The organism is Massilia jejuensis (genome assembly GCF_042656795.1).
GTDB lineage: Bacteria > Pseudomonadota > Gammaproteobacteria > Burkholderiales > Burkholderiaceae_D > Telluria > Telluria jejuensis.
On sequence record NZ_JBHSMS010000087.1, the window covers coordinates 1 to 54,870 of the forward strand.

The 54,870-nt window shown below is 66.8% G+C and carries 54 protein-coding genes and 1 pseudogene (1 of these 55 only partly in view); 23 read left to right on the plus strand and 32 right to left on the minus strand.

Translation table 11 applies throughout. The annotated features are described in order from the left end of the window. The 7 genes from ACFPOU_RS23265 to ACFPOU_RS23295 form a co-directional block, all read right to left on the minus strand. Positions 1–909, minus strand: a 909-nt coding sequence (locus ACFPOU_RS23265; RefSeq protein WP_379727330.1) for an acyl-CoA dehydrogenase family protein, incomplete at its 3' end; no start/stop codon positions are given. Between the two features lie 25 nt (positions 910–934). Next, positions 935–1,636, minus strand: a complete 702-nt coding sequence (locus tag ACFPOU_RS23270; protein WP_379727333.1) for an ABC transporter ATP-binding protein — start codon at positions 1,634–1,636, stop codon at positions 935–937. Further along, positions 1,629–2,342, minus strand: a complete 714-nt coding sequence (locus ACFPOU_RS23275) for an ABC transporter ATP-binding protein (protein ID WP_379727336.1) — start codon at positions 2,340–2,342, stop codon at positions 1,629–1,631. Before ACFPOU_RS23275 ends, ACFPOU_RS23270 begins: the two co-directional genes overlap by 8 nt. Continuing rightward, a complete protein-coding gene (locus ACFPOU_RS23280; RefSeq protein ID WP_379727340.1) occupies positions 2,329–3,282 on the minus strand; it encodes a branched-chain amino acid ABC transporter permease in 954 nt (317 codons plus the stop codon). Before ACFPOU_RS23280 ends, ACFPOU_RS23275 begins: the two co-directional genes overlap by 14 nt. After that, entirely contained in the window at positions 3,279–4,151 is an 873-nt protein-coding gene (locus ACFPOU_RS23285) for a branched-chain amino acid ABC transporter permease (RefSeq protein ID WP_379727343.1), read from the minus strand. Before ACFPOU_RS23285 ends, ACFPOU_RS23280 begins: the two co-directional genes overlap by 4 nt. Before the next feature lie 193 nt (positions 4,152–4,344). Next, the gene (locus ACFPOU_RS23290; RefSeq protein ID WP_379727346.1) at positions 4,345–5,505 is read right to left on the minus strand and encodes an ABC transporter substrate-binding protein; all 1,161 of its coding nucleotides are present in this window, start codon (positions 5,503–5,505) and stop codon (positions 4,345–4,347) included. 177 nt (positions 5,506–5,682) lie between these two features. Further along, positions 5,683–6,489, minus strand: coding sequence for an IclR family transcriptional regulator (locus tag ACFPOU_RS23295; RefSeq protein WP_379727349.1), 807 nt, complete (start codon positions 6,487–6,489; stop codon positions 5,683–5,685). A 301-nt stretch (positions 6,490–6,790) separates the two neighbouring features. Here ACFPOU_RS23295 and ACFPOU_RS23300 point away from each other — a divergent pair, with 301 nt between their 5' ends. From ACFPOU_RS23300 to ACFPOU_RS23330, 7 genes are all read left to right on the plus strand, one after another. Continuing rightward, positions 6,791–8,899, plus strand: a complete 2,109-nt coding sequence (locus ACFPOU_RS23300) for a 3-hydroxyacyl-CoA dehydrogenase NAD-binding domain-containing protein (protein WP_379727352.1) — start codon at positions 6,791–6,793, stop codon at positions 8,897–8,899. A gap of 25 nt (positions 8,900–8,924) precedes the next feature. Beyond that, positions 8,925–10,106, plus strand: a complete 1,182-nt coding sequence (locus ACFPOU_RS23305; protein ID WP_379727355.1) for an acetyl-CoA C-acyltransferase — start codon at positions 8,925–8,927, stop codon at positions 10,104–10,106. 19 nt (positions 10,107–10,125) lie between these two features. Next, positions 10,126–11,334, plus strand: a complete 1,209-nt coding sequence (locus tag ACFPOU_RS23310) for an acyl-CoA dehydrogenase family protein (protein WP_379727358.1) — start codon at positions 10,126–10,128, stop codon at positions 11,332–11,334. Between the two features lie 10 nt (positions 11,335–11,344). Continuing rightward, a complete protein-coding gene (locus ACFPOU_RS23315; RefSeq protein WP_379727360.1) occupies positions 11,345–12,502 on the plus strand; it encodes an acyl-CoA dehydrogenase family protein in 1,158 nt (385 codons plus the stop codon). Further along, positions 12,499–13,296, plus strand: a complete 798-nt coding sequence (locus tag ACFPOU_RS23320; RefSeq protein ID WP_379727363.1) for an oxepin-CoA hydrolase, alternative type — start codon at positions 12,499–12,501, stop codon at positions 13,294–13,296. Before ACFPOU_RS23315 ends, ACFPOU_RS23320 begins: the two co-directional genes overlap by 4 nt. Before the next feature lie 50 nt (positions 13,297–13,346). Further along, on the plus strand, positions 13,347–14,552 hold the full coding sequence (locus ACFPOU_RS23325; protein WP_379727366.1) for a CaiB/BaiF CoA transferase family protein: 1,206 nt from the start codon (positions 13,347–13,349) through the stop codon (positions 14,550–14,552). A gap of 137 nt (positions 14,553–14,689) precedes the next feature. Continuing rightward, positions 14,690–15,076 carry a CzcE family metal-binding protein gene (locus tag ACFPOU_RS23330; protein WP_379727369.1) on the plus strand — a complete coding sequence of 129 codons (387 nt, stop codon included), beginning with the start codon at positions 14,690–14,692 and terminating at the stop codon, positions 15,074–15,076. A gap of 26 nt (positions 15,077–15,102) precedes the next feature. On the opposite strand, the gene ACFPOU_RS23335 is transcribed toward ACFPOU_RS23330, so the two are convergent. From ACFPOU_RS23335 to ACFPOU_RS23355, 5 genes are all read right to left on the minus strand, one after another. Then, the gene (locus ACFPOU_RS23335; protein WP_379727372.1) at positions 15,103–16,284 is read right to left on the minus strand and encodes an ABC transporter substrate-binding protein; all 1,182 of its coding nucleotides are present in this window, start codon (positions 16,282–16,284) and stop codon (positions 15,103–15,105) included. 63 nt (positions 16,285–16,347) lie between these two features. Next, on the minus strand, positions 16,348–17,055 hold the full coding sequence (locus ACFPOU_RS23340; RefSeq protein ID WP_379727375.1) for an ABC transporter ATP-binding protein: 708 nt from the start codon (positions 17,053–17,055) through the stop codon (positions 16,348–16,350). Continuing rightward, positions 17,042–17,806 carry an ABC transporter ATP-binding protein gene (locus ACFPOU_RS23345; protein ID WP_379727378.1) on the minus strand — a complete coding sequence of 255 codons (765 nt, stop codon included), beginning with the start codon at positions 17,804–17,806 and terminating at the stop codon, positions 17,042–17,044. Before ACFPOU_RS23345 ends, ACFPOU_RS23340 begins: the two co-directional genes overlap by 14 nt. Next, the gene (locus ACFPOU_RS23350; RefSeq protein WP_379727381.1) at positions 17,799–18,824 is read right to left on the minus strand and encodes a branched-chain amino acid ABC transporter permease; all 1,026 of its coding nucleotides are present in this window, start codon (positions 18,822–18,824) and stop codon (positions 17,799–17,801) included. Before ACFPOU_RS23350 ends, ACFPOU_RS23345 begins: the two co-directional genes overlap by 8 nt. After that, on the minus strand, positions 18,824–19,687 hold the full coding sequence (locus ACFPOU_RS23355) for a branched-chain amino acid ABC transporter permease (protein WP_379727384.1): 864 nt from the start codon (positions 19,685–19,687) through the stop codon (positions 18,824–18,826). The genes ACFPOU_RS23350 and ACFPOU_RS23355 overlap by 1 nt, the downstream gene beginning before the upstream one ends. Before the next feature lie 524 nt (positions 19,688–20,211). Here ACFPOU_RS23355 and ACFPOU_RS23360 point away from each other — a divergent pair. Together ACFPOU_RS23360 and ACFPOU_RS23365 are read left to right on the plus strand one after the other, a co-directional pair. After that, positions 20,212–21,030, plus strand: a complete 819-nt coding sequence (locus ACFPOU_RS23360; RefSeq protein ID WP_379727387.1) for an IclR family transcriptional regulator — start codon at positions 20,212–20,214, stop codon at positions 21,028–21,030. A gap of 271 nt (positions 21,031–21,301) precedes the next feature. Then, the gene (locus ACFPOU_RS23365; protein WP_379727390.1) at positions 21,302–21,712 is read left to right on the plus strand and encodes a hypothetical protein; all 411 of its coding nucleotides are present in this window, start codon (positions 21,302–21,304) and stop codon (positions 21,710–21,712) included. A 21-nt stretch (positions 21,713–21,733) separates the two neighbouring features. Here ACFPOU_RS23365 and ACFPOU_RS23370 read toward each other — a convergent pair whose 3' ends face one another. The 5 genes from ACFPOU_RS23370 to ACFPOU_RS23390 all read right to left on the minus strand — a co-directional run bounded on the left by ACFPOU_RS23370 (position 21,734) and on the right by ACFPOU_RS23390 (position 26,766). Then, complete coding sequence (locus ACFPOU_RS23370) at positions 21,734–22,192, minus strand: PaaI family thioesterase (RefSeq protein WP_379727393.1); 459 nt, start codon at positions 22,190–22,192, stop codon at positions 21,734–21,736. A gap of 82 nt (positions 22,193–22,274) precedes the next feature. Then, a complete protein-coding gene (locus ACFPOU_RS23375) occupies positions 22,275–23,366 on the minus strand; it encodes a porin (RefSeq protein ID WP_379727396.1) in 1,092 nt (363 codons plus the stop codon). Positions 23,367–23,663: 297 nt separating this feature from the next. Beyond that, positions 23,664–25,166: a tripartite tricarboxylate transporter permease gene (locus tag ACFPOU_RS23380; protein WP_379727399.1), complete on the minus strand. Its 1,503-nt coding sequence runs from the start codon at positions 25,164–25,166 to the stop codon at positions 23,664–23,666. 9 nt (positions 25,167–25,175) lie between these two features. Further along, on the minus strand, positions 25,176–25,637 hold the full coding sequence (locus tag ACFPOU_RS23385) for a tripartite tricarboxylate transporter TctB family protein (protein WP_379727402.1): 462 nt from the start codon (positions 25,635–25,637) through the stop codon (positions 25,176–25,178). Between the two features lie 154 nt (positions 25,638–25,791). Beyond that, on the minus strand, positions 25,792–26,766 hold the full coding sequence (locus ACFPOU_RS23390; protein WP_379727405.1) for a tripartite tricarboxylate transporter substrate binding protein BugD: 975 nt from the start codon (positions 26,764–26,766) through the stop codon (positions 25,792–25,794). A 345-nt stretch (positions 26,767–27,111) separates the two neighbouring features. Between ACFPOU_RS23390 and ACFPOU_RS23395 the strand changes: the two genes are divergently transcribed. Next, the gene (locus tag ACFPOU_RS23395) at positions 27,112–28,386 is read left to right on the plus strand and encodes a sialidase family protein (RefSeq protein WP_379727408.1); all 1,275 of its coding nucleotides are present in this window, start codon (positions 27,112–27,114) and stop codon (positions 28,384–28,386) included. 161 nt (positions 28,387–28,547) lie between these two features. Next, the gene (locus ACFPOU_RS23400; RefSeq protein ID WP_379727411.1) at positions 28,548–28,961 is read left to right on the plus strand and encodes a hypothetical protein; all 414 of its coding nucleotides are present in this window, start codon (positions 28,548–28,550) and stop codon (positions 28,959–28,961) included. Between the two features lie 97 nt (positions 28,962–29,058). Here ACFPOU_RS23400 and ACFPOU_RS23405 read toward each other — a convergent pair whose 3' ends face one another. The 3 genes from ACFPOU_RS23405 to ACFPOU_RS23415 all read right to left on the minus strand — a co-directional run bounded on the left by ACFPOU_RS23405 (position 29,059) and on the right by ACFPOU_RS23415 (position 33,423). Further along, complete coding sequence (locus ACFPOU_RS23405; protein ID WP_379727414.1) at positions 29,059–31,260, minus strand: NADP-dependent malic enzyme; 2,202 nt, start codon at positions 31,258–31,260, stop codon at positions 29,059–29,061. Between the two features lie 149 nt (positions 31,261–31,409). Then, positions 31,410–32,000, minus strand: coding sequence for an SAM-dependent methyltransferase (locus ACFPOU_RS23410; RefSeq protein WP_379727417.1), 591 nt, complete (start codon positions 31,998–32,000; stop codon positions 31,410–31,412). A gap of 31 nt (positions 32,001–32,031) precedes the next feature. After that, positions 32,032–33,423 (minus strand): APC family permease, encoded by a 1,392-nt coding sequence (locus ACFPOU_RS23415; protein ID WP_379727420.1) that lies wholly within the window; start codon positions 33,421–33,423, stop codon positions 32,032–32,034. A gap of 273 nt (positions 33,424–33,696) precedes the next feature. Here ACFPOU_RS23415 and ACFPOU_RS23420 point away from each other — a divergent pair, with 273 nt between their 5' ends. After that, positions 33,697–34,497 (plus strand): ferritin-like domain-containing protein, encoded by an 801-nt coding sequence (locus tag ACFPOU_RS23420; RefSeq protein ID WP_379727423.1) that lies wholly within the window; start codon positions 33,697–33,699, stop codon positions 34,495–34,497. A gap of 269 nt (positions 34,498–34,766) precedes the next feature. Continuing rightward, positions 34,767–35,468 carry a pirin family protein gene (locus ACFPOU_RS23425; RefSeq protein ID WP_379727426.1) on the plus strand — a complete coding sequence of 234 codons (702 nt, stop codon included), beginning with the start codon at positions 34,767–34,769 and terminating at the stop codon, positions 35,466–35,468. A gap of 50 nt (positions 35,469–35,518) precedes the next feature. Here ACFPOU_RS23425 and ACFPOU_RS23430 read toward each other — a convergent pair whose 3' ends face one another. Next, positions 35,519–36,430: a LysR substrate-binding domain-containing protein gene (locus tag ACFPOU_RS23430; protein ID WP_379727428.1), complete on the minus strand. Its 912-nt coding sequence runs from the start codon at positions 36,428–36,430 to the stop codon at positions 35,519–35,521. 290 nt (positions 36,431–36,720) lie between these two features. Between ACFPOU_RS23430 and ACFPOU_RS23435 the strand changes: the two genes are divergently transcribed. The 3 genes from ACFPOU_RS23435 (at position 36,721) to ACFPOU_RS23445 (ending at position 40,503) form a co-directional block, all read left to right on the plus strand. Beyond that, on the plus strand, positions 36,721–37,863 hold the full coding sequence (locus ACFPOU_RS23435; protein ID WP_379727431.1) for a TRAP transporter substrate-binding protein: 1,143 nt from the start codon (positions 36,721–36,723) through the stop codon (positions 37,861–37,863). A 94-nt stretch (positions 37,864–37,957) separates the two neighbouring features. After that, positions 37,958–38,542, plus strand: coding sequence for a TRAP transporter small permease subunit (locus ACFPOU_RS23440; protein WP_379727434.1), 585 nt, complete (start codon positions 37,958–37,960; stop codon positions 38,540–38,542). Beyond that, a complete protein-coding gene (locus ACFPOU_RS23445; RefSeq protein WP_379727437.1) occupies positions 38,539–40,503 on the plus strand; it encodes a TRAP transporter large permease in 1,965 nt (654 codons plus the stop codon). Before ACFPOU_RS23440 ends, ACFPOU_RS23445 begins: the two co-directional genes overlap by 4 nt. 73 nt (positions 40,504–40,576) lie before the next feature. Here the strand turns inward: ACFPOU_RS23445 and ACFPOU_RS23450 are convergent, their stop codons facing one another. Beyond that, the gene (locus ACFPOU_RS23450; RefSeq protein ID WP_379727440.1) at positions 40,577–41,674 is read right to left on the minus strand and encodes a branched-chain amino acid aminotransferase; all 1,098 of its coding nucleotides are present in this window, start codon (positions 41,672–41,674) and stop codon (positions 40,577–40,579) included. Between the two features lie 362 nt (positions 41,675–42,036). Here ACFPOU_RS23450 and ACFPOU_RS23455 point away from each other — a divergent pair, with 362 nt between their 5' ends. Next, complete coding sequence (locus ACFPOU_RS23455; protein ID WP_379727443.1) at positions 42,037–42,159, plus strand: hypothetical protein; 123 nt, start codon at positions 42,037–42,039, stop codon at positions 42,157–42,159. A 39-nt stretch (positions 42,160–42,198) separates the two neighbouring features. Then, on the plus strand, positions 42,199–42,411 hold the full coding sequence (locus ACFPOU_RS23460; protein WP_379727446.1) for a hypothetical protein: 213 nt from the start codon (positions 42,199–42,201) through the stop codon (positions 42,409–42,411). Here ACFPOU_RS23460 and ACFPOU_RS23465 read toward each other — a convergent pair. The 3 genes from ACFPOU_RS23465 to ACFPOU_RS23475 all read right to left on the minus strand — a co-directional run bounded on the left by ACFPOU_RS23465 (position 42,392) and on the right by ACFPOU_RS23475 (position 46,095). Beyond that, positions 42,392–43,003 carry a cohesin domain-containing protein gene (locus tag ACFPOU_RS23465; protein ID WP_379727448.1) on the minus strand — a complete coding sequence of 204 codons (612 nt, stop codon included), beginning with the start codon at positions 43,001–43,003 and terminating at the stop codon, positions 42,392–42,394. The two genes, ACFPOU_RS23460 and ACFPOU_RS23465, sit on opposite strands and share 20 nt — an antisense overlap. A 15-nt stretch (positions 43,004–43,018) precedes the next feature. Beyond that, positions 43,019–45,514 (minus strand): dockerin type I domain-containing protein, encoded by a 2,496-nt coding sequence (locus ACFPOU_RS23470; RefSeq protein ID WP_379727451.1) that lies wholly within the window; start codon positions 45,512–45,514, stop codon positions 43,019–43,021. Between the two features lie 68 nt (positions 45,515–45,582). Next, complete coding sequence (locus ACFPOU_RS23475) at positions 45,583–46,095, minus strand: hypothetical protein (RefSeq protein WP_379727453.1); 513 nt, start codon at positions 46,093–46,095, stop codon at positions 45,583–45,585. A gap of 127 nt (positions 46,096–46,222) precedes the next feature. On the opposite strand from ACFPOU_RS23475, the gene ACFPOU_RS23865 reads away from it, so the two are divergent. Then, positions 46,223–46,498: a hypothetical protein gene (locus ACFPOU_RS23865; protein ID WP_465263298.1), complete on the plus strand. Its 276-nt coding sequence runs from the start codon at positions 46,223–46,225 to the stop codon at positions 46,496–46,498. 362 nt (positions 46,499–46,860) lie between these two features. On the opposite strand, the gene ACFPOU_RS23485 is transcribed toward ACFPOU_RS23865, so the two are convergent. Together ACFPOU_RS23485 and tnpA are read right to left on the minus strand one after the other, a co-directional pair. Then, positions 46,861–47,082, minus strand: a complete 222-nt coding sequence (locus tag ACFPOU_RS23485) for a transposase domain-containing protein (RefSeq protein ID WP_417568527.1) — start codon at positions 47,080–47,082, stop codon at positions 46,861–46,863. Then, positions 47,015–47,155, minus strand: a pseudogene (gene tnpA / locus ACFPOU_RS23835) (IS66 family insertion sequence element accessory protein TnpA); the annotation flags it as partial. The gene ACFPOU_RS23485 and the pseudogene tnpA, both read right to left, overlap by 68 nt. Positions 47,156–47,287: 132 nt before the next feature. Between tnpA and ACFPOU_RS23490 the strand changes: the two are divergent. Both ACFPOU_RS23490 and ACFPOU_RS23495 read left to right on the plus strand, forming a co-directional pair. Continuing rightward, a complete protein-coding gene (locus ACFPOU_RS23490; protein ID WP_379727462.1) occupies positions 47,288–47,764 on the plus strand; it encodes an acyl-CoA thioesterase in 477 nt (158 codons plus the stop codon). A 209-nt stretch (positions 47,765–47,973) separates the two neighbouring features. Beyond that, on the plus strand, positions 47,974–49,539 hold the full coding sequence (locus ACFPOU_RS23495; protein WP_379727465.1) for a S8 family serine peptidase: 1,566 nt from the start codon (positions 47,974–47,976) through the stop codon (positions 49,537–49,539). Positions 49,540–49,642: 103 nt separating this feature from the next. Here ACFPOU_RS23495 and ACFPOU_RS23500 read toward each other — a convergent pair whose 3' ends face one another. Continuing rightward, positions 49,643–49,936, minus strand: coding sequence for a hypothetical protein (locus ACFPOU_RS23500; protein WP_379727468.1), 294 nt, complete (start codon positions 49,934–49,936; stop codon positions 49,643–49,645). A gap of 381 nt (positions 49,937–50,317) precedes the next feature. Between ACFPOU_RS23500 and ACFPOU_RS23505 the strand changes: the two genes are divergently transcribed. Continuing rightward, complete coding sequence (locus tag ACFPOU_RS23505) at positions 50,318–51,139, plus strand: DODA-type extradiol aromatic ring-opening family dioxygenase (RefSeq protein WP_379727471.1); 822 nt, start codon at positions 50,318–50,320, stop codon at positions 51,137–51,139. A 30-nt stretch (positions 51,140–51,169) separates the two neighbouring features. On the opposite strand, the gene ACFPOU_RS23510 is transcribed toward ACFPOU_RS23505, so the two are convergent. The 4 genes from ACFPOU_RS23510 to ACFPOU_RS23525 form a co-directional block, all read right to left on the minus strand. Next, a complete protein-coding gene (locus ACFPOU_RS23510; RefSeq protein WP_379727474.1) occupies positions 51,170–51,547 on the minus strand; it encodes a c-type cytochrome in 378 nt (125 codons plus the stop codon). A gap of 14 nt (positions 51,548–51,561) precedes the next feature. Next, complete coding sequence (locus ACFPOU_RS23515) at positions 51,562–52,002, minus strand: hypothetical protein (RefSeq protein ID WP_379727477.1); 441 nt, start codon at positions 52,000–52,002, stop codon at positions 51,562–51,564. Between the two features lie 86 nt (positions 52,003–52,088). Continuing rightward, complete coding sequence (gene leuA, locus ACFPOU_RS23520; protein WP_379727479.1) at positions 52,089–53,774, minus strand: 2-isopropylmalate synthase; 1,686 nt, start codon at positions 53,772–53,774, stop codon at positions 52,089–52,091. Positions 53,775–54,161: 387 nt separating this feature from the next. Next, entirely contained in the window at positions 54,162–54,512 is a 351-nt protein-coding gene (locus tag ACFPOU_RS23525) for a hypothetical protein (protein WP_379727482.1), read from the minus strand. A 258-nt stretch (positions 54,513–54,770) separates the two neighbouring features. Here ACFPOU_RS23525 and ACFPOU_RS23530 point away from each other — a divergent pair, with 258 nt between their 5' ends. Next, positions 54,771–54,870, plus strand: partial view of a branched-chain amino acid ABC transporter substrate-binding protein gene (locus ACFPOU_RS23530; protein WP_379727485.1) — the beginning only. Its footprint extends 1,028 nt past the window's final position; 100 of the gene's 1,128 nt are visible here — the first part of the coding sequence; its start codon is at positions 54,771–54,773; its stop codon lies off the right edge, out of view.

Genomic DNA, 54,870 nt, shown 5'->3' on the forward strand with positions numbered 1-54,870 from the left:
GCCGAGGGTGATCTCGGTCTGCATGTCGGCCAGCTTCTTTTGCACCAGCTGGTTCGCCGCCAGCGGCTTGCCGAACTGCTGGCGGTCGAGCGTGTACTGGCGCGCCGTGTGCCAGCAGGCTTCGGCCGCGCCCAGCGCGCCCCAGGCGATGCCATAGCGCGCCGAGTTCAGGCAGGTGAACGGCCCCTTCAGGCCGCGCACGTCCGGGAAGGCGTTTTCTTCCGGGCAGAACACGTTGTCCATGACGATCTCGCCGGTGACGGAAGCGCGCAGGCCGAACTTGCCGTGGATGGCGGGCGCCGACAGGCCGTCCGTGCCCTTGTCGAGCACGAAGCCGCGGATCGCCCCTTCGTCGTCCTTGGCCCAGACCACGAACACGTCGGCCACCGGCGAATTGGTGATCCACATCTTCGAGCCCGTCAAGGCATAGCCGCCGTCGACCTTGCGCGCGCGCGTGACCATCGAACCGGGGTCGGAACCGTGGTTCGGCTCGGTCAGGCCGAAGCAGCCGATCCATTCGCCGGTGGCCAGCTTCGGCAGGTATTTCTGCCTGGTCGCCTCGTTGCCGAATTCGAAGATCGGCACCATGACGAGCGAGGACTGGACGCTCGCCATCGAGCGGTAGCCGGAGTCGACGCGCTCGATCTCGCGCGCGATCAGGCCGTAGGCGACGTAGTTCAGGCCGGGGCCGCCGTACTGTTCGGGGATGGTCGGGCCGAGCAGGCCCAGTTCGCCCATCTCGCGGAAGATCGAGGTGTCCATGCGCTCGTGGCGGAACGCTTCCAGGATGCGCGGCTGCAGCTTGTCCTGGCAGTAGGCATAGGCGGCGTCGCGGATCATGCGCTCGTCGTCGGACAGCTGGCTGTCGAGCAGGAGCGGGTCGTCCCAGTGGAATGCGGCTTTGGTCATGATGGTCTCTTTTCGGATAGGGTGGTCAACGGGCGAAGTACAAGTCGTGCAAGTGCTCGAGGCTGACTTCCGAGGCCGCTTGCGACAGCACGACTTTACCGCTCTGCATCAGGTAAACATGGTCGGCGATGCCGACCGCGCGCTGTGTGTTCTGCTCCACCAGCACGATGGTACGCCCGTCGCCCTTCAGGCGCGCCAGGATCTCGAACAGTTCGTTCACCATCACCGGCGCCAGGCCCAGCGAAGGTTCGTCGATGATCAGCAGTTTCGGGTCGCTCATCAGGCCGCGCGCCATCGCCAGCATCTGCGCCTCGCCGCCCGAGAGCGACCCGGCCAGCTGCTTGCGGCGTTCGCGCAGGCGCGGGAACATGAGGTAGGACTTTTCCAGGTTGGCGGCGGCCGAGGCACGGTGCTGCGGGGCGAAGGCGCCGAGCATCAGGTTTTCCTCGACCGTCATGTCGCGAAACACCATGCGGCCCTCGGGGATCATGGCCATCGAGACGTCGCTCATCTCCCAGGTCGGCGTGCCGTTGAGCTGCTTGCCGCCGAGCGTGATCGAACCCTGCTTGACCGGCACCAGGCCCATGATGGCGCGCAGCAGCGTGGTCTTGCCGGCGCCGTTGGGGCCGATGATGGTGGTCAGCTTGCCGGGCGCCACGCTCAGCGACAGGTCCCACAGCACGTTGATCGCGCCGTAACCGGCGCGCAGGTTGGTAATCTCAAGCATGGTCCGCTCCCGTATAGCTCTTCACCACCGCCGGATTGCTGAACACTTGCGCCGGCGTGCCTTCGGCGATCAGCTGGCCGAAGTTCAGCACCGCCACGCGCGCGCACAGGTTGCTGATGGTCTCGATGTCATGCTCGATGATGCAGATGCCGACCGCGAATTTCTCGTGCAGGCCCTTGAGCATGTTCATGAAGGCGCGCTTGCCGCTGGTCTCGAGGCCGGCCAGCACCTCGTCGAGCAGCAGCAGCTTGGGATCGGTGGCGAGCGCCTTCGCCACTTCCAGCGCCTTCAGTTCGGTCAGCGCCAGGCCGGTCGACGCATCGCGGTCGGCCTTGGCGCTCAAGCCGGTGAAGTCGAGCACCTCGGCGATGCGCCGCTCGTCGATGCGCCCGGTGCCGAAGCGCTGCGCCACCTGCAGGTTCTGGCGCACCGTCAGCTCGTGCATCGGCTGCGGGATCTGGAAGGTGCGTCCGATCCCCATGCGGGCGCGCTGGTACATCGGCGCGCGCAGCACGTCCACGCCGTTGAAGACGATGCGGCCCGCGGTCGGACGCACCAGGCCGGAGATGGCGTTGAACAGCGTGGTCTTGCCGGCGCCGTTGGCGCCCACCAGGCCGACAACGTCGCCGGTGCCGATATCGAGCGACACGTCGTTCACCGCGGTAAGGCCGCCGAAGCGCACGGTCACGTTTTCAAGCTGTAGCATCTTTTTTCCTCATGAACTTGCGCACCAGGCCAAAGAGGCCGTCGGGGCTGGCGAGAATCATCCCCACCAGCACCACGCCCAGCACCAGCTGGTGACCGGTCGGCATCAGGTTTTTCACGAACAGCTGGTCGACCAGGTAGACCACGACCGCGCCCACCAGCGGGCCGGTGATGGTGCGGTAGCCGCCGAAGATGGCCGCCACGATCGGGATCGTCACCCACAGGCCGGAGAAGGCATAGTCCGGCTCGAGGAAGTTGATGTAGTGGGCGTTGAAGGCGCCGACCACGCCGCACATGAAGGCCGACACCAGCAGCATCAAGCCCTTGAGCAGCGTGTTGTTGACGCCGACGACGCGGGTGGCATCCTCGCTGTCGTGCATCGCGCGCAGGGCCAGGCCGTGCGGGCTGCGCCGGATCATGTCGTAGACCAGCGCGAACAGCAGCACGACGGTGAGGATCACCAGGTAGTTGCCGGTCTTGCCGCCGAAGTCGACCCCGAACAGCGTCGGCAGGCGCGGAATGCTGGCGATCCCCGCCGAGCCGTTCGTCACCGAGGTCCATTCGGTGGCCAGGATGCGGAAGATGTGGGCATAGGCCAGGATCGCCAGAGCGAAGTAGGGACCGCGCAGGCGCAGCACCGGCAGCATGAGGATGGCCGAAGCCACCGCGCCGAGGCCGCCCAGCAGGAGGCCGAAGAACACCGGCACCCCGAACTTCATCGACAGCACCGCCGAGGTGTAGGCGCCGACCCCGAAGAAGGCCGCGTGGCCGAAACTGACCATGCCCCCCAGGTTGCCGAGCAGGGCCCAGGACAGGGCGATGCCGCCGATGACGAGCGAGGCGATCACCAGGCTCATGACGTAGTTGTTCGCGCCCAGCAGAACCGGCACGCCGACATAGGCCGCCGCGAGCACGACGATCAGGATTTTGTTGAGTTTCATCCGCGCCTCCCGGCAGCACCGAACAGGCCGTTCGGCATGAAAAAGAGAACCAGCAGGAACAGGCCCATGCCGGCCAGTTCTTGCAGGGCCGAGCTGGCGAGCGTGACCGTCAGCGATTCGGCGATGCCGAGCAGGACTGCGCCGATCAGCACGCCGGGAATCGAGCCGATCCCGGCCAGCACCGTGATGATGAAGGCCTTCACGGTGAGCACGCTGCCGGTCGCCGGGCTGACCACGCCATAGCTGAACAGGGCCACGCCGGCAAACGCCGCCAGCAGGCCCGCCACCAGGAAGGAGACCAGTTCGGTGCGCCCCGGGTTGATGCCCATGAGCTTGGCGGCGTCGCGGTTGCTGGACACGGCGCGCACGGCGCGGCCATACCAGCTGCGCGAGAGCCACCACCACAGGCCCGCGATCAGCACCAGCGCCACGAAGAAGAACAGCACTTCGCTGCGCATGCTGTAGAGCTCGCCGACGACGAAGGCTTCCTGCATCCAGGTCGAATTCGTGGTGCGCACGTCTGCGCTCCAGATCATGAGGACCAGGTTGGTGAGGATGATGCCCACGCCGTAGGTCAGGGTGAGCGAATTGATTTCGCGGTTGGTCTTGATGCGGCCGACCACGAAGTAGAGGAGAGCGGAGGTGATCGTCACGACCAGCACCGCGGCGGGAATCGCCGCGACCGGGTTCCAGCCGAGTTTCGATTCGACCGTGTAGGCGATGTAGGCCGCGAGCAGCACCAGTTCGCCGTGCGCCAGGTTGATCACCTTCATGGCGCCGAACACCAGCGCCAGGCCCAGGGCGATCAGCGCGTACGAGCCGCCCTGCAGCAGTCCGGAATACACGGACTGCAAGATTAATTCGGTCATGTCTGCATTCCATTCGATATGAATCGAGCCGGGAAGGGCGCCGCCAGCGCGCGCCCGTCCCCGGCGGCTACATGCGTAGAACCTATCCCGGTAGGAAGCGAGTCGTTGCCGACGCGACGGACAATCGGGTGCTGCGTTGCTCCCGCTTGCCATGCATCGCCATCGACCTGCTCCTGCCTACTGGAACAGGTTCTTACCAGGGCACGCCCGGGAAAGCAGGCTTGCCGTTCGCGGCCTCTTTCGGCCAGACGAGAACGACTTCCTTGCCCTGGTGCTGGCCCATGCGCTGGACGAAGCCCGGGTTGTCGCCGTTGGCGTCGAACTTGACGCGCCCGATCAGGGTCTGGCTGTCGGTCTTGCGCATTTCCTCGATCACGCCGCCCTTCTTGATCGTGCCCTTGTCGGCCGCGCGCGCGATCGCTTCGAACAGCAGCATCGACTGCACATAGCCGAACTGGCCCAGGTAGTCCGGTTCCTTGTTATGCAGCTTCTTGTAGCCGTCGCCGAAGGACTTGCCCTCGGGCGTGGTGAAGTTCACCGGGAAGGGCAGCACCGCGGTGCCGTAGACGTTCGGCATCAGGTCGGGGAAGTCGGCCGCCATCTTCGGCGTGGCCAGCGACCAGACGCCGGCGATCGCCTTCACTGACGGCTTCAGCACGCGCGCGGCGCGCAGGATGCCGACGTAGTCGTTCTCGTAGCCGACCATGGCGAGCATTTCCGAGCGGTCCTGCAGCTTGACCTTGTTGATGATCGGCTTGAAGTCCGTAATGGCCGGGTCGAAGGCGTGCATGGCGACCTTGATGCCCTTGGCGGCCAGCGTCTTCTGGACGTCGGTGGCCAGGCCTTCGGTGGCATCCTTGGTCGAGTAGACGATCGAGACCGATTTGACGCCCAGGTCCGAGATCAGGCCGACCAGGGCCTTCTGGTAGCCGGACGTGTTATTGATGCGGAAGAAATTCTTGCGGCCGGCCTGCACCAGGCCATCGTCGACGCCGCCCGAGGTGATGTAGGCCAGGCCCAGCTTGTTGGCCGCGTCCGAGGCCGGCGAGATGTTGTTCGAGCCGTAGCCGCCGGTGACGGCGACGACGCCTTCGCTGGCCAGCTTTTCAACCGCCGCGACGGCCTTGGCCGGCGCCGATTCGTCGTCGACGGTGACGAGCTTGATGGTGTGCTTGCCGTTGGTCCGGTTGAATACCTCGGCGGCCACGCGGATGCCTTCCTGGGTGCCCATGCCGACCCGGGCCAGCGGACCGGTGAGGGGAATCTGGACGCCGACCTTGAATTCTTCCGCATGCACGCTCGCCGCGCCGGTTGCCGCCACGAGTGCCAGGACGATGCTTGTTGCCTTGTTCATGTCTCCACCTTTTCAGTTATGTTCACGGTCTTGGCCCCGCTTCCGGGACCGGCTTTGCTGCGGCCAGCGGGTGCTGGCCGATTTGTTCACATTCTCGAATCTCCGGGCAAGCCGGGGCCACGGGCGCTCGGCGAGCGTCCTGGCGATATCGGTTGAAGTCGCGGCGGCGCCGCGCGCTCAGCCCAGGTGGCGGCCCATGTTCATTTCCACGCCCCGCACCAGCCGCACCAGGCGCGGGCCGAGGTCCTCGACCAGCTTTTCCCGGGGCAGCAGGAAGGAAGGACCGCCGCAGTTGAAGGCCATGGTCTTGGCCACGTCGTGGTCGACCAGCGGCACCCCGACGGCGCTGATGTTGGCGTCCCACAATCCCGAGGACATGCAGAAGCCCCGGTCCTGGTAGTCGCGCAAGCCCTGTTCGAGGTCGGCCTTGATCGTCGGCCAGTTGGTCTCGGTCTGCAGGCGGATGTGGTCCATCAGGAAGTCGCGGTCGCTTTGCGGCAGGCCGCACAAATACGCCTTGCCCATCGCGGTCGTGGCCAGCGGGATGCGCGAGCCGGCGTCGCGCCGCAGCGTGACGGCGGCGCTGCCGCGCGTGGCTTCGACATACACCATCGAGAGCCGGTCGCGGATGCCGATGGCCACGCTGCACTGGGCATACTCGGCCAGCTCTTGCATCGCCGGACGCGCCAGCTTGCGCACGTCGAGGTTGGCCAGCAGCGTGTAGCCGAGGGCAAGCACGGCCGCGCCGAGCTGGTAGCGGCCCTGGTCGGCCGACCAGGTCAGGTAGCCGAGCTTGGTCAGCGTATGGGTCAGGCGCGAGATCGTCGGTTTCGGCATGCCGGTGCGCTTGGCCATTTCGCTGTTGGACAGGTAGGTTTCGCCGGGGCGGAAACAGCGCAGTATTTCCAGGCCGCGCGCCAGGGCCGTCACGAACTGGCGGTCCTTGGCTGCATCGTCCTCGAATGATTCGATCTCGTCTTGCATGGGTGCTTTCGATTGTCTCGTGCCTGGCATCTGGGGGCCGGGTCTGGGCGGATATTCACACAACCAAAAGAAACGTGTCAACTGTTTCGTGAAATAGCCGTTCGCACTGCGAAACAACTTTTGCTTGCTTCTATTAGCAAGAATTTTCAGCCGAGCGCTGGCCCGTAGCATCGGGCGTATTGACGGCGCAGACAGGTCGATCTTGGCATTTACAGCAGCGAGCAAAGTGCGGTATCGTAGATTTCGCTGAAAACTGCAAAACATAATTCCGCACAGCGAAACACCCTACAAGGAGACAGGTTTGACTACTTCACCCGCATCCGTCCGCACCCGGCGCCACGACGACATCCTCCTGGTCACGATCGACAACCCGCCCGTGAATGCGCTCGGCGTCGACGTGCGGCGCGGCCTGGCCTCGGCCATCGAGGCGGCCGAAGCCGATCCCGCGGTCAAGGCCATCGTGCTGGCCGGGGCCGGCCGCAACTTCCTCGGCGGCGCCGACATTCGCGAATTCGGCAAGCCGCCGCAGGCGCCCGCATTGCCGGACGTATGCGACCGCATCGAAGCCTGCGCCAAGCCGGTCGTGGCCGCGATCCACGGCGCGGCGCTCGGCGGCGGGCTGGAAGTCGCGCTCGGCGCGCATTACCGCGTCGCGCTCGGCACGGCCAGGCTCGGGCTGCCGGAAGTGCTGCTCGGCCTGCTGCCCGGCGCCGGCGGCACCCAGCGCACGCCGCGCCTGATCGGCGCCGCCGCCGCCCTCGACCTGATGCTCGGCGGCCGCCATGTCGGTGCGGCCGAAGCGGCGGCACTGGGACTGGTCGACCGCCTGGCCGAGGGCGAGGATGCGGCGGCGGCCGGCCTGGCCTATGCCCGCGAACTGGTCGACGCCGGCGCCGCGCCGCGCCGTACCCGCGAGGCAGCCGCGCTGTCCGACCGCGCGGCGGCGCAAGCGGCGATCGATGCCGCGCGCGCCGAGACCGGCAAGAAGGCACGCGGCCTGTTCTCGCCGATGAAGATCGTCGACGCCGTGCAGGGCGCGCTCGACTCGTCGTTCGACGACGGCCTGGCGCTCGAGCGCAAGCTCTTCCTCGAATGCCTGGACAGCCCCCAGCGCGCCGGGCTGGTGCATGCCTTCTTCTCCGAGCGCGAAGCGGCCAAGGCGCCGGAGACCCGCTCGGCCCGGCCGCGCCCGATCGCCGGCGTCGGCATCGTCGGCGGCGGCACCATGGGCGCCGGCATCGCCGTTGCCGTGCTCGACGCCGGCCTGCCGGTGGTGATGATCGAACGCGACGAGGAAGCGCTGGCGCGCGGCCGCGCCAATGTCGAGAAGGTCTATGCCGGCCTGGTCGCCAAGGGCCGCATGCAGCCGCAAGCCATGGACGCCGTCATGGCGCTCTGGCGCGGCAGTACCGCCTACGATGCCTTGAGCGGGGTCGACCTGGTGATCGAGGCCGTGTTCGAGGACATGGCCGTGAAACAGGACGTCTTCAAGGAACTCGACCGGGTCTGCAAGCCCGGCGCGGTGCTGGCCACCAATACCTCCTATCTCGACATCGACCGGATCGCCGCGGCGACCGGGCGGCCGCAAGACGTCATCGGCCTGCATTTCTTCTCGCCGGCGAACATCATGAAGCTGCTCGAGATCGTGGTTCCGGCCAGGGTCGCGGCCGATGTCGTGGCCACCGCCTTCGAGCTGGCGAAAAAACTCGGGAAAACGGCGGTGCGCGCGGGCGTGTGCGACGGCTTCATCGGCAATCGCGTACTGGCCGTCTATGGCGCCGCCGCGCAGGCGATGATGGAAGACGGCGCCTCGCCTTACCAGATCGACAAGGCGGTGCGCGGGTTCGGCTATCCGATGGGACCTTTCCAGGTGTCGGACCTGGCCGGCGGCGACATCGGCTGGGCCACGCGCAAGCGCCGCGCCGCCACGCGCGACCCGAAGGCGCGCTATGTCCAGATCCCCGACCGCCTGTGCGAGCGCGGCTGGTTCGGCCAGAAGACGGGCCGCGGCTACTATCTGTACCCGGACGGCGCGCGCGTCGGCACGCCGGACCCGGAAGTGGAGGCGATCATCGACGCGGAACGCCTGCGCGCCGGCGTCGCGCCGAAGCACTTCACCGACGACGAGATCGTGCGCCGCTACCTGGCCGCGATGATCAACGAAGGCGCCAACGTGGTGCACCAGAAGATCGCCCTGCGTCCGCTCGACGTCGACGTCACCTTCGTGCACGGCTACGGCTTCCCGCGCTACCGCGGCGGGCCGATGCATTACGCCGATACGGTCGGCTTGCCGAAGATCCTGGACGACATCCGCGAATTCGCCAAGGAAGATCCGCTCTTCTGGCAGCCGTCGCCGCTGCTGGTCGACCTGGTCGCGCGCGGCGCGAACTTCGCCAGCCTGAACACATAACAAGACACCTCACTGGAGACACGCCATGCGCGAAGCCGTCATCGTTTCAACCGCCCGTACGCCGCTCACCAAGGCGCACCGCGGCGAATTCAACATCACCTCCGGCCCGCAGCTGGCCGCCTTCGCCGTGCGCGCCGCCGTCGAGCGCGCCGGAATCGACCCGGCCCTGATCGAGGACGCCATCCTCGGCTGCGGCTACCCGGAAGGCACGACCGGCCGCAACGTGGCGCGCCAGGCCATCATCCGCGCCGGCCTGCCGATCGGTATCGCCGGCACCACGGTGAACCGCTTCTGCGCCTCGGGCCTGCAGGCGATCGCCATCGGCGCCGGACGCATCGTCGTCGACGGCGCACCGGCCGTGATCGCCGGCGGCGTCGAGAGCATTTCGCAGATCCGCACGCGCGACAGCGGCGATTCCGGCATGGACCCGTGGATCCTCGAGAACAAGCCCGAGCTCTACATGCCGATGATCGACACGGCCGACATCGTGGCCGCGCGCTACGGCATCTCGCGCGAGGCGCAGGACCGCTTCTCCTGCGAGAGCCAGCGCAAGACCGAAGAAGCCCAGCTGGCCGGGCGTTACAAAGAAGAGATCGTCGCCTGCACCACGACGATGGCGGTGACCGACAAGGAGACCAAGGCGGTCACCATGCGCGAAGTGACGATCGGCGAAGACACCTGCAACCGCCGCGGCACGACCTACGAGGGACTGGCCAGGCTGGCCCCGGTCATGGGCGAAGGCAAGTTCGTCACCGCCGGTAACGCCTCGCAGTTGTCCGACGGCGCCTCCGCCTGCGTGATGATGGAGGCGCAGGAGGCGGCGCGCCTCGGCCTGACGCCGCTGGGGGCCTTCCGCGGCATGGCCGTGGCCGGCTGCGAGCCGGACGAGATGGGCATCGGCCCCGTGTTCGCGGTGCCCAAGCTGCTCGCGCGCCATGGCCTGACGGTCGACGATATCGATCTGTGGGAGCTGAACGAAGCCTTTGCCTCGCAAGCCATCTACTGCCAGCAGCGGCTCGGCATCCCGGATGAGCGCCTGAACGTCGACGGCGGCGCCATTTCGATCGGCCACCCGTTCGGCATGACCGGCGCCCGCCTAGCCGGCCACGTGCTGCTGGAAGGCCGCCGGCGCGGCGCCCGGTATGCGGTGGTGACGATGTGCATCGCCGGCGGCATGGGCGCCGCGGGCCTGTTCGAGATTTATTGAGCGTACTGACAGGATAATCATGGACCTGAATTTCACCCCGCAAGAAGAAGCCTTCCGCAGCGAAGTGCAAGCCTTCCTGGCCGAGAAGCTGCCCGCCCGGCTGTCCGACAAGGTCGCCGAAGGCAAGCACCTGAGCAAGGCCGACATGGAGGAATGGCACGCCATCCTCAACGCACGCGGCTGGCTGGCCAACCACTGGCCCGAGGAATACGGCGGCCCGGGCTGGAGCGCCATCGAAAAATTCATCTTCGAGAACGAAAGCGCCATCGCGCATGCGCCGCGCATCGTGCCCTTCGGCGTCAACATGCTCGGCCCGGTGCTGATCAAGTACGGCAACGCCGCGCAGAAAGCGTACTGGCTGCCGCGCATTCTCAACGGCGACGACTGGTGGTGCCAGGGGTATTCCGAGCCGGGCGCGGGTTCCGACCTGGCGGCGGTGAAGACGAGCGCCGTGCGCGCGACCGATGCCGAGGGCGAACACTACATCGTCAACGGCCAGAAGACCTGGACCACGCTCGGCCAGTACGCCAACATGATTTTTTGCCTGGTGCGCACCGACCGCGAAGCGAAGAAGCAGTCGGGTATCAGCTTCCTGCTGATCGACATGGATTCGCCCGGCGTCGAGGTGCGTCCGATCATCACGCTCGACGGCGAGCATGAAGTCAACGAGGTTTTCTTCACCGACGTGCGCGTGCCGGTCGAGAACCTGGTCGGCGAGGAAAACGCCGGCTGGACCTGCGCCAAGTACCTGCTGACCTACGAGCGCACGAATATCGCCGGCGTCGGCTTCTCGGTGGCGGCCCTGGCGCGCCTGAAGCGGGTCGCCGCGCGCCAGACGCGCAACGGAAAGCCGCTGCTGGAAGACCCGGCCTTCGCCGCGCGCCTGGCGCGCGTCGAGATCGACCTGGACAACATGAAGACGACCAACCTGCGCGTGATCGCGGCGGTGGCCGGCGGCGGCGTGCCGGGCGCGGAAAGTTCGATGCTGAAAATCCGCGGCACCGAGATCCGCCAGGAGATCACCTCGCTGGTGCGCCGCGCGATGGGCGTGCATGCGCGTCCGTTCACCCAGGACATGCTCGACGCCGTCTACGACGGCCCGCGCTTCGGCCCGGACTACGCGGCGGCGGCCTCGGCGCAGTACTTCAACAACCGCAAGCTGTCGATCTTCGGCGGCTCCAACGAGATCCAGAAGAACATCATCTCCAAGATGATCCTGGGACTGTAAAGGAACGCAGATGAATTTCGAACATACCGAAGAACGGCGCATGCTGGCCGACAGCCTGAACCGCTTCATCGCCGAGCGCTACGGCTTCGAGACGCGCAACCGGATCGCGGCGGACGCGCAGGGCTATTCGCCCGAGATGTGGAACCACTTCGCCGAGCTGGGCGTGATCGGCGCCCTGATGCGCGAGGAAGACGGCGGTTTCGGCGGCGGCGGTTTCGATATCGCCGTCGTCTTCGAGGCGCTGGGGCGCGGCCTGGTGCTCGAACCGCTGCTGGCCTCGGCCGTGCTGGCGGGCGAGGCGATCGCCGCGGCCGGCAGCGATGCGCAGCGCGGCCTGCTGGAGGGCATCGCCGACGGCAGCACCATCGCCAGCTTCGCGCACGACGAGCCGGACACGCATTACGAACTGGCGCGCGTGGGCCTGGCGGCGCGCCGCGACGGCGACGGCTGGGTGCTGGACGGCGTCAAGTCGGTGGTCCCCCAGGGCGCGCAGGCCGCCGTCTTCGTCGTCTCGGCGCGCACCGGCGGCGCGGTCGACGAAGAAGCGGGCATCTCGCTGTTCCTGGTTCCGGCCGACAGCGCCGGCCTGCAGGCCGTCGGCACCCCGACCATCGACGGCGGCCATGTCGCCGAGCTCACGTTCACCGGCGTGCGCCTCGGCGCCGACGCGCTGCTGGGCGCGGAAGGGCGGGGCTATCCGACGCTCGAACGTGCGCTCGGGCGCGGCATCCTGGCCCTGTGCGCCGAGGCGCTGGGCGCGATGGAAGCGGCCAAGGCCGCCACCCTCGACTACCTGCGCACCCGCAAGCAGTTCGGCGTCCCGATCGGCAGCTTCCAGGCGCTGCAGCACCGCATGGCCGACCTGCTGCTGGAAATCGAGCAGGCGCGATCGGCCGTCATCAACGCCGCCGCCGCCCTCGACGCGGACCGCATCACGCGCGAGCGCGCCCTGTCCGCCGCCAAGATGAGTATCGGCCGCATCGGCACCAAGGTGGCCGAGGAATGCATCCAGCTCCACGGCGGCATCGGCATGACCTGGGAACTGCCGCTGGCCCATTACGCCAAGCGCCTGGTGATGATCGATCACCAGCTGGGCGACGAAGACCATCACCTGGAGCGCTATATCGCGCTGGGACGGCAGGCGCCCGGCCCGCAGCAGGCGGCATGAGCGCCGGGCTCCTGATCCGCACCGAAGGGGCGGTGCGGGTGCTGGTCAACAGCAACCCGCAAGCGCGCAATGCGATCACCCCGGCGCTGTACGACGCCTTGCCGGCGGCGCTGGATGCGGCCGCGGCCGATCCCGCCGTCGGCGCCATCGTCTTCACGGGCGCCGACGGTTTCTTCTGCGCCGGCGGCGACCTGCGCCAGCTGGCCACGCGGCGCGACCTGGCGCCCGGCGAGCGGCGCGGGAAGATCGAACGCCTGCATGCGCTGGTGCGCGCGATCCGCGCCTGTCCGAAGCCGGTGATCGCGGCGGTCGAGGGCGGCGCGGCCGGCGCCGGCATGTCGCTGGCCCTGGCCTGCGACATGCTGGTCGCCGCGCATGACGCTTTCTTCACGATGGCCTATGTCAAGGTGGGCCTGAGTCCGGACGGGGGCGCGACCTCCTTCCTCTCGCAATTTTTGTCGCGCCAGCAGATGATGGAGCTGTGCCTGCTGGGCGAACGGATTCCCGCCGGGCGCCTGCATGCGCTGGGCGCCGTGAACCGCTTGAGCGAACCGGGGGCGGCGCTGTCCGAAGCGATCCGGCTGGCCGCGCGCATCGCAAGCGGTCCGGGCAATGCGGCCGCGCGCATCAAGCTGTTGTGCGGCCATGCCGGCCACGCCAGCCTGGACGCGCAACTCGACCTGGAAGCGCGCCTGATGGCCGAGTCGCAGGGCGACGACGAAGCGCGCGAGGGCATCGCGGCCTTCTTCGAGAAGCGCGCGCCCGATTTCGCCGCGCTGCGCGGCAAGCGGTAACAAGAACAGGATCGGGCCGATCTAGGCCTCGACCATACAGGAGACGCATCGTGACAAACAAATCTTCCCTGCCGCTGGCCGGCGTGCGCGTCCTCGACCTGTCGCGGGTGCTGGCCGGGCCCTGGTGCGCGATGGTGCTGGGCGACCTCGGCGCCGAAGTGATCAAGGTCGAGCACCCGGTGCGCGGCGACGATACCCGCGACTGGGGCGTGCGCGTGGGCGCCACCGAGACGGCCTACTTCAACAGCGTCAACCGTAACAAGCGGTCCATCTGCCTCGACCTGAAAACGCCCGAAGGCCAGGAAATCGCGCGCGACCTGATCCGCAAGAGCGACGTCGTCATCCAGAACTTCAAGTTCGGCGACATCGAGCGCCTGGGCCTCGGCTACGAGGCGATGAAGGAAGGGCAGCCGGGCCTCATCTACTGCTCGATCACCGGCTACGACCGCACCGGCCCGGAAGCGGCGCGTCCCGGCTACGATCTCGTGATCCAGGGCGAGGCCGGCCTGATGGCGCTCAATGGCGAGCCGACCCAGCCGCCGCTGAAATTCGGCGTCGCCGCCGTGGACATGATGACCGGGATGTATGCCGCCCAAGGCGTGCTCGCCGCGCTGTACGACCGCGAACGGACCGGGCTCGGACGCCACATCGGCATGGCCCTGTTCGACTGCGGCCTGATGATCACGGCCTATTACGGGCTGGAAGCATTGCTGCGCGGCGATGATCCTCCACGCTATGGCAATGCGCATCCGTCGATCATGCCGTACGGGGTGTACGAGGCCGAGGACGGGCCGCTGGTGATCGCGGTCGGTAACAACAGCCAGTTCCTGCGCTTTTGCACCGACGTGATCGCGCGGCCGGACATCGCCGCCGATCCGCGTTTCAAGACCAATCTCGAGCGCACCAAGCACCGCGAGGAACTGGCGCCGGCGCTGCGCGCGGAAGTGTTCAAGCGCAAGCGCAAGGACTTGCTGGAGCAGATGGCGCGGGTCGGCATTCCCTGCGGCGAAGTGGCGGGGCTGTACGAAGCGATGACCTCGTCGCGGGCGGTCGATTCCGGACTGGTGACGCGCCTGCCGCACCCGGTGGCGGGCCATGTCGACGTGATGGCCTCGCCCTACCGGTTCGATGGCGAACGCTTGCCGGTGCGCGCGGCGCCGCCGACGCTGGGGGAAGGAACGCGCCAGGTGCTGGGCGATTTGCTGGGCTTGTCGGAGGAGACGTTGCGGGGCTTGAAGGAGCGCGGCGTGGTGTAGGCGTGGACCGCCGGCACGTCGTCGCGCCTGTCCTTACCCAGCGCCAACAAGCGAAATTATTTCCCGCTGTCGCGCTTCTATTCCAGCCCTGCGCGTCCTACAGTGAATCGTGGCCTGTTCATTTATTGGAGCGCATCATGTCAACTCATCCTCTTGTCGCGGCCGTCGCCACCACGCTGCTGACGGCCTGCATGTCGGCAACGGCGGTCACGCCGCGCGCCGACCTGCTCGGCACGCCGGTGCCGCCGGCGGCCGCCAACCGCATCGTCACCCTGACGCCCGCCACCGGGCACGTCAATGTCACCGGCGGCGACGTCGTCCGGTTCCAGATGGGCGGCCAGGAATTCGCCTGGTCCTTCGATACCAGCCCGCTGGTCCAGGTCTTCGACCTGTCCCAGGTGGCCCCGGCCGGCGCGCTCGGGCACGAAGTGCTGGTGTACGTCGCGCCCGATCCGCGTTATACGATCCGCGCGGACTTCAACGACAGCGTGCCCGCGGGCCGGGGAGGCCAGCGGGCACGCTGAGTCCGGCAAGCTGCTTGCTTGGCGGATTATTTACCGGCGTTCAGGGCGCGCAAGAACTGTCCCTTGATCTTGCCGCCCTCGACGGTGCCGAGGATGGTATTGGCGATCGTGCCGCCTTTGCTGTCCAGGCCGTCGATGTCGTTCGGGTTGTAGGCCGGCGGCAGGGTGGTGAAGGCTTTTTCCATCTGGGCGCGGATCGCGGTGGCGTCGGTCGTGGTGTTCGCCAGTTTCATGGCAGCCACGGTCGCGTGCACGGCCGAGTAGTTCAGGCTGATCTCGGTGCTCGGATCCTTGCCCGGGTTGAGCTTGCGGTAGCGCTGGGTGAATGCCACCGCTTCCGGACGCTCGTCGTTGGCCAGCGGCATCACGCCGATCGAGCCTTCCAATGGACCCAGGCCGCCGACGACCTTGGCCATTTCGTCGATCTTGGCCTGGTCCAGGATGATGAAGCCGCCCTTGAAGCCCAGTTCGCGCGCCTGCTTGGCGACCAGTGCGGTCGGTTCGGAAGCGCCGCCGATGAACAGGACGTCCGGTTTCGACTGCATCGCGCGCGAGACGCCGCTGTAGAAGTCGGTGGCCTTGTTGTAGGACATCGGATTTTCCGCGACCACCTTGCCGCCGGCCGCTTCCCAGGCTGGCTTGAAGGCGGCGGACCAGGCTTTCGCATAGTCGTGGTCGGCCTGCACCATGGCGACGTTCTTGCCGTGCTTGCTCATCATGGCCTTGGTGAAGGGAGCGATGTAGCCGGTGAAATCAGGCGGGATGCGGATCGTGAGCTTGTTGCCGCGCTCGGTCACCTGCGGCAGGCTGGTATAGGCCAGCAGCAGCATGTTCGCCTTCTCGTTCATGCCCTGGACCGCGAAGATGCCGCCCGAGTGCGGCACCAGCACGGCCGCGGTCTTGTGCTGCTGCACCAGGCGCTGGACGTTGATGCCGGTCTCGGCCGGGTTGTACTTGTCGTCCAGGGCAACGATCTCGACCTTGTAGTTCTTGCCGCCGATGCTCAGCGGCTTGGCATTGATTTCGGCGGCGGCCATTTCCATGCCGCTCAACACGTTCTTGCCATACAGGGCCGCGCCGCCGGACAGGGGCCCGGAGTAGCCGATCTTGATCACTTCCTGCGCTTGCACGCCGCCGGCGGCGAAGGCGAGGGTGGCGGCCGCTGCGGCCAGCACGGTACGGCGGGAAAACTTGGCTTGCACGTTCATCTTTGTGTCTCCTGAAATTGACTTCTTGTGGGTGCTTCAGTGGGTGCTTCGGTGGGTCGGCATCTATGCGCCGATATACGCTTTTCGCACTTGCGCGTTATTCAGTAACTCCTCGCGGCCGCCTTCCATCACGATGTGGCCTTGCTCGATCACGTAGGCGCGGCTGGCGATGTTCAGGGCCGCATACGCGTTCTGCTCGGCCAGCAGGACGGTGGTGCCGGCCTGGTTGATGCGCGCGATGATTTCGAACATCTGCTTGACGACCAGCGGCGCCAGCCCGAGCGACGGTTCGTCGAGCAGCAGCGCTTTCGGCCGGCCCATCAGCGCGCGGCCGATCGCCACCATCTGCTGCTGGCCGCCGGAGAGCGAGCCGGCCGGCATGTCCTTCTTCTCGTCGAGGATCGGGAACAGTTCGAACACTTCGGCGAGCGAGCGCTGCGTGCCCTTGCTGTCGCGCCGGTGTACGTAGGCGCCCAGCGTCAGGTTCTTCAGCACCGACATGCCGGGAAAGAGCTTGCGGCCTTCCGGGCAATGCACGAGGCCGTCGGCCACGATCTGCGAGGGCTTGCGGCCCACCAGTTCGCGGGTGCCGAAGCGGATGCTGCCGGTGCTGGCGCGCTGCAGGCCGCTCATGGTGAGGAAGATCGAGCTTTTTCCCGCGCCGTTAGAACCGAGCAGGACCACCAGTTCGCCTTCGTCCGCGTGGATCGAGACGTCGTGCAGGGCGCGGAAACTGCCATAGGAAAGCGATACCTTGTCAAGCCGCAGCATGTTCGCTCCCCAGGTAGGCTTCGATGACGACCGGGTTGGCGCGGATTTCGCTCGGCGTGCCTTCCGCGATCTTCTCGCCGTAATTGAGTACCAGGATCTTGTCGGCCAGGTTCATGATCATGTCCATCTTGTGTTCGATCAGGCAGATCGTCAGGCCGCTGGCGGCCATCTTGCGGATCAGGGCCGCCAGGCCCACGGTTTCCTCGGGATTGACGCCGCCGGCCGGTTCGTCGAGCAGCAGCAGGGTCGGGTCGGTCGAGAGCGCCAGCGCGAAGGCGACCCGTTTGCGTTCTTCCTGCGAGATGTCGCCGGCGATGCGGTTCTCGATGTGCGACAGGCCCACGAAGTCGAGCGCCGCGCGCGCCTTTTCGCGGCAGACGCGCTCTTCGTTCTTCAGGCGCTTGCTGCCGAGCAGGACGTCGAGCAGGCCCGACTGGGTGCGCAGGCGGTGGCCGACGATCAGGTTGTCGAGCACGGTGGCGGTGTTGAACAGGGTCGTGCTCTGGAAGGTGCGGCCCATGCCCAGCCTGGCCACCTGGTCGGCACGCAGTCCGGTCACGTCGCGCCCGTCGAAGGTCACGCGGCCGGCGCTCGGCGCGATCGCCCCGCTGACCAGGTTGAAGAAGGTGGTCTTGCCGGCGCCGTTCGGCCCGATGATGGCGTTGATCGTGCCGCGCGCGAACTGCACGCTGACGTCGTTGACGGCCGCCAGGCCGCCGAAGCGCTTGGTGAGCGAATCGATTTCAAGCATGGGTCGCTCCTTTCGCGCCGCTGATGGGAGACAGGTCGCGGGGCGCCGCGGCGGCCACCGCCGCCTGGGCCGCGAGGGCTTCCTTCCTGCGCTTGCGGTTCATCCAGGTGCCGACGATCCCGTAGGGCAGGAAGATCACCAGCAGCACCAGCACCGGGCCGAAGACCACGAAGCGGTAGTCCTGCAGCACCTGCAGGTACTGGGTCAGCCAGGGCATGCCGATCGCACCGAGCAGGGGGCCGAGCAGGGTGCCGATGCCGCCGACGAGCATGTACATCGTCATGTCGAAGGTATGCTCGACGCTGGCCACGCCGGGACCGATGAAGCGCACGAAGCCCGCGTACAGGCCGCCGGCCAGGCCGGAGAAGAACACGGACAGCATGAAGGCGAGCAGCTTGTTGCGCATCAGGTTGATGCCGAGCGCCTGGGCCAGGTCGTCGCCGTTGCGGATCGCCATGAAGGTGCGGCCCAGCAGCGAGCGCACGATGCGGTGCATGATCCAGAGGCTGGCGACGAGGAAGAACAGCACCAGGTAGTACTGCGGGCGGGGGTCGGTGAAGTCGATGCTGCCGATGCTCGGCGGCGCCGGGATGCCGATGATGCCGACCGTGCCGTGGGTGAGGCTTTCCCATTTCTCGATCAGGAGATACATGATGTAGCCGACGCAGAGCGTGAAGATCGAGAAGAAATGGGTCTTCAGGCGCAGCGACACCAGCCCCACGAAGAAACCGAGGAAGGCCGCGAACACGCCGGAAAGCGCGAACGCGACCCAGAACGGCACGTTGTGGTCGACCGTCAGGATGCCCACCGTATAGGCGCCGACGGCCATGAAGCCGCTGTGGGCCAGGTTGAACTGGCCGGTGTAGCCCGTGATCAGGTTCAGGCCGATCGTGGCGATGGCATAGATATAGGCGGTCGACATCACGGTCAGGTGGTAGTCGTTACCGGCCAGGAAAGGGAAGGCGATGGCGAGCACGAGCAGCAGGCTCCAGCCGACGGTCGGGTTCAAAAATTTCATCAGTGGGCTCCCTTCGCGAACAGGCCCTGGGGACGCACCGACAGGATCAGCACCAGCAAGGCGAAGGCGATGATGTCCTTGTAGTCGGTCGAAATGTAGAAGGCGCCGAAGGCTTCGGCAAAGCCGATGATCAGGCCGCCGACGATGGCGCCCGGCACGCTGCCCATCCCGCCCAGCACGATGATGACGAAAGCCTTGGTGATGACCAGGTTGCCCATCGACGTATAGACCAGGTTGATCGGCGCATACAGCACGGCGGCCACGCCGGCCAGGGCGCCGGCAATGGCGAAGGTGAGCATCGCGACACGGGTGGCGTCGATGCCGACCAGGGCCGCGCCTTCGCGGTTCTGCGCCATGGCGACGATGGTGGCGCCGGTCACGGTCTTTTTCAGGAACAGCTGCAACAGCGCGACCAGCAGGAAGGCCGCGGCGATGATCAGGAGGCGCTGGCCCGGCAGGGTCAGGCCGCCCAGTTCGAGCAGCTGGTTGTAGGGCGTGTCCATGCGGTGGAAGTCGGCGCCCCAGATGGCCTGGGCGCCCGCTTCCAGGAACAGCAGGATACCGATCGACGCGATCATGTGGTGCAGGTAGGGCGCGTTACGCAGCGGATGGAAGACCAGGCGCTCGGAGAGCACCGAGATCAGGGCGACGATGACGGCGGCTCCCAGCATGCCCCACCAGTAGTTCAGGCCGAGCTTGGTCATGATGAAGAAGGCCGCGTAGGCGCCGGCCATGTAGAAGGCGCCATGGGCGAAGTTCGGCACGTGCAGGATGCCGTAGACCAGGGTCAGCCCCAGTGCGACCAGGCTGTAGACCCCTCCAAGGGTCAGCCCGTTCAGTACTTGTTGCAGGAAAAGCTCCAAAATCGTGTCTCCATGAATGGTGTGATCGTTCTATGTTTTGGATGCTGCGGACAAGGCGCGCTACTGCATGGGCGCACCTCGTGGCGTGAAGTGGACGAGAAAGCGGACGGACAAGCGGACGGGATCGAGGCAGGAGAGGGTATGGCCGCGGATAGCGGCGCGGGCGGGGCGGCCCGCTTTCGACTTCGCCAACACATGGTGTATGAACATGCGACTCCTCGGAATGGGCGCGCCGATGGGGCGTGCCCGGGATTTCAGCGATTTTGGTTTTGCTACGTGAAACTCAGGGGTGTAAAATGGAACAAAAAAAGGATACGATACTTTGAGATGAGTGGCAATGTTTTGTTGACGAACCGCAAAGGGCGCAAAACGCGGGGCCGATCGGGATCAAAACGGAATGCACGAATGCAACTCGTCCGTCATTAAAGCAAGACCAGTGTGCCATGCCTTGCGTTTCCCGGCAAAGCCTCTTTGCAGAAGGCAAGCCGGCTCGTCTCCTTCACGTCCAGACCGGGGTTAAGTCCATGCAAACGAGCGATACGAATACGACTGGCGACGAGATTGAAGGCACCGACCTTCTCGACCCGTCGCGCAAGAACGAAGAGCGCTATTTCATCACGGCGCTGGCGCGCGGCCTCGAGGTGCTGTCCTGCTTCCGGTCGGCCGACAAGGGCTTGACCAACCACCAGATCGCCGAACGCTGCGGCTTGCCGAAGTCGACCGTCACCCGCTTCACCTACACCCTCACGCGCCTGGGCTACCTGGTGCAGGAAAGCGGGGGGCGCTATGTCCTCGGTACGGCCACGCTGGGCCTGGGCAGCGCGATGCTGGCGCGCCTCGACATCCGCCAGCTGGCGCGCCCGATGATGCAGGAACTGGCCGAATTTTCCGGCACCACGGTGTCGATCGCGGTGCGCGACCGGCTCTCGATGATCTATATCGAAGTCTGCCGCAGCACGGCCGCCCTGGCCCTGGCGCTGCAGGTCGGCTCGCGCATGCCGCTGGCGGTATCGGCCATCGGGCGCGCCTACCTGGTCAGGGCCAGCGAGCAGGAGCGCAAGGAAATCCTCGCCCGCTACCAGGAACTCGACGAAATGGCCTACGAGGCCGTGCTCGCCGCCATCGAGCGCGGCACGCGCGACTACGCGCAGTACGGCTGCACCACGTCGTTCGGGGAGTGGCAGAAGGACGTCAACGGCATCGCGGTCGGTTTCTATCCGATCGGCGGCAGCCAGCTCATGTCGATCAACTGCGGCGGCCCGTCGTCGAGCGTATCGGAGAAATTCTTGCTCGAGGAAGTGAGGCCGCGCCTGATCGACATCGCTGCGCGGCTCGAATCCTAGGCCGCGGCGATGGCGGCTGGCGGCGGCACGCGGACGGCGCGGCCCGGGTAGCGGGTGCCGGGCGCTCCGCCACGACGGTATTGTCGAGATCATGTCCGAATGTCAGACCTGACACCAGGGGTATGTTGTCGGTCTGCGGCTTACAAATTGAAACTTCTCTTACCGCGCGCTACAGCTTTTGCCGCTGTTCGTTGCCACACTATGCGTACGCCCACGAGCTCGGCCGGATTCGGTGCCGGGCCGGCATGGCGGACCAGATCAGGAGAATGACATGAACCCAGCCCGGCAAACCTTCGTCCGCCTCGCCGCCGTCGCGGCCCTGACCGCCGCGTCCGGCGCCGCGCTTGCCCAGAGCATGGAATACCGCCGTGGCTACGATGACGGGTATGCGGCCGGACTGCGCGCCGCCCACGTCGGCGGCGACCGCGGGCATCGCTGGGACCGCCTGTACATCGAGGATGCCGAATACGGCGCGCGCGGCCAGGCATGCGACGCGCGCCAGGCGGTGCGGATGGCGGTCGAGCGCAACGGCGGCATGGTGCGCGTCGATAACGGGCTCTGCGGCGATCCGCTCGTCGGCGCGCCGAAGCGCCTGGTCGTTGTCTACCGCTGCGGGCGCGGCGAGCCGCTGCGGATCAGCGCGCGCGAGCACGACATACTGCGCCTGAGCTGCCAGCGCTGAGCGCGCCTGGCGGGGACGCGATCAGTAGCCGGCGTCGAGCTGGGCGGCCGTGAGCGCCTTCATCACCGCGAACACGCCGCTGGCGCGCAGGATGCGCTTGTCGCCGACCCGCAGCTCGCAATCGGCGAAGGCGATGCGCGCGCCGATGCGGCCGATGTGGACGTGGGCCTCGGCCCAGTCGCCGGGGCGGGCGGCGTCGATGAAATCGGTGCTGAGGTTGACCGTCACGAAGGAATTGCGTCCCTCGCAGGACAGCGTCAATCCCAGTCCCAGGGCCGAGTCGGCCAGGCTGGCGAGCATGCCGCCATGGGCAATGCCGCGCATGTTCGTGTGGCGGGCGTCGATGCGCATCGCGATCACGATCTTGCCGGCATCGCGGCGGCAATACAGGAAGCCCATGCCGGCCATGAACGGGCCGCCGCGCTTGAGCCGCTCGAATCCTGCCGGGACCTCGCCGGCGTCGTCATCTTGTCGTGTCATATTTCCACCGTCCTGCGCAATAAAAAACGGCGGCCCAGGGGCCGCCGCTGTGTTCATCCTACACGATTCACACGTCGAACCATTAGAACATGTGCATCACGCCGACCGTGAAGCGGTTGGCCTGGTCGCTGCCGACGGCCACGACACCCTGGGCCAGGTTGATCCCGGTCGCGGTGACGACGTTGCTGGTGTTGGCGCGGCTGTAGGCGGTGTACGCCACGGTGCGCTTGCTCAGCGCGTACTTGCCGATCAGGTGGTACTGCTGCGAGTCCTCGTCGGGACCGAAATCGCCGTAGCGCTTGGTGTTGTAGGCGGCGACGGTCAGCGTCAGGGCTGGCGCGACCGGCACGTCGACACCGACGCCGAGCACGGAGATCTTGCGGTTGCTGACGTCGAACCTGTTGGCGACGTAGGTGCCCTTGATGACGGCCTGCGGCAGGCTGTACTTCACGCCGATGCCGTAGGAGGTCAGCAAGTCGGTGTCGAGATTGTTCTTCATGCGGGCGTAGGCGCCGGCTGCGCCGAACGGGCCTGCGTTGTAGAACACCGAGGCGCCCTGGTAGGAGCTCTTCTGGATGCCGTTGCCCTGTTCGCCGAAGGCGCGCATCACGGCGAAGCCGAGTCCGCTGAAGGTCGGCGAGACGTACTTGACCGAGTTACTCTGGCGCAGGGCGCTGCCGCTGCCGTTGGCGCCGTAGGCGCCGTAGACCAGCGAGTTGTTCATGCCGCCGAAGAGCACGTTCGGGCTGGTGGCCGCGAACGACAGGCCCATCGGGTCGGCCAGGCCGACCGAACCGATGCCGAGGATGTTCTGGCGGCCGAGGTCGATCGAACCGAAGGCGCCGCTCAGACCGACGGTGGCTTCGCGATCGAACAGGGCGGTGGTCGGGGTGGCGCCGGTGGAAACGCCGGCCGCGCCGGTATCGTTGAACAGGGTGCCTTCGAGACCGAAGCGGGCCTTCATGCCGCCGCCCAGGTCTTCGGTGCCCTTGAAGCCCCAGCGCGAGACTTGCAGCTGGCCAGCCTCGACCGTCGTGCGGTCGCCGACCGGGCCGTCATTGGTCACATGGGTGATGCCGGCATCGACGATGCCGTAGATGGTGATGCTGGTCTGCGCCGAAGCGGTCGACATGCATGCAGCGAGCACGGCCATTGCAAGGATGGTCTTCTTCATATTAATGCGGTCTCCTGGTTTTAGAGATGCTCCGGCTTCGACGAAGCCGGACGGCAATAGTGCGGTGTATAGCGGCGGCGTTTCTCTTAGTGGAACTGTGCCATCTATAATGAAACTGTATTTTCTAGAGTCAATATTGTCAACGACTTCGTGCGACTTGCGAGGTGTTTGTGCGATTTCGCGCGGAAGTGTTGTTCGGGATGCGATAGATCTGGACGTTTGCGTCCGGTTGGTGCACGCGAGCGCTGCGCCAGGCGTAAGGAAACACCCCCGGGCGTGCCGGGGGTGTCTGTCGACTTACTCTTCGTGGAAGGCTTCTTCGCGCTTCTTGCGCAGCGAAGGCAAGAGCACGACGATCATCGCGGCAGCGGCCAGGCCGAGCATGGTGGCGCTGATCGGACGGGTGACGAAGACCATCGGGTCGCTGTGCGAAAGCAGCAGCGCGCGGCGCAGGTACTCTTCCATCATCGGGCCGATGATGTAGCCGAGCAGCATCGGCGCCGGTTCCGCGCCCAGCTTCGCGCAGATGTAGCCGAACAGGCCGAACAGGGCCATCAGCCAGACGTCGAACTCGTTGTTGTTCAGGCTGAACACGCCGATCGAGCAGAACATCAGGATGGCCGGATACAGGCGGTGGTAAGGCACGGTGATCATCTTGACCCAGAGGCCGATCATCGGCAGGTTCAGCACGACCAGGAACAGGTTACCGAACCACATCGAGACGATCAGGCCCCAGAACAGCGCGGGCTGTTCGGTCATCACGGCCGGACCCGGCTGGATGCCCTGGATGATCATCGCGCCGATCATCAGCGCCATGACCGGGTTCGACGGAATGCCGAGGGTCAGCATCGGGATGAACGAAGTCTGGGCGCCGGCGTTGTTGGCCGCCTCGGGCGCGGCCACGCCCTCGATCGCGCCCTTGCCGAACATGGCCGAGTTCTTCGAGATCTTCTTCTCGATCGAGTACGACGCGAACGAAGCCAGCATGGCGCCGCCGCCCGGCAGGATGCCGAGGGCCGAACCGAGCGCGGTGCCGCGCAGGACCGGCGCGATGATGCGCTTGAAGTCGTCCTTGGTCAGCATCAGGCCCTTGACCTTCTTCATCATCACCGTGCGCGACTCGTCGTGTTCGAGGTTGCGGATGATTTCGCCGATGCCGAACATGCCCATCGCCACGATCACGAAGTTCACGCCGTCGGCCAGTTCCGGCAGGTCGAAGGTATAGCGCGCCAGGCCCGAGTTGACGTCGGTACCGACCAGGCCCAGCAGCAGACCGAGGATCACCATGCCGATCGCGTTGAGCAACGAACCGCTGGCCAGCACGACCGAGGCCACCAGGCCCAGCACCATCAGGGCGAAGTATTCGGCAGGGCCGAATTTCAGGGCCAGGTCGGCCAGCGGCGGCGCGAACAGGGCCAGCAGGACAGTGGCGACGGTGCCGGCGAAGAACGAGCCCAGCGCCGCGGTGGCGAGCGCCTTGCCGGCATGGCCGTTGCGCGCCATCTGGTAGCCGTCGATGGCCGTCACGACCGACGAGGATTCCCCAGGCAGGTTGACCAGGATGGCGGTGGTCGAGCCCCCGTACTGGGCGCCGTAGTAAATGCCCGAGAGCATGATCAGTGCCGACACCGGCGGCAGGCCGAAAGTGGCCGGCAGCAGCATGGCGATGGTGGCGATCGGGCCCAGGCCCGGCAGCACGCCGACCGCGGTGCCGACGAAGACGCCGATCAGGCAGTACGCGAGGTTGGTGAGGGTAAAGGCCGTTTCCAGGCCGAGTCCGAGATTAGCAAGGATTTCCATGTTGTTTTCTTAAAAGCCGAACCAGGGGCCGAAGATAGGCATCGGCAAGCCAAGCAGCTTGACGAACACGATGACGGCAAACGCGGCCAGGCCGACGGCCAGGATCAGGTTCGCTTTCCAGGTGAACTTGGGGCTCGCATAGGCAGCGAGCAAGACCAGGACCAGCACCGCCGGCACCAGGCCGGCCCTGCGCATCAGGAAGCCGAACAGGAGCACGGCGAGCAGGACCAGGAACAATTCCTTGAGGTGGAACTTGCCGATCGCCTCGCCGGGACGCAGGAAGGAGCGGATCACGCCCACCAGGCCCACCAGGGCGAGCAAGCCGCCGAGGACGGACGGGAAATAGGCTGGCCCCATGCGGCCGGCGCTGCCCATCGGGTATTCGAGACCGATGATGATGGCGGCCAGGCCGAAGAACAGAAAGATGCAGCCAGTCCAAAAATCCTTTGGATGGCGAATGAATGATGGCACTGCGCGCTCCTTTGCTTCTTATTAAATACTATGTCCGGTCGAGTACTTGGTCATTGCGGCAGGCAGGGCGAGATCGTCCACCTGGCCGCACGCATGGCGGAGCCGCCACGGGAGAACGCTCCCGCGGCGGCTCCGCCATGCGCTGTTTCCTGGCTTAGTCGGCGTAGACGCCGGCCTTGGTGATGATCGGCGACCAGCGCTCGATCTCGGACTTGACGTGGGTGCGCAGCGCTTCCGGCGTGGCGCGCTTTTCGGCGACCGGCTCGGTGCCGAGGTCGGCGAAACGCTGGGTGACGGCAGGATCCTTGAGCGCCGTCTGGAGCGCGCCGGCGAGGGTGTCGACGATCGGCTTGGGCGTGCCTTTCGGCGCGTACAGGCCGTGCCAGACCGTCACTTCGAAGTTCGGCAGGCCCGATTCGGCCAGGGTCGGCAGTTCCTTCATGAACGGCAGGCGTGCCTTGGTGGTGACGCCGTAGGCCTTGATCTTGCCGCTCTTGATCTGGCTGGTGGTGTTGGTGGTCTGGTCGCACATGAAGTCCACCTGGCCGCCGAGCAGGTCGTTCATGGCCGGGCCGGTGCCCTTGTACGGCACGGTGGTCAGGTCGGTGCCGGCGGCGCTCATGAACAGCATGCCGCACAGGTGCGAGGCCGAACCGACACCTGCGTTGGCGTAGGTGACCTTGTCCTTGTTGGCCTTGACATAGGCGAGGAATTCCTTGAAGTCCTTGGCCGGGAAGTCCTTGCGCGCGACGATCGTCATCGGCACGTCGGTGACCAGGCCGATCGGCTCGAAGCTGTCGATCGCGTTGTAGCTGAGCTTGCGGTACAGCGAAGGCGCGGTGGCATGGCCGATGTGGTGCAGGAACAGCGTGTAGCCGTCCGGCGCGGCCTTGGCGACGCGCGCGGCGCCGATGGTGCCGCCGGCGCCGCCGACGTTCTCGATGATGATCTGCTGCTTGAGCTTGGTGCCCATCGACTGCGCCACCAGGCGCGCCACCGTGTCGGTCGGGCCGCCGGCCGCGAAAGGCACGATCATGGTGATCGTCTTGGTGGGGTAGGTCTGTGCATGCGCCATCGCGCTGCCGAACAATGCCAGGCAGGCGGCGGCGCGCATCAGGGTGATTTTCATGGTGTAGTCCTTGGTCTCTTGTTTATAAGTTATGCCCAACCGTCCATCTGACGCACGCAAACTTGGCTGATCGTGTCCGCACGAACCGCGCCGTGCCCGGTCGTCAGTCATCAGGTATGTACGCAGGCTTGGTTGTACCAGCAAATAGACGGTTGTGCAACTAAGGGAAAACCGCAATTGCATGCCGCGTTATACTTATCCTTATTGGGTAAGGAGAGCGACATGCGGGGCGCCGGTCCCTGCTCATCCATATTAATCCGACCTGGCCATGGACGGCGCGCGCACCGCACGCGGCGGGCGCCGGCTTGCCGCCAGCGGTGCCAGGCTGGCGCCGGGGAGGTCGCCATGCAGCGCGCACGCCGCTTCGCTTTTTTTCTTGCAGCAGCCGTTTTACCCGCGGCCGGCGCGCCGTCCGCTGCCGCGCCGGCCTGGGAAGAACCGGTCGAGATCGCAATCGGGCGCGGCGCCAGGGGCCCCTGGCGCCAGAACGATTCGTACTACGACTACGTCGACGACGCCAGCGTCGCCTTCGCCCGCGACGGCAGCCTGGCCGTGGCCTGGGTCGACCAGAAGAGCAGGGACGTCTGGCTGCGCGGCGTTGCGAAAGACGGCCGGCCGGGCGCGCCGGTCAACGTTTCGCGCAGTCCCGCCACCTTTTCCTGGCTGCCGCGCATCGCCGCCGACCCAGGCCGTCCCGGGCGCCTGTGCCTGCTGTGGCAGGAAATCGTTTTTTCGGGAGGCTCGCACGGCGGCGACATCCTGTTCGCCTGCTCGGACGAGCACGGCAAGGACTTCTCCACGCCGCTCAACCTGTCGCGCTCGACCGGCGGCGACGGCAAGGGGCGGCTCGCCCGCGATGCCTGGTCGAACGGCAGCCTCGATCTCGCCATCGGCGCCGACGGCGCCGTGTTCGCGGCCTGGACCGAATACCATGGCGCATTGTGGATGGCGCGCTCGTTCGACCGCGGCGCCAGCTTTTCCGCGCCGCGCCGCATCGCGGGCGACCAGGCGCGGCCGGCCCGCGCGCCGGCGCTGGCCCTCGGCCCGAACGGCGCCGTCCACCTGGCCTGGAGCGTGGGCGAAGACCCGCGGGCAGCCATCCGCGTCGCCCGTTCGCGCGACCGGGGCGCCAGCTTCGGGCCGCCGCTGCAGGTCGGCGGCGGCGCGGGCGCCGCCGATGCGCCGCGGCTCGCCGCCGACGGCGCAGGCAGCCTGCACCTGGTCTACGCGCAGGGCGGCGCCGTGCGGTATGCGCGCGCCGCCCCCGGCGCGCCTTTTAGGCCGGCACGCACGCTCTCGAACGGGCCGGCGCGCGCCGCGGCTGCCTATCCGACGCTGGCCGGCGACGGGCGCGGCGTCCTTGTCGCGGCCTGGGAAAACATGGGCAACGGGGGGCGTCCGCGCTCGCTCGGCATCGCCGTCTCGCGCGATGGCGGACGCAGTTTTTCCGCGCCCGCCACGGTGCCCGGCAGCGAGGCGCCTGCCGGCGGCGCCAACGGCAGCCAGCAGGGCTTGCTGGGCTCGAAGCTGGCCGTCGCGTTCGACGGCAGGATCGCGCTCGTCAACAGCAGCCTGGTGCCCGGCCGGCGCAGCCGGGTATGGCTGATGCGGGCGCGCTGACGGCCCGCACGGCCCGGCCGCCGCCCGTGCGCGCGCCCGCCGCGGCGCAGGCCTTGTATCGCGCGGATTCTCGCCTAAGCTGATGGTGCGGGGCTCGCGGCATCGTCCCGCCGCGCGGTTTGCGCGGCCCGCCGCTCATCTTGAATCAACAGGAGGAAATGATGAACCATCGCCTCATCCTCAGGCTCGCCGCCTTTGTCGGCGTCGTGTTCGGTATCGCGCTGATGTTCGGACCGGACGCCCTCATGCGTGCCTACGGCGCGGAAGGTCTCAACAACGCCGGGCGCGGCATGGCCATGCTGTGCGGTTCCCTGCTCACCGCTTTCGCCATCATGAATTTTGCCGCCAGCCGCGCCCCGGACATGGCGGAAATCCACTACGTCCTGATCGGCAACCTGGTCGCCTTCACCCTTGGCTTCGTGATCACGCTGTATCGCCAGCTCATGGTCGAGACGGTGCCCGATACCGCCTGGCTCAACGTGATCCTGAACCTCGGTTTCGCCGCCCTGTTCGGCTACCTGTACATGGCCAGCCCGGCCGGCTATCGCCTGCACTCCCGGACGCACCACGCTTAAAGGGGGCGCGCCAGGCTGCGCGGCGCAGCCCGGCGCGCAAGACCAGGCGCCGGCAAGGCGTTACCGCGGCGAAGCCGACAGGTCCGGCGGCGCGCCCTCAGCGCACGCCGGCCACCGCCAGTGCCGTCATGTTGACGATCCTGCGCACCGTCGCGCTCGGACTGAGTATGTGCACCGGCTTGGCCGCGCCGAGCAGGATCGGTCCGACCGTGACGCCCTTGCCCGAGGACACCTTCAGGATATTGAAGGCGATGTTGGCCGCGTCCAGCGAGGGCATCACCAGCAGGTTGGCGCTGCCGGCAAAGCCGCCTTCGGGCTGGTACAGGCGCCGGATGTCTTCGGACAGGGCGGCGTCGCCGTGCACCTCGCCGATCACGCACAGCGCGGGGTCGAGCGCGCCCAGCAGCGCGCGCGCCTCGCGCATCTTGCGCGCCGAGGGACGCTCGGAGGAGCCGGCATTCGAATGCGACAGCAGGGCCACTTTCGGCTCCAGCCCGAACTGGCGCAGCTCGGCCGCGGCCAGGCGCGTGATGGCCGCCAGTTCCTCGGCCGAGGGGCTGTCGTTGACATAGGTGTCGGTGATGAACAGGGTCAGCTTGTCGAGCACGAGGGCGTTCATCGCCGCCAGCACGGTGGCGCCGGGCGCCATGCCGATCACGTCCTTCACGTGCACCAGGTGGCTGTCGTAGCTGCCGCGCATGCCGCAGATGAGGGCGTCGACCTCGGCGCGCGCCAGCAGCCGCGTGCCCTGCAGGGTCGTGTCGCCCTCGGCCTCGACCAGGGTGTAGTCGACGCCTTCGCGCAGGCGCAGGCCGTTATGCTCGATGGCCGCGCCGACCTCGGCGGCGCGGCCGATCAGTACCGGCTGCGCCAGGCCGCCGTCGACCACGGTCTGCACCGCGCGCAGCACGCGCGCGTCCCCGGCCTCGGCATAGGCCACGCGGCGCGGCCTGGCCTTGGCCTTGGCGAACACCGGCTTCATGAAGAAGCCCGTATGGTAGATCATCTCGGCCAGGCGCTCGCGGTAGGCCGCCATGTCGGTGATCGGGCGCGCGGCCACGCCCGACTCCTCGGCGGCCCTGGCGACGGCCGGAGCGATGGCCGCCATCAGGCGCGGGTCGAAGGGTTTCGGAATGATGTAGTCGGGGCCGAAGCGCAGGTCGTCGCCCGCGTAGGCCGCGGCCACGGCGTCGTTCGCCTCGGCTTCGGCCAGTTCCGCGATCGCCGTCACGCAGGCCAGCTTCATCGCCTCGGTGATGCGCGTGGCGCCACAGTCGAGCGCGCCGCGGAAGATGTAGGGAAAGCAGAGCACGTTGTTGACCTGGTTCGGATAGTCCGAACGGCCGGTGGCGACGATGCAGTCGGGCCGCGCCGCGCGCGCCACTTCCGGCCGGATCTCCGGCTCCGGATTGGCCAGCGCCAGGATCACCGGGCGCTCGGCCATGGTCCTGACCATCGCGGCCGAGAGCACGCCCGCCGTCGAGCAGCCGAGGAAGACGTCGGCGCCCTGCACGATGTCGGCCAGCGTGCGCGCGCCGATCTCCTGGGCATAGCGCGCCTTGTTCGCCTCCATGTCGGCTTCGCGGCCGCGGTAGATGACGCCTTTCGAATCGGCCACGTAGATGTGCTCGCGCTTGACGCCCAGGCTCACCATCATGTCGAGGCAGGCAATGGCCGCCGCGCCGGCGCCGCTGGCGGCCAGTTTCACCCGGCCGATGTCCTTGCCGACCACCTTCAGCGCATTCATCAGGGCGGCGCTGGAGATGATGGCCGTGCCATGCTGGTCGTCGTGGAAGACCGGGATGTTCATGCGTTCGCGCAGCTGCTTCTCGATGTAGAAGCACTCGGGCGCCTTGATGTCTTCGAGGTTGATGCCGCCGACGGTGGGTTCCAGCATCGCGATGGCGTCGACCAGCTTGTCGGGATCCATCTCGTCGAGCTCGAGGTCGAACACGTCGACGCCGGCGAATTTCTTGAACAGGCAGCCCTTGCCTTCCATGACCGGCTTCGCGGCCAGCGGCCCGATGTTGCCCAGGCCGAGCACGGCGGTACCGTTGGTGATGACGGCCACCAGGTTGCCGCGCGAAGTGTACTCGGCGGCCATGGCGGGGTCGGCTGCGATCTCTTCGCAGGCATAGGCCACGCCCGGCGAATAAGCGAGCGACAGGTCGCGCTGGTTCGACAGCGGCTTGGTGGCCACGACCTCGATCTTGCCGCGGGTCGGACTGCGGTGGTAGTCGAGCGCGTCGGCGCGCAGCTGGGTATCGCGCGGCTCTTCCTGGTTGCTCTCGGTGCTCATGTGGTCTCCTTTGCAGGGCCGTCGGCGCCGCGCCGAATGCGCTCGAGCGGGTACGGAGCGCGCAGGCGGCCGATGGCCGGTGGGTGTGGGCTCATCATACGTGATCGCGCCCGATCCTGCGCCTGGCGAGTTCTGCGGCGTCGCCCGGTTCAGCGCACGTCCGCCCGCTTGTGGGCCGGCCGGATGGTCCAGTAGTGGATCGTGCGGCCGTCGACGCGCTCGGTCTTTTCGTGCGGCCACTCCGGTCCCATGTCGAAGGCGTGGGAAACCACGCGCGCGCCGACCTTGAGCTGCTTCCAGAGGCGCGGGCGCAGGCGCGCGTTCACGTTGGGCAGCAGGTAGAGCGTCACCACCGAAGCGGCCGAGACATCGGTTTCGAAGAGGTCGGCCACCCGGAAGTCGACCCGGTTCGCCACGCCGGCCTGCTCGGCGTTCCTGCGCGCCTCGGCGATGCGTTCGGGGTCGAGGTCGATGCCGGTGCCGCGCGCGCCGTGGAACTTCGCCGCCGTCACCACGATGCGCCCGTCGCCGCAACCGAGGTCGTACAGCACGTCCTTCCTGCCGACCTTCGCCAGTTGCAGCATGCGCTCGACCACTGGCTGCGGTGTCGGCACGTAGGGCACGTCGAGCGGCGGCGGCGCGGCGGCGGGCTGGGCAAGCAGGCGTGCATGCGCCAGCAGCAGGCCGGCGGCGCCGGCGCCGAGCGTGACCAGGGCCTGGCGGCGGGGGAGGGATTTCATCGGCATGCTCCTTGTGGGTTGGTTGAGCGGATCAGGCGCCGGGCTCGGGCTGCCTGCCCAGCCAGGGCAGCAGCGGCAGCCCGGCCGCCAGCACGGCCACGCCGACCCAGGCGGCGTTCAGGCCGCCGAGCGACTGGCTGTATACATAGGAAAGGCTCGACCACGGCATCCAGGCGCAGGTGGCGCAGAACAGCAGCGGCAGGAGCGGGAACAGGGGCACCTTGTAGGGGCGGGCTAGGGCGGGTTCGCGCCGGCGCAGCACGAACAGCGACAGGCCGGCCAGCAGGAAGAACAGCCAGAACACGGGCGCCGTGAATTCGACCATGGCCTGGAAGCCGCCGCCGAACAGCCCGCCCAGTCCGACCAGCAGCAGGGCGGCCAGGCCCTGCACCAGCATCGCCACCGCCGGCGTGCCGGGCTGGCCGTCCCAGCGCCCGAGCCGGCGCAGGCGGCGCCAGTCGCAGCCCATGGCATAGCCCGAGCGCGCGCCGACGATCATGGTCGCGTTGATCGAGGTGAGCGCCGAGACGGCCACCAGCAGCGCCATCAGCTTTTCGCCCCCGCTGCCGAAGGTCTTGCGCATGACGTCGGCGGCCAGCGTGGTCGAAGCGGCCATGCCCTGCAGGCCGAGCGTCTTCCAGCAGGCCCAGGTGACGAGCAGGTAGAGCACGGTGATGATCAGGATCGACAGCGTCAGGGCGCGCACGATGCCCTGCGGTCCGCCGCGAACCTCGGCGCTGATATAGGCTGCCTCGTTCCAGCCGCCGTAGGTGAGCAGCACGAAGACCATGGCCATGCCGAAGGAGACGGAGCCGGCCGCGGCGGGCGGGGGCGGGGCCGGGCCGGGGCCGGCGAAGGTGGCGGCGGCCACGGCCAGCAGCAGCAGGCCACCGACTTCGGCCAGCGTGAGCCAGCGCTGGGCGGCGGCGCCGCTGCGCAGGCCGCGCAGGTTGACCAGCGCAAGCAGGCCGATCGCGCCGCCGGCGTAGGCGAGCGGCCCCCAGGCGGGGGACAGGCCGGGCACGGGCCAGGCTTGCTGCATGTAGTCGCCGAACACGAAGGCGAGCAGGGCGATGGAGCCGGTGGTGATCACGGAAAAACGCGCCCAGCCGAACAGGAAGGCGACCGTGCGCCCGTAGGCGCGGCGCAGGAAATGGTAGTCGCCGCCGGGATGGGCGCAGGAGGTGGCCAGTTCGGCATAGCACAGGGCGCCGGCCAGCGACACCAGGCCGCCCAGGATCCACATGCCGAACATGCCCTCGGCGCTGCCGGACAGGCCGGCGACGATGGCCGGCGCCTTGAAGATGCCGGCGCCGATGACGACGCCGACGATCAGCGCGACCGCCTCGCGCAGGCCGAGCAGGGGCTGCGGGCCCGCGGCCACGCCCGCTGCAACATGCGCCTGTCGTTCGCTTGAGTCCATGGCACGTACGCTCCTGGTCGTTCGCGTGGGGGGGGGCGAGGACGGTTCACCTGCAGGCGCGGCCCTTCGCCTGACCTCGGCTGTCGCCGGCCGGTCATCCACGTCCGGGGTTCGACGCTGCCGAGCCGAGTTTGGTTCCCGATAAGGGGACCGATAAGGGGACCGATAAGGGGACCGATAAAGTGTCCCGGCTTTCGCCGCGGCCGGCAGGGGCGCGTCCGGCATGCACGTTGATTTGCTACACTGCCGACATTAACCACAATCACATTTCCCATGTCCCAAGCGCTTGAACTGCGCGCCCAGGCCTTGCGCTGGCTGCTGGAAACCGATCCATCGGCCAAGGCCGCGGGCGTGGCCGCCATGGCGCACGCCTTCGCCGGCGGCGCGCTTCGGCTCGACAGTGCCGCCGTGCACCCGCACCACGAGGCCATTCCCGGCCGGCCGGCGCGTCCCGTGCTGGTCGCGCCGCGCCAGGTCGGGCGCCGCTCGATGGCCACCGTCGAGGGCCGCGCCATGCTGGTGCACGCATTGGCGCACATCGAATTCAACGCCGTCAACCTGGCGCTCGACGCCCTGTGGCGCTTTCCCGGCATGCCGCATGCGTATTACACGGACTGGCTGCGGGTATCGAAGGAAGAGGCCGACCACTTCACGCTGCTGGCCGGCCACCTGGCCACGCTCGGCCATGCCTACGGCGATTTCAGCGCCCACGACAGCCTGTGGGAGATGGTCGAGAACACGCGGGACGACGTCCTGGCGCGCATGGCGCTGGTGCCGCGCACGCTGGAGGCGCGCGGACTCGATGCGATTCCGCCGCTGCGCGCGAAGATTGCCCAGGCGGGCGACCTGGCGGCCGCCGCCATCCTCGACATCATCCTGCGCGACGAAGTCGGGCACGTCGAGATCGGCAACCGCTGGTACGGCTTCCTGTGCGAGGCGCGCGGCCTGCCGCTGCGCGCGACCTACGACGCGCTCGTCGTCCAGTACCGGGCGCCGGTACTGAAAGGCCCGTTCAACCTCGACGCGCGCCGCCGCGCCGGTTTCAGCGAAGAGGAACTGGCGCGCTTTGCCTGACGCGCATCCCACGCACCCCGGCACGCGCACGTCGAGCGCCGCACCGTGCGCGCGCTCAACCCGGAAGAGGCGCCCGGACGGGCGTTCGAAAATTTCGACGACAGTCCTGCAAACAACTCGCTTTTTGTTCCCGGCTGGCACGCGCATAATGGGATTCATGCACGGGACGGCAGGCGCCGGGCGGGGACGGCAAGCGGGAAACGCAGCCGACGCCGGGCCGGCGCCGATATTCGAATCGTTCGAACGGCCGCTCACAGAAGGAACCCATCATGTTGAAAGTACGTAAGAGCGAGGAGCGCGGCGTGGCCGACTTCGGCTGGCTCGATTCAAGGCATACCTTTTCGTTCGGCCACTACCAGGACCCGGCGCACATGGGCGTCGGTCCGCTGCGCGTCATCAACGAAGACCGCGTGGCCGCCGGCCGCGGTTTCGATTCGCACGGCCACCGCGACATGGAAATCATCTCGTATGTGCTCGAGGGTGCGCTCGAACACAAGGACAGCATGGGCAACGGGTCGGTACTGCGCCACGGCGACGTCCAGCGCATGAGCGCCGGCAGGGGCGTGGTGCACAGCGAATTCAATCATTCGCGTACCGAGCCGGTGCATTTCCTGCAGATCTGGATCCAGCCGAACGAAGTGGGCGCGCCGGCCGGCTACGAGGAGAAGCATTTCGACGCGGCCTCGAAAACCGGCCGCCTGCGGGTGATCGCCTCGCCCGACGGCGTCGACGGCTCGGTGTCGATCCGCCAGGATGCGTCGATCCATGCCGCGATCCTGCACGGCGGCGACGATGTCGGCTTCCCGCTGCGCCAGGGCCGGACCGCGTATGTGCACGTGGCGCTCGGCGCGCTGAGCGTGAACGGCGTGGCCCTGAAAGCCGGCGACGCGGTGCGCATCGACGACGAGGCGCAGGTGCGCCTGAGCGGCGCCGAGAACGCGGAAGTGCTGCTGTTCGACCTGCCGCGCTGAGCGGCCGTTTCAGGGCAGGGCGGGTGCGGACGCGCTACCGTAGCGCCCGCCTAGCGCGCCGTCGCCATGCGCCGCACTGCCGCGCCGTCGCGCAGACGCGCGCGCCACCACGCGAGCGCCGCGCCTTCCTCGCCGGTGCGCCAGCCGAGATACAGCGTCTCGTCGGGTTTGGGCTCATCGACGTCCTTGGCCACCAGGCGGCCCTGCGCGACATCGTCGGCGACCCAGGCCGCCGGCAGGAAGCCGAAGCCCAGGCCGGCGCGCTGGAAATCGTACTTGGTCTGCATGTCCGGCACCGTTAGCGTGTCCTGGCCGAACAGGAGGCCGACGGTGCGCGCCTCCAGCCGGCGCGCCGAGTCGGCCACGGCGACCGCGCGGTGCGCGGCCAGGTCCGCCTTCGAGAGCGAACCCGTGATGCTTGCCAGCGGATGCATGGGCGCCACCACGAACACGAACGAGAGGGTGCCGACCGCCTCGGCCGTGTAGCCGCCGCCCGGCGGCCCGCTGCCGGCCGCCCCCACCAGCAGGTCGGCGCGGCGGTCGAGCAGCGCTTCCCAGGTTCCCGACAATTCCTCCTTTACCAGGCGCAGGCGGGTCTGGTCGGCCACGGCGCAGAAGGCCGCGATGTCGTCCATCAGCGCGCCGGGCGAGAGCATCGAATCGATGGCGAGCGTAAATTCGGTTTCCCAGCCCGATGCCACGCGGCGCACGCGCCGTTCCAGGTCGCCGGCGGCTTTGAGCAGGTAGCGGCCTTCCTTGAGCAGCTCGGCGCCGGCGCCGGTCAGTTCCACGCGCGGGCCGAAACGCTCGAACAGCTGCACGCCGAGGTCGTCCTCCAGTTTCGCGACCGTGTAGGAAATCGTCGAGGGCACCCGGAACAATTCCCTGGCGGCGGCCGCGAAGGAGCCGCGGCGGGCGATGGCGTCGACGGTGAGCAGGGCGTCCAGGCTGAGTTTGAGCATGCGGGCAGGGAGTGAAAGCGTCGACCCGCATTCTACGCCCGCCACCGCAGCGTTCGCCCTGAAAGCACAATAATTGACGGCAATCAATTGATCATCCCGATAAGCGGCAGATTTTTTGATCTATAACAAAGCGACAATACCCGGCGTAAGCCCGGTGTAAGAAATCCGTAAGGAAACAGGCACATCCTGCCGGATGAAGTACCGGCTTTTAGCTGGTGAGTCCGCTTGAAGCCAGAACGTGCATGTATCGATTCAGTCCGCGTATAAGAACCCAGACAGGAGACATGAGCATGAAGAAGGATGACAAAGCACCGAAGCAGCCCGCCGCCACCCGCCGCAAGTTCCTGGGCAGCGCGGCGGCCGGCACCGCACTGGCCTTTCCGATGGTCGCCACCGCGCAGGCCCCGGCCAGGATGCGCTTCCAGAGCACCTGGCCGAGCAAGGACATCTTCCACGAATACGCGCTCGATTTCGCCAAGAAGGTCAACGACATGACTGGCGGCGAACTGCGCATCGAGGTCTTGCCCGCCGGCGCGGTGGTGCCCGCCTTCGGCCTGCTCGACGCGGTCTCGAAAGGCACGCTCGACGGCGGCCATGGCGTCATGGGCTACAACTACGGCAAGCAGAGCGCGATCGCGCTCTGGACGTCCGGCCCGGCCTACGGCATGGACGCCAACATGGTCCTGGCCTGGCACAAGTACGGCGGCGGCAAGGCCTTGCTGGCCGAGCTGTACGACGGCATCGGCGCCAACGTGGTGTCCTTCCTGACCGGGCCGATGCCGACCCAGCCGCTGGGCTGGTTCAAGAAGCCGATCAGCAAGAAGGAAGACCTGAAGGGCATGAAGTTCCGCACCAACGGCCTGGCGATCGACCTGTTCACGACCATGGGCGCGGCGGTGAACGCGCTGCCCGCCGGCGAGATCGTGCCGGCCATGGACCGCGGCCTGCTCGACGGCGCCGAATTCAACAACGCCAGCTCGGACCGGCTGCTCGGCTTTCCCGACGTGTCCAAGGTCTGCATGCTGCAAAGCTTCCACCAGAGCTCGGAACAGTTCGAGATCACCTTCAACAAGACCAAGTACAACGCGCTGCCGGCCAAGCTGAAGGCGATCATCGAAAACGCGGTCGAGGCGGCATCGGCCGACATGTCCTGGAAGGCCGTCGACCGCTATTCGAAGGACTACCGCGACATGCAGGCCACGCAAGGCGTCAAGTTCTACAAGACGCCGGACGCGCTGCTGCAGGCGCAGCTGGCCGTGTGGGACGAGGTGGTCGCCAAGAAGGGCGCCGGGAATGCGCTGTTCAAGAAGGTGGAAGCCTCGATGCGTGCTTTTGCCGAGCGGGCGATGAAGTGGGACATGGACACCAACAACCCGCGCCGCATGGCCTACAACCACTACTTCGGGCGCAAGGCGCCGCCGAAGAAGGCGTAAGTCCGCGATCGCGGCAGTGCGGTTCGCCATCCCGCCGCGCGCGGGGTGGCGTTTGGGCTCGCTTGGGCTCGCAACGACGACCGGGAGCAGCGCCATGCAGAACGTCTTGTTTTTCGTCGACCGGGTCAGCAGCTGGGTCGGCCAGGCCTTTTCCTGGCTGATCGTGGTGCTCACCTTCCTCATCACCTGGGAAGTGTTCGCGCGCTACGCCCTGAATGCGCCCAACCCCTGGGCCTTCGACCTGATGATCATGATGTACGGCGCCGCCTTCATGATGGCCGGCGCCTATACCCTGGCCAAGAACGGCCACGTGCGCGGGGACGTGCTCTACAGCTTCTTTCCGCCGCGCCTGCAGGCCGGGCTCGACCTGCTGCTCTACATCGTCTTCTTCATCCCGGGCGTCGTCGCGCTGGCCTGGGCCGGCTATACCTATGCCGCCGAATCCTTCGCCATCCGCGAGCATTCCACGCTGACCGCCAACGGCCCGCCGCTGTACCCGTTCAAGATGGTGATTCCCTTTGCCGGCATCCTGCTCCTGCTGCAGGGCCTGGTCGAGATCGTGCGCTGCGTGCTCTGCCTGCGCCTCGGCGCGTGGCCGGCGCGCGAAGCGGACGTCGAGGAAGTCGACGTCGACCAGCTCAAGGCCATGGTGCACGCGGACGAGCGGGAGGCGACATGAGAAAGGAAATCTGGTTCGGCCTGTCGATCCTGATCGCCATCGTCGTCGCGCTGTTCGCCCTGATGCCGGCTCCGGCCGACATGACCAACGGCCACCTCGGCCTGTTGATGCTGGCGCTGGTGGTGGTCGCCATCATGCTCGGCTTTCCGACCGCCTTCACCCTGATGGGCATGGGCATGATGTTCGCCTGGTTCGCCTTCCGCAGCAGCGACCCGAACCAGGCCACCCAGCTCACGCTCGACCTGATGGTGCAGCGCGCCTATTCGGTCATGGCGAACGACGTCCTGATCTCGATTCCGCTGTTCGTCTTCATGGGCTACCTGGTCGAGCGCGCCAACCTGATCGAGCGCCTGTTCAAGAGCCTGCACCTCGCGATGGCGCGCGTGCCCGGATCGCTGGCCGTGGCGACCATCATCACCTGCGCCATCTTCGCCACCGCCACCGGCATCGTCGGCGCCGTCGTCACCCTCATGGGCCTGCTGGCGCTGCCGGCCATGCTCAAGGCGGGCTACAGCACCCAGCTCTCGGCCGGCTGCATCACGGCCGGCGGCTGTCTCGGCATCCTGATTCCGCCCTCGGTGCTCCTGATCGTGTACGGTGCGACCGCCGGCGTGTCGGTGGTCAAGCTGTATGCGGGCGCGCTGTTTCCGGGGATCATGCTCGCCGCCTTGTATGTCGGCTATGTGCTCGTCATCGCCAAGTTCAGGCCGAAACTGGCGCCGCCCTTGCCGGCCGCCGAGCGGGTCGTGGCGCTGCCGGCGTTCACGCAGTCCATCCCCGACGCCTACCATCGCAACGCGGTGCCGGGCCTGGTGCGCGCGCTCAAGGGCGAGCGCGGCGCGCACGTGCCCGGGCGCACGCTGGCGTCGAACCTGTTCGTGGCCCTGCTGCCGGCGCTCGCGTTCGCCGCCGTCATGGGCGTGAGCTACCGCGTGCTCACGGCGCCGGAAGCGGCGCCCACGGAACTGGTCGAAATGGGTGCGCAGGGCGATGTCGCGGCATCCTCCGGCAGCGGCGACGCCGGCGGCTTGCAGGAGCCGCCCGCCGACGCGGGGCTGGCCGAGCCGCCGGTCGAGGGGGGCCTGGCCGAGCCGCCGGTCGAGGGCGCGACGGCCGTGCCGCCGGGGCAGGCCGCACCGGCGGCGCCGGCCGGCCCGCAGGCGATCGAGGCCGCGGCGGACATCCCGGCCAGGGAAGCCGTCGCCAGGACGGCCTCGAGCACCTACTGGACGGTGCTCGGCGTGGGCGCCGCCGCGCTGCTGGTCTTCTATGCCTTCTTCAGCTTCGCGCGCCTGGAGATCTTCAAGATGCTGCTCGGGTCCTTGTTCCCGCTGGCGATCCTGATCCTGTCCGTCCTGGGCAGCATCGTGTTCGGCCTGGCGACGCCGACCGAGGCGGCGGCCATGGGCGCCTTCGGCGGCCTGCTGCTGGCGATCGCCTATCGCCGCTTCAACTTCAACCTGCTGCGCGATTCGGCCCACCTGACGGCGAAGACGACGGCCATGGTGTGCTGGCTGTTCGTCGGCTCGAGCATCTTCTCGGCCGCCTTCGCGCTCCTGGGCGGGCAGGAAATCATCAACGACTGGGTGCTCGGGATGGACCTCACCCCGGTGCAGTTCATGCTGCTGGCGCAGGTGGTGATCTTCCTGCTCGGCTGGCCGCTGGAGTGGACCGAGATCATCGTCATCTTCATGCCGATCTTCGTGCCCTTGCTGGCCCATTTCAACATCGATCCGCTGTTTTTCGGGCTGCTGGTGGCGATGAACCTGCAGACGGCCTTCCTGTCGCCGCCGGTGGCGATGTCGGCCTTCTACCTGAAGGGCGTGGCGCCGCCGCACGTCACGCTGAACCAGATCTTCATGGGCATGCTGCCCTTCATGGGGCTGCAGGTGCTGGGCATCGTGCTGTTGTACACCTTCCCGGCGATCGGGCTATGGCTGCCGGGGGTGCTCTACAAGTAAGGGGCGATCGGCCGCGCCCGGAAAACCCCGTGTCGCCGGCTGCCGGCATGCACACCGATTTCCGGGCGGGCAATCAGAACACGCGGTGGATCCAGCCGTGCCGGTCTTCGGCGCGGCCGTTCTGGATATCGAGCAGCGCGGTCTTCAGGCGCGTCGTGACCGGTCCCGCTTCGCCGCTGCCGATCCGCGCTTCGAAGCCCTTGCCCTTGACCTTGCCGATCGGCGTCACCACCGCGGCGGTGCCGCAGGCGAAGGCTTCGCTCAGGCGGCCGCTGGCGGCGTCTTCTTTCCACTGCTGGATCGAATACGGCTCTTCGCGCACCGTCAGGCCCATGTCGCGCGCCAGCACGATCAGCGAGTCGCGGGTGATGCCCGGCAAGATGGTGCCGGTCAGCGGCGGGGTCTGGATCGTGCCGTCCTCGAACACGAAGAAGATGTTCATGCCGCCGAGTTCCTCGACCCAGCGCTTTTCGACCGCGTCCAGGAACACGACCTGGTCGCAGCCTTCGCGCGTGGCTTCGGCCTGCGCGGCCAGGCTGGCGGCATAGTTGCCGCCGCACTTGGCGTCGCCGGTTCCGCCGGGCGCGGCCCGGATGTAGTGCTCGGAGACCCACAGGGTGATGCCGGCGGCGCCGCCCTTGAAGTAGTTGCCGACCGGCGAAGCGAAGATGCAGAACAGGTATTCATTGGCCGGACGCACGCCCAGCGCCGCTTCGGTGGCGATCATGAATGGACGCAGGTACAGGGCCGAGCCTTCGCCTTTCGGAATCCAGTCGCGGTCTTCGCTGACGATGGCATGCACGCCTTCCAGGAACAGTTCCTCCGGCAGCGGCGCCATGGCCAGGCGGACCGCGGAATTCCTGAAGCGGCGCGCGTTGGCGTCCGGGCGGAACAGGGCGGCTCCGCCGTCCGGCTGCGGATAGGCCTTCAAGCCTTCGAAGATTTCCTGCGCATAGTGCAGCACCATGGTCGACGGGTCGAGCGAGAGCATGCCGCGCGCTTCGACCTTGCCGTCGTGCCAGCCGCGGCCCTCGGTATAGCGGATCGTGACCATGTGGTCGCTGAACGCACGGCCGAAGCCGGGATTATCGAGCAGTGCCGTACGGTCGGCGGTGGGAAGGGGCATGGGGCTTTTCTGGATCGACAGGGTCGATGGACCAACTTTGTTCATACAGTCTCCGGGAATCTACAATGCGCGACAGTGCGGTAGTGCGTCGTCAGGCGGTATTATCGATCAATCACGGCATTTTAGCTGCCGGAAATTCGACCGGACGGGTGAAAACGGGGCGTGCCGGCACGTTTTTGGGGAGAAAACGTGCTTGCATCGCTCGGCGCTCAGCTGCCAGCGAGCGCAGGGCGCCTTTTTTCCGGCATGCTGAGCGGGGCCGCAAGATTGCGGCCCTGGCCCGCGTTTTGCGACAAGTGCGGACCGGCAGCGCCTGTCGGCCCAAAAGCCTTCGCAATGGCGGCTGTAGGGGTGACGGATACTGTTTTGCTTGTAAACGTTGGCTTGGCTCGTTACGCTGCTTGGACATGAACCTGCTCGACGGGCTTGCCCGCACCGATATCGATCCCGCCATGCTGGCGAAGGTGCGTACATTGGTCGAGCAGCAGCAAGCCCAGCTGTTGCCATTTGCGGACTCTACGCCGGCTTGACTCTGCCGCGGCATCTACGTCCCGCAGGCGGGCTGGATTGTGTTCCTCCTCAAGCTGGCGATCGCCGTGTCGGTCATGGGCGCGCTCAGCTGGTACAGCGCCGGCCAGTTCAACTGGGCGGCCATGCAGGCCACCCCCTGGCTGCGCGCGCTGACATTGGTATGCATCGTCGGCGCCAGGGCGGCGGCCTACTTTGCCGTATTGTTCGCCCTCGGCTTCCGCGTGGGCGACTTCAAACGGCGCGGCAAGTAGCACGCCACCCCGGCCGTCGGCGGCCAACGGCCAGCGCCACGGCGCCGGCAAGAAGCAGGACCGGCACTGCCGGCTCGGGCACCTCGCCGGTATCAGGGTTGACGATCCGAACGCTAAAATTTGGCGCCATCGTCATGCCGATTTCCTCGAGCGACGCATTGAGGAATAATGCGTCTTCCAGCGAAAACGCCACCAGCGTCTGGTCCGCCACGGCCAGCGCCGCGAAGGTCAGCGTAAACAGGACGCCGCCGCCGTCCGCGCCTGGCACTGCCCCGATCAGGGACGCCCCGGTGAAGGAAACGATGCCGCCGGCTTCGTCGACGGCACCCTCGATGAAGAAGGTCGTGCCCGCTCCTTGCAGGAACCCACCTTCCTGCTGGGATACGAAACGCATGGCCCCGGGCGCATAACGCACACTCAGGTTATAAGCGTAAAGGTCGCTGATATCGTCGACCAGGATGCCTAGTTCGAATTGCTCGCCTGCGGTTACCGACGCCGGGCCTGCATAGCTGAGGGTCGGAACTGCCAGCGCTGACGAAGCGCCGCACAAAGCCAGCAGCGCGAATAACGCTGCAGAGAAGAAGTGTTTCATGACATTCCTTTCAGGTTATTTGCACACGGTGCCGGCAGGGACCTTGCTGGCTACAAGGGCGAGGTCGCGCGCGTCGACAATGCCGTTGTTGTCCAGGTCAACGACCGGATTGAACGAAGGATTTCCTGCTCGCATGCCAAACGACGCCTTGACCAGGCCGAGGTCATCGCAATTGACGACGCCATCGCGATTCAGGTCGCCGACAATGGCCGCGCCGATCACCTGGCTCGTCAGGACCGCGAAATTGCGCAGGTCAGGCTGCAGCGCATGCTCCGCTGTAAAGGTGAGGGTCTCGACCGTGCCAACCGGGGCGGTAGAAGGCGGGGTTAGCTGCACCCGGACCAGCACGCTTGCACCGCTCGCCAGGGTGGCGCTGGCAGGCGTGACCGAGGTAATGTAGAGCCTATCGTCCCGGGCGACAAAGTTAAAGGTCCCCGCTGCTCCGTCATTGCGCACCTTGAACAGGTAATTGGTCAGCTGGCCGCGCGGCAAGCCCACCGCAATCGGCGCGACAACCGAGACCAGCTGCGGCACGACGGTCGATGCAATCACGCGCTGGAACTTGACGCGGCCAGCGAGTTCGCCCACGGCATAGACATTGAACGGCTCGTTAGGCACCTGCACCGTCCCGGTTTGGACGCCGGGTTGGGCCGTGTCGTTGGCCGACAACGTGAAATTGCGCAATACAGTGCCTGCGGGCGTACGGAACTGGAATGCCAGGTTCTGCGTCGTCCCCGTCATGCTTGCGAGCGCATGCAGCGTGGCGCCTGGCGCTGGCCAACCCGAGTAGGCCTTGGCGCCTAGATGTCCTGGGCGGCCCGCGCTGGTAACAAAGCGGAAACTGTCGAATGCCAGCGCGCTGCGGCCATTGATGATGATGGAAAATTCATCCAGCCCGCTGATGTTGACCTTCCACTCCCCCACTTGTGGCGCGTTGATCGATAGCACCAGTGCATTGCTGAGCGGGATCTGTTCGACACCGGGGCTTCCTGGCTGGACGACGCTGCCGTCCGGCCGCAGCACAGTGATGGCACCGGCGTTATTCACCTTGGCAACCGAAATGTTCAACCGGGTCATCCGGTTGTCGACCGGGAAGGTGAACGTCTTTTGTCCCCCGCTCAGTACGTCCGATACGGACAGGATATCGACCGAATCACTGCGCGACAGCACATCGGCCAGTTGGGCGACGCGGCCGGCCTCGGTCTGAGGAATCACAAACACTTGCCCCCCGGTGCTCTTGGCCACCGCAAAGTAGGCGGGGTCGTACGGTGAGCAACTGCCGAACAGCGAGAAGAAGACGCGCGATTTCTTCTCATATGCTAGGCTCAGCACGGAGCCGCGCTTGGCGGAATCCTTCGCGCTGGCATCGGTGAACAAATAAACCCGCGCGCCGTGCGATGCGCGGGCAACTGCCTTGTACAGGCCCTCCATGGCAAGTTCCGGGCAATCGCCGCCGCCGCTCGGGAACAGCCCGGCCAGGGCCGTCTTGAAACTGGCCTCGCTCTCGGTGACGAACGGCTCGGGGACAGTAGGGTCGCTGAACGGCGCCAGCACGTACTGCGTGGCCTGCTCGGGCGTGTTGAGGCGCGAATCGATGATCTGGCCGACCGCCGTGCGCACGCCCGTGATCGCGGTGCCCATGCTGCCGGTGGTGTCGATGGCAAAGGCAAACGGTGCACCGATTCCCAGCAAGGCCTTGTACTGGCGCTCGCCCACCCGCGTGCGTAGGTCGCGGAACAACTTCACCGATGCCTGGGCGGCCAGTGCAGCCGCCTGCGGGTGGCTGTCGCTGTGCGGCGAGTCGAACGCGCCGTCGCCGGTCAGCAGGCAAGACGACATATCCTTGTTAATGCCTCCCCAGCCGGGCGAGCCGTCAAAGCCGCCGCCGTGGCGGCACTTCCCCGGTAGCAGGTTGCGATTTTGCCCCGCGAAGTAGCCGCTGGTCAGCGAACGGGTAATCAGGTTGTCGCGCGCACACCCGTTGATGGCCGATACCGCGGCGCAGGTCGGTTCAGCGATACCAGCCTGGCCTCCCACCACGCTGCTGAAGCCCACCTGTGGGTGGACGCCGGTATTGTCCAGTTCGATCCAGTTGGAGTGGCTATAGAAATCCTGCAAAGTGTGCAAGGCCATACCGACGTTTTTCCGCGCCGCGTCCAGGTTGTTCGCGCCAAGGTCGGCCACCGCCTGGTTAACGTGCTTGACAATGTTCGTGCTACACGCGGAGATGTTCTCGCCATCGCAATGATAGGCCGAGTCCTTGGAGAAAATCTCGTCGACCTCGGCGTTGCCATCACGGATCTGTTCGCTGGCGTCGTTCATCGTCGATGACACCGTGGTCAAGGACAGGTCCTTGTACACCTGGGCAAGCGCAGTCTTGGTAATGGCAGAATGCGACTCTCCCGGCGTCACCGAGCCGAGTGCGGTGGACGGTACAAACGCGTTCGCATTTTGCAGGCAGAAAACACACAGAATGGCTTGCGCCAGCCGCGGCAATCTCGATGCATTCATAATGCCTTCCCTTCAAAAGTTAGGTTCGAGTAAGCGTGCTGATGACAGGGGTGTTGCGTGGTGCAGTGTTATCTAAGTGGGGGTGTCGCATCGGACTCGATGCCTATGCGCGCGCCGCTCAGGTCGGCGTAGCCCTTGATGCCTCGCTTGCGAAGCGCGGCCTCGATGCACGGCAAAGACTGCGTGCCGAACATGCGGAGCACGCCCGCGCCAATCGAGCGCATGCCGCCATTCATGCCGCCCTCGCGCAGCAGGTACACGATGGCGGGAATGTTGGATGGGACCAGCGCAGCAAAGACGGTTTGCATGTCGCTGTAGTCGGCGTCCCAGTGCGGAAACGGATTGTGCGCGGTGCCGCGCAAATGGAGATGTTTTTTAAAGAGCTTGCGCAGGGCGCGCAGCTCGGCTGCGTCTGCGGAGAGGCTCGCCATCGCCGCCTCGCATGATTCGGGCGTCTGGATTTCGCGGGGAACCGCTTGATCGCCGGCGTATGCCGGGGGGGCAGGCAGCGCTGCCGCCAGGCCAAGCAGAACACTGCCCGCAAGGGCCAGTCTCGTTCGCTGTAAGCTGATATATCGCATGATTGGCTTCGGTTCGCGGTCTAATCGAGTTAGCAATATCAATGCCCGATGTCTTTTCTGAGCAAAATCAAGAACTTGCGCGATAACTGCGTGCGGCGCTTAGAAAAATGTAAGGAAAGCCGACAGCATGGCGCCGCAGCAGCCGGACAATTCAGGCGCTTGCTTCCGGAACCTGCAACTGAAGCTGCGCTTCGAATTCCCGGAGGGGTATCGGTTTGCCGAACAAGAAGCCCTGGTACATCTCACAGCAGCGCGTACGCAGGAAGTCCAGCTGCTCCAGCGTCTCCACGCCCTCGGCGATCGCCTCCAGATGGAGGTTGCGCGCCAGCGCTCCCTCCTGTACTTGCTGCGAAATGTGCTATCTGCGTCAGCGCCCGCCCATAATTGGAAGAAATCATACTGAATTTGTGTGCGCAGATCCTCATAGGTAGGCGCGACCTGCTCCGCAGATTTAAGATCATTCGCTCTGACAACCGTACAGGGATGTTCTGGCCACGGCGGCCCAAGTTCGTCGAGGAAGACGCGGCTGCCGTGTGCATTCTGGTAGAAAAAGACCGGCTGCTCGCACACTGGGCACTCAGCATTCGGCACTACCTGTCGAGCGGTGGCGCCAGCGTGGGAGCGCGCATACCGCAATAACGCCTCATTCGGGCCAGGCGAAGAGCCGCTATCCCATGAATCACGATCCACGTTGTGACCGCTGACCCGATGCACATTCCCCTTGACGCTAGGTAAGCGTCCAGCCGCCCCATCTTCGCCGCGCAGTCAACCTTGCGTAGAGTCCGCAAATGGCAGCAACGAATCGATCTTGCTGTTCGGGCAGGTCGGCAGCCTGTCGAGGGTGTCGGCAAGCCAGCGGGCCGGATCCAGCCCGGTCAGTTTGGCGCACCGGCAGCAGCTGGGGGCTGCTTGCTGCGCGCTCGACGCGGCGGGCCCAGTACTTGAGGCGCTCCACGGCGATATCGTGATCTCGGCAATATGCTTCAACGGACAGGCCAGTGCTCCGCCAGTGCGCCACGCGCTCGCGCCAGGTTGATGAGGGAATTCGGTGACGGGGCATGGGATCCTCGAAATGGAAGACATCGAGTCTGCCCACCGTCGGCACTACATTATCGGTGGGTGGGCTGCACGCTTACGTACAATGGCCCTTCCGGCGCATTGCATGCGCATGACCTTGGCAAGCGAGAACGATATGAACGACCACCACGGAAGACCCGTCCACGAATTGACGATGACGGTCCTGATGACGCCCGACATGGCCAATTTTTCCGGCAACGTCCACGGCGGCACCATCCTCAAATTCCTCGACAGCGTGGCTTACGCCTGCGCCAGCCGCTACTCCGGCGCGTATGTCGTCACCCTCTCGGTCGACCAGGTCATGTTCCTGCAGCCGATCCATGTGGGCGAACTGGTGACCTTCCTCGCCTCGGTCAACTACACGGGGTCGAGTTCGATGGAGATCGGCATCCGGGTGGTGACCGAAAACATCCAGCTACGCACCCAGCGCCATGCCAACAGCTGCTATTTCACGATGGTGGCGGTCGACGCCAACCGCAAGCCGCAAGCCGTGCCGGCGCTGCTTCCCGAGACCGAGGAGCAGAAGCGCCGCTTCGAGAAGGCCGAGGAGCGCAAGCGTTCGCGCCAGGCCTTGCATGGGAAGAAGCGGTGAGCCGGCCGGCGCCGTCCTTGCGAAACGCCGACGATAAGCTTCTCCTGTCGAGTCTGTTTTCGTCGACATGACTGCCGGGTAGCTTGCCCGCGGCCGAGTTTTGGCAATACACTGGAGCGGTCCCATGCATCCCATGCGACCGCAGAGCACGAGCCCGCGCCCACCCACAGCGGGCTTCATCTAAGGTATTTCAACGGAGAAAGAGACTCATGGCAAGCAAGCACAACCGCGTTTCCCGGCCCCTCGCCACCTGCCTCGCCGCCCTGGCCGCCGCCGGCGTCTTCAGCGGCGCGCACGCCGCGCCGCCGGACACGGTCCGCGTCATCGTCGCCTTCAAGCCCGGCACCGCCGCCCAGGTGAAATCGGCCGTGAGCGCCGCCAGGGGCGCCGTCAAGCTCGAGATCTTCGGCATGAACGCGATGGCCATCGACGTGCCCGCCGTCGCCCTGAAGGGACTCGAAAACAACCCGAATGTCCAGTACATCGAGGAAGACGTGGTGCGCCGCCCCTTCGCGCTGACCACGCCGTCGACCGGCACGCCTTATGCTGCGGGCCAGCTGGTTCCCTACGGCATCAAGCTGGTGCAGGCCGACCAGGTGTCGGACGCGTTCGCGTCGAACCGCATGGTCTGCATCATCGACTCCGGCTACGACCGGAAGCACGAAGACCTCGCCGCCAACCGGGTCACCGGCGAATACGATGCCGGCACCGGCTGGTGGTACACCGACGAGAACCACCACGGCACCCACGTGGCAGGCACCGTCGCCGCCGTCAACAACAGCGGCACCGGCGTCGTCGGCGTGAACGCCAATGGCCAGCTCAGGCTGCACATCGTGAAGGTGTTCGGCAAGGACGGCTGGGCCTATTCCTCGAGCCTGGCCTCGGCCGCCAACAAATGCGGCGCGGCCGGCGCCAACGTGATCTCGATGTCGCTCGGCGGCGACCGCCGCAGCCAGACCGAGCAGGTCGCCTTCGACAAGCTGTACACCCAGGGTGTGCTGAACGTCGCGGCGGCAGGCAACGATGGCAATCGCGCCGTGTCCTATCCGGCCAACTACCATAGCGTGATGTCGATCGGTGCGCTCGACGAGAACAGGCAGTGGGCCAGCTTCTCGCAGTACAACAACAAGGTGGAACTGTCGGCGCCGGGCGTGGGCGTACTCTCGACCATCCCGATGGGCCAGGGCGTCGAGGCGGCCTTGAGCGTCGGCGGCACCGACTACGCGGCCGGCGCGATGGAAGGCTCGCCGGTGAAGACGGCGACCGCGCCCCTGGCCGATTTCGGCCTCGGCGACGCCGTCGACGGCGCCGTATCGGGCAAGGTGTGCCTGATCGCGCGCGGCAGCATCGACTTCGCGACCAAGGTGTCGAACTGCGAGAAGAGCGGCGGCGTCGGCGCGATCGTCTACAACAACGTGGCAGGGGGCTTCGGCGGCACGCTCGGCACGACCGTCACGGCGATCCCCTCGCTGACCGCCAGCCAGGCCGACGGCGCGGCGATGAAGACCCAGCTGGGCCAGAGCGCGACCGTCGCCGTGAAGGCGGCCAGCTATGCCTACTACGACGGCACCTCGATGGCGACCCCGCACGTGTCGGCCGTGGCCGCGCTGGTGTGGAGCCACTTCCCGCGATGCACCGCCGCCGAGCTGCGTGCCTCGCTCAACGCCAGCGCCCAGGACCTGGGCCCGCTGGGACGCGACACCCGGTACGGCTACGGCCTGGTGCAGGCGAAAGCGGCCTACGACCGCATCAAGTCCCTGGGCTGCGGCAAGTAAACCTGGTGACCGGCCGCTGCGCTGCCTGGCGCAGCAGCCGGTCGGCAGCGGTAGCGAAGAAGGACACTCAGGTGTCCTTTTTCTCCGTGCGCCGTTGCCCGTATCAGCGTCCGATCCCGATGCCGATGCCCACGCCGGAGCCGCGCCCGCCGCTGCCCCAGCCGCCGAAAATGGACGTCGATACGCCGCCACGGTATCCGCCGTCCCTGCTTGCCGACTGAAGAACACAATCGCGCCAAGGATCGGAGTTCATCGCATAACCCAGCCGTGTGCATGCCGGCCCGTAGAGCGCGATCATGCGCTCCATCTCAGCTTGCTGCTGCATGGCTTTCTGTTGAGGGGTACTGCATCCCAGCAAGCAAACAAGGCTCGCTGCCGTCAATATCGAGGCGCGCATGGCAGTCTCCTTAAATAATCGATCGAACCAGCTCGAGCCTGGCAGGCCGTGCGCCGATCATACATCCCATTCGAGGCGGCTGACGCACGCGGCCGGTATCGGAAGCGATGGCCGAGGCGTCTTGCTCCCCGCAATCGAAGCTGTACGACTGCACTTGGCCGTCCACGCTGCGTTCACAACGCCGAAAACGCGCGGTGCGAGCACTCGTCTCTCTCGCAACGGGCATGCACCGACTTGGCATGCCGCGCCGATGGATTGTCCCGCTGACGGCACGATGTTTCCCAACCTGGCCATCTAGTGCAAAACGGCGCCCGCCCTTACAGTAAGGGCATGGCCGATGCAATCGCATCGGCCCATCGATTTAGCGCTCCAGGAGGCAGCATGCATTCGTCCCGATTCCCCGTGTATTTCCTGTCCCATGGCGGCGGCCCCTGGCCGTGGATCGCGCAGATGCAGGACATGTACGCCACGACGGCGCGCGAGTTCGCCGCCTTGCCGCAGCGCTTGCCGGCCAGGCCGACAGCGATCCTGGTCGTTTCCGGCCATTGGGAAGCGGACGCGTTCACGGTGTCCACCGCCGTGCAGCCGCCGATGGAATACGATTACCACGGCTTTCCCGAACACACCTACCATATCCGCTATCCGGCCCCGGGCGCGCCGGCGCTGGCCGCGCGGGTGCGCGAACTGCTGTCCGGCGCCGCGATCGCCACCAGGGAAGACGCGCAACGCGGCTACGACCACGGCGTGTTCGTGCCCCTGCACCTGATGTATCCGCAGGCCGAGGTGCCGGTCGTGATGCTGTCGATGAAGTCGAACTACGATCCGGCCGAGCACCTGCGCGTGGGCCGGGCACTGGCGCCGCTGCGCGACGAGGGCGTGCTGATCGTCGGCAGCGGACTGACTTACCACAACATGCGCGGCTTCGGACGCGACGAGTCGACGCCGGTCGCCGCGGCCTTCGAGGCGTGGCTGGACGGGGCCATCAGCCAGCCCGATCCGCGCGTGCGCGACGCCATGCTGCTCGACTGGGAGCGCGGCCCCGGCGCGCGCCAGGCGCATCCGCGCGAAGACCATCTGGTACCGCTGCTGGTGGTGGCCGGCGCGGCGGGCGAAGACACCGGCCGCGCGCTTTTCGTCGACCATGTGATGAAGGTGCCGATGGCGTCCTACGAATTCGGCGGCGCCCGCCAGGCGCGGGCGTGATGTCGAAACGGCCTTCCGTGCGGCTGCCGATCAGCGCGGCGCGGCCGGCCCGATGCCGCGCAGGTAGGCCAGCAGGTCGGCGACCTGCCTCGGATTGCTCATGCCCCAGAAGCGCATCTTGGTGCCGGGCACGAGGCTGTCGGGAGATTCGATGAAGGCCGCAAGCGTCTTGTCGTTCCAGACGATGCCCGATGCGCGCATTGCCGGCGAATAGCGGAAGTCCGGCGTGCCGCCCGCGCGCCTTCCATGGACGGCGTTGAGCTGCGGCCCGAAGCCGGCGCGCGCGGACGGTCCCACGGCATGGCAGGAGGCGCAGCGCGAGGCGAACAGGCGCTGGCCGCTGGCGAGATCGGCGGCGCCGGCCCCGAGCGGCGCCAGCGCGAGCAGGGTGAGGGCGAGCCGCTGCATGGCTTGCCCTGCGCCTACTGTACCCGCACCACGCGCGCAGCGCTCGTGTGGCCGGGGACCTGCAGGAAAAAGCTGCCCAGGAGGCCGCGCGCGACTTCGACCTTCGGACTGCTCATACGCGGCAGCGCGGCTTCGCCGTCGACGACGCGCCAGACCTGGCCGTTGGCGAGCGCGATGCGCGCGCCCGGCGACCAGCCGGAAAGTTCGCCAAGCGCGGTGCTCCGGATCGTGTCGGGCTGGGCTTCCTTTTTCTTCTGCCCGGCGGCCTGGAGGCCGAAGTTCTGCTCGGGCGGGACGGCAAGGGCGGGGCGTGCCGCTGCGCCGGCCAGCGGCATCGCGTCGTAGCACGCGAGGCGGCTGGCCGTATCGGCCAGGGTGCGACACGCGATGACGGCGCCGTCGTCGGCGAGCGCGGCGCTCGACACCAGCAGGGACAGCGACAAGGTTATCTTCATGGGCTTCCAGCGCAAATCGTGCCGCACCAGGGGAGCGCGGCTTCCATGATTATAGCGGCGGGCGCACCCGGCCGGCGGCCAGCGTATCAGGCGGCCATGGCCGGCACGTCCCCCGCCCGGGCCGCGGCATCCCGGTTCACCGCCGACAGCACCGCCTTGAACGAAGCCGTCACGATATTGCTGTCGATGGCCGCGCCGAACAGGGTCGGTCCGTCCCCCACGCGCAGTTCGACGTAGCAGGCCGCGCGCGCATTCGCGCCCGAGCCGATCGCGTGTTCGTGGTAATCCATCAGGCGGATATCGATGCCGAGCGCGTTGACGAACGCGTCGATCGGGCCGTTGCCGGCGCCGCCCAGGGTACGCGGCACGCCGTTCTCGAAGGCCGACACCTCCACCTGTACCGGCGCGCCCGAGCCGGTGTCTTCCGTCATCCGGTGCGATGCGTAGCGCAAGGGCGTATCCTGTTCCAGGTATTCGCGCGAGAACAGGGCGTGGATGTCGGCGGCCGCGATTTCGCGCCCGCTGCTGTCGGCCAGCCGCTGCACCACGCGCGAGAATTCGATCTGCAGGCGGCGCGGCAGTTGCAGGCCGAATTCCTGTTCGAGCAGGTAGGCCATGCCGCCTTTGCCGGACTGGCTGTTCACGCGGATCACGGCGTCGTAGCTGCGGCCCAGGTCGGCCGGGTCGATCGGGAGATACGGCACTTCCCAGATGGCGTCGGCCTGCTGGCGCGCGAAGCCTTTCTTGATCGCGTCCTGGTGCGAGCCGGAGAAGGCCGTGAAGACCAGGTCGCCCGCATACGGGTGGCGCGGGTGGACCGGCAGCGCATTGCACTCTTCGACCAGCTGGCGCACGCTGTCGATGTCCGAAAAATCGAGGCCCGGGTGCACGCCCTGGGTGTAGAGGTTCAGGGCCAGGGTCACCAGGTCGACGTTGCCGGTGCGCTCGCCATTGCCGAACAGACAGCCCTCGACGCGGTCGGCGCCGGCCAGCACCGCCAGTTCGGCCGCCGCGACCGCCGTGCCGCGGTCGTTGTGGGGGTGGACGCTGATGACGAGCGACTCGCGGCGATCGAGGTTGCGGCACATCCATTCGATCTGGTCGGCATACACGTTCGGCGTGGCCGCTTCCACCGTCGAGGGCAGGTTGACGATCATCGGCTTGTCCGGCGTCGGCTGCCATTCGGCGCTCACCGCATCGACGATGCGCTTGGAAAAATCGAGCTCGGTCGTCGAGAACGATTCCGGCGAATATTCCAGGCCCCACTGCGTCTGCGGATGCCCCGCGGCGAGTTCCTTGATCAGGCGCGTGCCGTCGACCGCGATCTTGATGATCTCGTCCTGGGTCATGCCGAAGACGACGCGGCGGAAGACCGGTGCCACCGAGTTGTAGATGTGGACGATGGCGCGCTTGGCGCCGGCCGCCGATTCCACGGTGCGGCGAATGAGTTCCTCGCGCGCCTGGGTCAGGACGATGATGGTGACGTCGTCGGGAATGCGGTTTTCCTCGACCAGCATGCGCACGAAATCGAAGTCGGTCTGCGAAGCCGAGGGAAAGCCGACTTCGATTTCCTTGATGCCGATCTTGACCAGCATCTCGAAGAAGCGCAGCTTCTTCTCGGGGCTCATCGGCTCGATCAATGCCTGGTTACCGTCGCGCAGGTCGGTGCTCATCCAGATCGGCGGCGCGGTGATGGTCTTGCCGGGCCACTGGCGGTCGGCGATCTCGACGGCGGGGAAAGGGCGGTATTTCGAAGATGGATTGGTCAACATGGTCATGCTCCTGCTAGGGGTCTGGGGTGCCGCAATCGGCGCTTGGCGTGGCGAGGGGCTGCCGGACGGGCCACGAGACGCTAGGCCCGGCAACCGATCGGTAGCATTAGCAGCAGGCGCGGACGGGCAAGCGCCGTGGCGGCGTGGGTGACGAAGATGCTGGAGGCGGAAGAAACGAACATCGGTGCGAATTCCTGTGACTACTTTAGACAACCGGCGGGGCCGGAACGCGGTTGGATCAGGCGCGTAGTAGTAGCGCCAGCGCTAGGACGCTGGCGTGGGGCAGGGCAGTCGACAGATGCAAGTGGGAGTTCATTGACTCGACTCTAAGCGCGAAGCGGCAGGGGTGTCAAGCGTAAATTGGTGCAATGCAGTATAGACAAGCCGTCAGGGTGGCTGCGGCTGGGTCAGGAAGATCCAGGCCACGGCGATGACCACCATGCCGGTGGCGGTGATGCAGGTCCAGGTGAAGAACCATGCCGAAAGCAGGGTGGCCTGCAGGGCGCGTTCGACCAGGCAGCCGAGCGCGAAACCGAGGACGGTGAGGAAGCACCAGCGGCGCAGGTAGACCGGCAGGTATTTGCTCATGCGCCGGTTGTGCTGGGTGGCCGCATGGCGTTCGACCGGCGTGCGCGCGCCGCCGGCGTCCTGGAACAGCCAGTCGAAAAAGATGAAGCGGTAGAGCAGGGTGCGAAAACGCAGCCGCGTGCCTTGTCCGTCCCCGTGTTCGCTGGTCATGCGGGCTCCCTCCGTCTGCCTCCCGACTGCAACGTCGGCCGCCGGCCGTACGAGCGCGGCGCGCGGTTCGGCCAGTATGCCGCAAGCCGGGCCGGGCACGGCGCGCGTCTTCGCGGCAGCGCCCCAGGTTCGGGCTGGCGCCGCCGACGGGCGCGGCCCGCCGCGCACGCGCCGATCTCATCCTTGCCTCATCCTTGCTATGATGAATCCTTTCGGCGCCGCCCCGCATGGCCGCGTCACCGTCATCGAGAGGAATGCATGAAGAAAACCGTAGTCGCCCTTGCCGCGCTGGCGGCGGCCGGCGCCGCGCCGGCCCAGGAAATCGTCAGGATCGGCCACGCGGCCGCCGTGACCGGGC

Coding starts and splice junctions, on each gene's coding strand:
- ACFPOU_RS23405 (WP_379727414.1), bottom strand. CDS start 31,260: ATGAGCACCGAGAGCAACCAGGAAGAGCCGCGCGATACCCAGCTGCGC.
- ACFPOU_RS23390 (WP_379727405.1), bottom strand. CDS start 26,766: ATGAAAATCACCCTGATGCGCGCCGCCGCCTGCCTGGCATTGTTCGGC.
- ACFPOU_RS23270 (WP_379727333.1), bottom strand. CDS start 1,636: ATGCTTGAGATTACCAACCTGCGCGCCGGTTACGGCGCGATCAACGTG.
- ACFPOU_RS23310 (WP_379727358.1), top strand. CDS start 10,126: ATGGACCTGAATTTCACCCCGCAAGAAGAAGCCTTCCGCAGCGAAGTG.
- ACFPOU_RS23505 (WP_379727471.1), top strand. CDS start 50,318: ATGCATTCGTCCCGATTCCCCGTGTATTTCCTGTCCCATGGCGGCGGC.
- ACFPOU_RS23320 (WP_379727363.1), top strand. CDS start 12,499: ATGAGCGCCGGGCTCCTGATCCGCACCGAAGGGGCGGTGCGGGTGCTG.
- ACFPOU_RS23440 (WP_379727434.1), top strand. CDS start 37,958: ATGCAGAACGTCTTGTTTTTCGTCGACCGGGTCAGCAGCTGGGTCGGC.
- ACFPOU_RS23380 (WP_379727399.1), bottom strand. CDS start 25,166: ATGGAAATCCTTGCTAATCTCGGACTCGGCCTGGAAACGGCCTTTACC.
- ACFPOU_RS23365 (WP_379727390.1), top strand. CDS start 21,302: ATGAACCCAGCCCGGCAAACCTTCGTCCGCCTCGCCGCCGTCGCGGCC.
- ACFPOU_RS23285 (WP_379727343.1), bottom strand. CDS start 4,151: ATGACCGAATTAATCTTGCAGTCCGTGTATTCCGGACTGCTGCAGGGC.
- ACFPOU_RS23345 (WP_379727378.1), bottom strand. CDS start 17,806: ATGCTTGAAATCGATTCGCTCACCAAGCGCTTCGGCGGCCTGGCGGCC.
- ACFPOU_RS23510 (WP_379727474.1), bottom strand. CDS start 51,547: ATGCAGCGGCTCGCCCTCACCCTGCTCGCGCTGGCGCCGCTCGGGGCC.
- ACFPOU_RS23465 (WP_379727448.1), bottom strand. CDS start 43,003: ATGAAACACTTCTTCTCTGCAGCGTTATTCGCGCTGCTGGCTTTGTGC.
- ACFPOU_RS23500 (WP_379727468.1), bottom strand. CDS start 49,936: ATGCGCGCCTCGATATTGACGGCAGCGAGCCTTGTTTGCTTGCTGGGA.
- ACFPOU_RS23450 (WP_379727440.1), bottom strand. CDS start 41,674: ATGAACAAAGTTGGTCCATCGACCCTGTCGATCCAGAAAAGCCCCATG.
- ACFPOU_RS23455 (WP_379727443.1), top strand. CDS start 42,037: ATGAACCTGCTCGACGGGCTTGCCCGCACCGATATCGATCCCGCCATG.
- ACFPOU_RS23295 (WP_379727349.1), bottom strand. CDS start 6,489: ATGCAAGACGAGATCGAATCATTCGAGGACGATGCAGCCAAGGACCGC.
- ACFPOU_RS23275 (WP_379727336.1), bottom strand. CDS start 2,342: ATGCTACAGCTTGAAAACGTGACCGTGCGCTTCGGCGGCCTTACCGCG.
- ACFPOU_RS23360 (WP_379727387.1), top strand. CDS start 20,212: ATGCAAACGAGCGATACGAATACGACTGGCGACGAGATTGAAGGCACC.
- ACFPOU_RS23280 (WP_379727340.1), bottom strand. CDS start 3,282: ATGAAACTCAACAAAATCCTGATCGTCGTGCTCGCGGCGGCCTATGTC.
- ACFPOU_RS23410 (WP_379727417.1), bottom strand. CDS start 32,000: ATGAAATCCCTCCCCCGCCGCCAGGCCCTGGTCACGCTCGGCGCCGGC.
- ACFPOU_RS23330 (WP_379727369.1), top strand. CDS start 14,690: ATGTCAACTCATCCTCTTGTCGCGGCCGTCGCCACCACGCTGCTGACG.
- ACFPOU_RS23315 (WP_379727360.1), top strand. CDS start 11,345: ATGAATTTCGAACATACCGAAGAACGGCGCATGCTGGCCGACAGCCTG.
- ACFPOU_RS23305 (WP_379727355.1), top strand. CDS start 8,925: ATGCGCGAAGCCGTCATCGTTTCAACCGCCCGTACGCCGCTCACCAAG.
- ACFPOU_RS23445 (WP_379727437.1), top strand. CDS start 38,539: ATGAGAAAGGAAATCTGGTTCGGCCTGTCGATCCTGATCGCCATCGTC.
- ACFPOU_RS23425 (WP_379727426.1), top strand. CDS start 34,767: ATGTTGAAAGTACGTAAGAGCGAGGAGCGCGGCGTGGCCGACTTCGGC.
- ACFPOU_RS23335 (WP_379727372.1), bottom strand. CDS start 16,284: ATGAACGTGCAAGCCAAGTTTTCCCGCCGTACCGTGCTGGCCGCAGCG.
- ACFPOU_RS23375 (WP_379727396.1), bottom strand. CDS start 23,366: ATGAAGAAGACCATCCTTGCAATGGCCGTGCTCGCTGCATGCATGTCG.
- ACFPOU_RS23420 (WP_379727423.1), top strand. CDS start 33,697: ATGTCCCAAGCGCTTGAACTGCGCGCCCAGGCCTTGCGCTGGCTGCTG.
- ACFPOU_RS23490 (WP_379727462.1), top strand. CDS start 47,288: ATGAACGACCACCACGGAAGACCCGTCCACGAATTGACGATGACGGTC.
- ACFPOU_RS23340 (WP_379727375.1), bottom strand. CDS start 17,055: ATGCTGCGGCTTGACAAGGTATCGCTTTCCTATGGCAGTTTCCGCGCC.
- ACFPOU_RS23435 (WP_379727431.1), top strand. CDS start 36,721: ATGAAGAAGGATGACAAAGCACCGAAGCAGCCCGCCGCCACCCGCCGC.
- leuA (WP_379727479.1), bottom strand. CDS start 53,774: ATGTTGACCAATCCATCTTCGAAATACCGCCCTTTCCCCGCCGTCGAG.
- ACFPOU_RS23370 (WP_379727393.1), bottom strand. CDS start 22,192: ATGACACGACAAGATGACGACGCCGGCGAGGTCCCGGCAGGATTCGAG.
- ACFPOU_RS23290 (WP_379727346.1), bottom strand. CDS start 5,505: ATGAACAAGGCAACAAGCATCGTCCTGGCACTCGTGGCGGCAACCGGC.
- ACFPOU_RS23350 (WP_379727381.1), bottom strand. CDS start 18,824: ATGAAATTTTTGAACCCGACCGTCGGCTGGAGCCTGCTGCTCGTGCTC.
- ACFPOU_RS23515 (WP_379727477.1), bottom strand. CDS start 52,002: ATGAAGATAACCTTGTCGCTGTCCCTGCTGGTGTCGAGCGCCGCGCTC.
- ACFPOU_RS23400 (WP_379727411.1), top strand. CDS start 28,548: ATGAACCATCGCCTCATCCTCAGGCTCGCCGCCTTTGTCGGCGTCGTG.
- ACFPOU_RS23865 (WP_465263298.1), top strand. CDS start 46,223: ATGGCGCCGCAGCAGCCGGACAATTCAGGCGCTTGCTTCCGGAACCTG.
- ACFPOU_RS23495 (WP_379727465.1), top strand. CDS start 47,974: ATGGCAAGCAAGCACAACCGCGTTTCCCGGCCCCTCGCCACCTGCCTC.
- ACFPOU_RS23475 (WP_379727453.1), bottom strand. CDS start 46,095: ATGCGATATATCAGCTTACAGCGAACGAGACTGGCCCTTGCGGGCAGT.
- ACFPOU_RS23395 (WP_379727408.1), top strand. CDS start 27,112: ATGCAGCGCGCACGCCGCTTCGCTTTTTTTCTTGCAGCAGCCGTTTTA.
- ACFPOU_RS23415 (WP_379727420.1), bottom strand. CDS start 33,423: ATGGACTCAAGCGAACGACAGGCGCATGTTGCAGCGGGCGTGGCCGCG.
- ACFPOU_RS23430 (WP_379727428.1), bottom strand. CDS start 36,430: ATGCTCAAACTCAGCCTGGACGCCCTGCTCACCGTCGACGCCATCGCC.
- ACFPOU_RS23525 (WP_379727482.1), bottom strand. CDS start 54,512: ATGACCAGCGAACACGGGGACGGACAAGGCACGCGGCTGCGTTTTCGC.
- ACFPOU_RS23470 (WP_379727451.1), bottom strand. CDS start 45,514: ATGAATGCATCGAGATTGCCGCGGCTGGCGCAAGCCATTCTGTGTGTT.